The organism is Pseudomonas sp. VEM90 (assembly GCF_054611535.1).
Genome location: NZ_JBTRAR010000020.1, coordinates 57444 through 115114, shown reverse-complemented (window position 1 = coordinate 115114; position 57671 = coordinate 57444). Strand labels below are relative to the sequence as shown.

Sequence of the window (57671 nt, the reverse complement as noted above, 5' to 3'; positions counted from 1 at the left end):
GCACAGCTCCCACACCGGCCAGATAGCGACCAAGCATTACAACCGCCAGCTGATGCAGGCGATGATGTGGGATCGGATCAACATTGCTGAAGTGGTGGGGGTGCAGGTGATCAACCTGGATCAGGCGCCGGAAGGGTATGGCGAGTTTGATGCGGGTGTGCCGAAGAAATTCGTTATCGACCCGCACAAAATGTGGGGTGCGGCGTAATCAGCGTCGAGTAAAAAGAGCCCCTCGCATCGAGGGGCTTTTTTTTTTTGTCCATTCTGATAAGGCATCTCGGCTGGAGGTGCTTGTCATAAGCCTTTCATCGCTTTTGAAATCGAGCGCCGCCCGCACATACCTCATCAGTTCCGAAGCCTGGTGAGTGGCCCTGGAGCGAAGGGCCACTGCACAGTCATTTTCATACAGACAGTTAATTACTTCGATTGTGGCCGGCGCGTCTCATTGTTTGCGTCGGTTACCCCGAATTGGTAGTTTCTGTCGTCATTAGGATCGTCATGTTTTTTTTGCGCGTAGAACATGTTTCCACTATCGGTGTGCCCGCTCGTTGGGAGGTAAGAATCAGGTTCTGAATTTGTTATAGCTTTTTCGGCGTAGTAATGTTCGGAGTAAATGTATGCATGATCTTCACTTTCTACGTATTTATTTATGCCGTGTGCCTTTCTTTTGCTGCTTTTAAGCATTTTTTTTACGGTTTTTGCAGTGGCCTTAATTTGTTTCTCGACTGTTTTTCCTTCGTATTTTCTTTTCTTGACTAAACTAGTGAGCTCGGCGGTTTGCTTTTCAAGTTCTGCATTAATAACCTCTATGCTTTTCAGGCGCTGCTCAACTTTTTTTTGGTTACTACGAAACCACGTTCTAGGCTTGAGAAGGCTCCACATCCCCGTTTCGTCTTTCCGATTGACTGGGTCATTCACACAGTACGCGAAAGCATTGACCCCGCCTCGGGCGAATGGGCTTTCAGCGTTGTCCGGTCCGATGAACCGTCTCATCTCGGTGCTAAAGCCACGGTGTCCCTGGCCTAGAAGATAAAGGTGCATGTTTTCCAATATGAACTCGCCGTTGAATCCCAACGCTGTGGATCCTGATGGCAGTTTGTCGTTGTATCCAAAGGGGGTATAGTTGTGATTGTTTTGCTTTCCGTCAGGCGTGCTCACGACAAGCACTGAGTCCATCTCATCCGTTGCGAGAAGCTGGGAGCTTCTTGCTTCTTTGCCAGCGGATTCAGCAAGAGGGAGCGTTCCAATCCGCAGGATTGAACGCTTCTGATCGTTTCCAATGACAGTGGTCAGTTTGTTGGTCTGGTAGAAATATTTGGGGGTATCAGGACTGTTTTTCACCGACGTGCTCCCGTTGTCTGCAGTTGGCCCCGGAAATGGATGGCGTGGGCACTACGATTATCTGGAGTGTCTTGAGCAATTGACTACTGGCAGAAATATCAGGTGTGCGCCTGCTGGGGCCCGGAACAATCCCTCAGATTTCCAGTCAAACCCTTCGTTTTCCAGGCCATCCCGGCCGACGAGGTCCCTTCCGATGAAAGCACTCACCTTGGCAACCCTGATGACCCTGGCCGCCAGCCCGGTGTTCGCCTTCAACCTCAGCGACGCCGCCAATGCCGTGTCCGCCATGCAGAACCCGCAACAGCAAGGCCAGGTGCAGGCCCCCGAGGCGCAGGCCAATCTGCTCAACACCTTGGGCAGCGAATTGAATATCACCCCCGAACAGGCCGTGGGCGGCGCAGGGGCGATGTTGGGGTTGGCGCGCAACAACCTTAGCAGTGAGGACTATGGCCAATTGACCAAGGCCGTGCCGGGTCTGGACCTGTTGTCCGGTGCCAATATGCTGGGTGGGTTGAGCGGGCTGGGCGATTTGCTGGGCAAGAACAGCGAAAGCCAGTCGGCATTGAGCAACGCGTTGGGCAACGACGTGGAGAACCGTAATGACCTGGACAATGCGTTCAAGGCACTGGGCATGGACACTGGAATGATCGGCCAGTTCGCCCCACTGATCCTGCAGTACCTCGGCCAGCAGGGCATCGCCGGGTCGTTGCTGCAGAACTTGGGTAGCCTGTGGACCACGCCGGCGCCAGTGAGCACGCCATCGGTTTGAGATTATCACAAGGCCAGACGTCATACATCGAAGCTCTTGAGCGTCACTTCCAGGGCTCTGATTCGATATTGTGCTTCAGTCAGCCAGACTTCGCGTGATTCCATTTCTGTACGATATCGTTGGTCACTGATCCCTTGGCTTTTGGCGAAGGCTTTCGAAGAAGGTTCCGAAAGTTCGGTGTACTCTCGCTGTTTTTGCGCTGCGCGTTTAGTGAGATTTTTTATATAGATGGCTAACGATCGCCTTTCTTCGAGAAGGCGGCTTTTGTAAGTGACCTGTTCTTTCGGGTACGTCTTGATCGTTATGTCTTTGTTAAAGGCAACAGTCTTCTTTTTCGCCAAATGGTGTGAAGCGGAGTGCCTGGCGTTCAACAGAGGAGGCTCTATTGCCTGCGCCGCAGGCATTTTTGTCAGCGGTGCTGTTCGTTGAGGTTTCGGGTTAGACTTTTGCTCCCAAAATTTTTGTAAATTGGCGAATTCCCGCTGTTGCCCTGTATCATCACGGTAATTGATGGGGTCACAGGCACAGTATGCGTAGGCGTTATAGCCACCGTCACTGAACGGGCTGAGATCATCGGGCTTGAGGAAGCGCATCAAGGCTGGACTATAGCTTCGGTATCCTCGCCCCAATGCATAGGTGCCAAGGAGCGGATCAAATAGTTCATCCTTGAAGCCTATTATCGTGGCTCTACCTGCTTGGCTGCCGATGTGCCCGTAAGGGCTGTAGACCAGGGCGGTGATTTTCACTTGAGAGCGGCTCGCAAGAGACATGCTGCTCAAGTCTTCGTCTTTGCGAGGCCGCGCACAACTAGCAGAATTATCAGGGGGCGCAATGTAACCGTGCTGATGTCAACCGGCTGCCTGCTTCGGCCTCTTCGCGGGTAAACCCGCTCCTACACAGGTAGAGCCTATCCTTGGGGATGTGGTAATCCGCGTAGGAGCGGGTTTACCCGCGAAGAGGCCAGCTCAGGCGGCAGAGGTCTCAGCCCATCTCCGCCCGCAGCTGCTCGATCCGCTGGTCCTTCGCCACCCACAGCTGGTTCACCCAAGCCTGCACCGCCTGACGAAACTCGGGATCATTCTCGTAATCCCCCGCCCACAACGCAGGGTCCAGTTCCCGCACCTGAATGTCGATAATCACCCGGCTGATGCTGCCATTGAGCAAGTCCCAGAACCCCGGCGCCTTATTACCGGGGTACACGATGGTCACATCCAGCAGGGCATCCAGCTGCTCGCCCAATGCCGCGAGCACAAACGCCACACCACCCGCCTTGGGCTTGAGCAGGTAGCGATACGGCGACTGCTGCTCCTGGCGCTTGGCTTCGGTAAACCGGGTGCCCTCCAGGTAATTGACCACGGTCACCGGCTGGCGCTTGAACAGCTCGCAGGCCGCCTTGGTGATTTCCAGGTCCTTGCCCTTGAGCTCCGGGTGCTTTTCCAGAAACGCCTTGCTGTAGCGCTTCATGAACGGGTAATCCAGCCCCCACCAGGCCAGGCCCAGCAACGGTACCCAGATCAGTTCCTTTTTCAGGAAGAACTTGAAGAACGGTGTACGGCGGTTGAGGCTTTCGATCAACGCCGGGATGTCGACCCAGGTCTGGTGGTTACTCACGGCCAGGTACGAGGTGTCCTTGCGCAGGTTTTCCACGCCACGGATGTCCCACTGGGTAGGGATGCACAGGGCGAAGATGGCTTTGTCGATTTCCGACCAGGTTTCGGCCACCCACATCACCGCCCACGACGCGTAGTCGCGGCCACGGCCTGGCAACACCAGCTTGAGCAGGGCGAAGACCAGCAGCGGGCAGATCAATACCACAGTATTGAGCAGCAGCAGGGTGGTAGTGAGAATGCCGGTCAGCAGGCGACGCATAAAGAGACTCTTGTTGTGGGAGATAAACGGTTGGCAATGATAAGCAGGGCGGTCGTCTACGCCAAATGTCCAATGCCCGGCGGCGCGAACAAATGTTTCACGTTATGTTGTTTAGTCTTGTGAAAGCGAACCTATCTTGCCAGTGCAGTCTAAGCACTGACCCTTTTCAAGGAAGCCTGCCTGTGAAACCACTGCTAGCCCTGTTGTCGATGTTGGCGCTGCCGGTAATGGCCGCCGAGCCCACCCTCTACGGCCGTTACGAGAACATCGCCCTGCCCGAGCTGGGTGAAACCCTGAAAGCCAAGATGGACACGGGCGCCTTCACCGCGTCGCTGTCGGCCAAGGATATCGAGCTGTTCACCCGCGATGGGGACGAGTGGGTGCGCTTCCGCCTGGCGACCAAGGACTCGGACGGCAAGGTGTATGAGCACAAGGTCTCGCGCATCAGCAAGATCAAGGGCCGTGCCGATGAAGAGGACGAAGGGGATGCGCCAGAGGTCTCCAAGCGCCCGGTGGTCGACCTGGCGTTGTGCCTGGGGGATGTGAAGCGCACCGTCGAGGTGAATCTGGTGGACCGCAGCAACTTCAACTACCCGCTGCTGGTGGGTTCCAAGGCGCTGCGCGAGTTCAAGGCGGCGGTAAACCCGGCGAAGAAGTTCACTGCTGGCAAGCCAGGCTGTTGATTTGAAGCGTGCGCCATACAATGTAGGAGCGGGCTTGCCCGCGAACACACATAATGTGGTGTCAGGCACCGGCTTCGCCGGTGTTCGCGGGCAAGCCCGCTCCTACACTGAGATGTGCCAACCTTCAAAATCGCAAGGCCGGACGCCATGCCCCATATCCTCATCGTCGAAGACGAAGCCGCCATCGCCGACACCCTGGTCTACGCCCTGCAGGCCGACGGTCACAGCACCGAGTGGGTAACCCTGGGCAGTGCCGCCCTCGACCAGCAGCGCCAGCGCCCGGCCGACCTGGTCATCCTCGACATCGGCCTGCCCGACATCAGTGGCTTCGAAACCTGTCGCCAGCTGCGCCGGTTCACCGAGGTGCCGGTGATGTTTCTCAGCGCCCGGGACGGTGAAATCGACCGCGTAGTAGGCCTGGAAATCGGCGCCGATGACTACGTGGTAAAACCTTTCAGCCCTCGTGAAGTGGCAGCGCGCGTTCGGGCGATCCTCAAACGCATGGCCCCGAGGGCCGAGGCTGCCGGCGGAACCTCCTTGTTCCAGCTCGACACCCTGCGCATGCAGATCACCTACCGCAGCCAGCCGCTCACGCTGACCCGGCATGAGTTCCGCCTGCTGCAATGCCTGCTCGAACAACCGCAGCGGGTGTTCAGCCGCGAACAGCTGCTCGACGCTTTGGGCGTGGCCTCCGACGTGGGCTATGAGCGCACCATCGACAGCCATATCAAGAGCCTGCGCGCCAAGCTGCGCCAGGTAGCGGGTGATGCCGAGCCGATCCAGACCCATCGCGGCCTCGGTTACAGCTATAGCCCGGACCACGCCTGATGCGCTTGGGCATTCGCATCTTCCTGGTGTACTTCCTGTTCGTCGGCTTGGCCGGTTACTTCTTGCTCAATACCGTACGCGAACAGATTCGCCCGGTGGTACGCCAATCCTCTGAAGAAACATTGGTAGACACTGCCAACCTGCTGGCAGAAATCCTGCGGGATGAGGTCAAGGCCGGCACCCTGAACCAGGGCCGCCTGCCCGAGGTGCTCAAGGCCTACGGCTCGCGCAGCCCGGGCGCACAGATCTGGGGGCTGGCCAAGAACCAGGTCAGCCACCGCATCTACGTCACTGACGCCAAGGGCATCGTGTTGCTGGACTCCAGTGGCGAGGCCCTGGGCAAGGATTACTCGCAGTGGAATGACGTGCTGCTGACCCTGCGTGGCCAATATGGCGCCCGCTCCACCCGCAGCGATCCCAACGATGAAAGCACCTCGGTGATGCACGTTGGCGCACCGATCATCGACGACGGCAAGATCATCGGCGTTGTCACTGTCGCCAAGCCCAATAGCTCATTGCAACCCTACATTGACCGCTCCGAGCGGCGCCTGCTCACCCTGGGGCTGGGCCTGATCGGCCTGGGCTTGCTGATCGGCGCGGCTCTGTCGTGGTGGCTTGCGCGCTCACTGCGCAAGTTGGCAGGTTATGCGCAGGCGGTCAGCGAAGGTGAGCGTGCGGAGCTTCCGCATTACAAGGGCGGCGAGCTGGCGAACCTGGCACAGGCAGTGGAGCGCATGCGCACCCAGCTGGAAGGCAAGGCCTATGTCGAGCGCTACGTGCACACCCTGACTCACGAGCTGAAAAGCCCGCTGGCGGCCATCCGTGGTGCTTCCGAGCTGTTGCAGGGCGAGGATATGCCCGCTGATCAGCGGGCACGCTTTGCCGGCAATATCGAGCGCGAGAGCGAGCGTTTGCAGCAGATGATCGAGCGGCTGCTCAACCTGGCCAGGGTCGAGCAGATGCAGGCGCTGGAGGACGAGCAGCAGGTGGCGCTGGCGGCGTTGGTCGATGAGTTGTTGCTGGCCCATGCGGCGCGTATCGAAGGCGCCAGTTTGCAGGTACGTCAGCGGGTGCCTGCCACTTTGCGTTTGCGCTGCGATCCGTTCCTGATGCGCCAGGCGTTGGCCAACCTGCTCGACAACGCACTGGACTTCACCCCGGAAGGTGGCACGCTGCTGTTCGACCTGGAGCGCGATGGCGAACGGGTAGCGTTGAGTTTGTTCAACCAGGGGCAAGCGATACCGGCGTATGCCATCGGGCGGGTCAGCGAGCGGTTCTACTCGCTGCCGCGGCCCGGGAGCGGGCGCAAGAGCACCGGGCTGGGGCTGAATTTCGTGGCCGAGGTGATGCAGCTGCATGGCGGGGCCTTGGCGGTGGACAACGTCGATGGCGGGGTGCGGGTGCGGTTGTGGCTGCCGGTGCGGCGCATTAGCTGAGATAGCCGGGGCTGCACAGCAGCCCCAAATACACGTAAATCACACACGCTCTCCACAAAGCCTCCATGCAAGGCGCAGACACTGCGCCCACTGCCACAGGAGGCCACATGAACAAGACCCTAGGTTTCAAACTCGGCATGATCGCCATGCTGATGTTGCTGTTGCTCATCCCACTACTGCTGATCAACGGCCTGATCGACGAACGCCAGGCCATGCGCGACGGCGTGCTGCGCGATATCGCCCAGAGCACCAGCTTCGATCAGCAACTCAGCGGCCCGCTGCTGGTGGTGCCTTACCGCAAGTACCAGCGCCGCTGGATCGAAAAGGACGGTGAGCGTACCCAGGAGACCAGCACCATCGCCGGCCACCTGTACTTTCTGCCGGAAACCTTCGACGCCGACCTGGGTGTGGACACCGAACTGCGCGCCCGAGGCATCTACCAGGCGCGGTTGTTCCACGCCAAAGGCCGTATCAGCGGCCGCTTCAAGCTCCCGGAGCATTGGGGGATCGACAAGGACTTAGACGACTACCGCTTCGACACGCCGTTCCTGGTGGTGGGCATCAGTGATATCCGCGGTATCGAAAGTGCTCTGGAGCTGAGTGTTGACGAGCAGAAAGTACCTTTCGAGGCCGGCACCCAGCTCGACTGGATGCGTGGCGGCGTGCACGCCAGCCTGCCTGGGCTGGACGGGCTACAGGCGCGAGCGTTCAGCTATGGCTTTGACCTGGCGCTGCAAGGTACCGGCCAGTTGCACGTGGTGCCCGTGGGCCGTACCAGCAGCGTGGACATGCGCGCCAACTGGCCGCACCCGAGCTTCGTCGGCAACTACTTGCCCAACCGCCGCGATATCGATGCTCAAGGCTTCAGTGCCCACTGGCAAACCTCGTTCTTCGCTACCAACCTTGAGGACGCGATACGCCAGTGCGCTAACGCCGGGCAGTGTGCAGATTTCAGTGAGCGCAGCTTTGGCGTGAGTTTTATAGACCCGGTGGATCAGTACCTGAAAAGCGAGCGGGCGATCAAATATGCGTTGTTGTTCATTGCCCTGACCTTTGCCGGTTTCTTCCTGTTCGAGGTAATGAAGAACCTGAGTGTGCACCCGGTGCAGTACATCCTGGTGGGCGTGGCGCTGGCGTTCTTCTATCTGCTGCTGCTGTCGTTGTCCGAGCACATCGGTTTTGGTTTGGCGTATGGGCTGTCGGCTTCAGCCTGTGTGCTGCTGATCGGCTTCTACCTGAGCCATGTGTTGCGCAGCCTGGGGCGAGGGGTGGGTTTTGCCGCGGGTTTGGCGGCGTTGTACGCGCTGCTCTTCGGGCTGCTGAGTGCCGAAGACTATGCGCTGCTGATGGGGTCGCTGCTGTGTTTCGGCCTGCTTGGGGTGTTCATGGTGCTGACCCGGCGGCTGGACTGGGCACGGGTGGGGAGGGCGGCATGAGGGAGGACAAAGAGATCGGGCGCTGGTTGGCCCTCAGGATCGGGCTGTTGTTTCCTGTGATACCGAGGTGAGGCCTTCGCGGGCACGCCCGCTCCCACAAGCCCACCACAGATAGCGAACACTGTGGAAACCTGTAGGAGCGGGTTCACCCGCGAAGGGGCCCTGTCAGGCCACTGGTGCTGTAGCGACCATCGACGGCCGCTTGACCACCTCGGCATACCACGCCGCCAACCCCGGCTGGTGCTCGCGCCAACCGAACCCGGGCTGGCGCAGATCCAGATAGCCCAGCGCACAGGCCACGCCAATCGCCGCCAGGTCGAAGCCGGACATCAGCTCAGGCAAGTGCTCCTGCTCAAGGTTGGCCAGGCTCCGGCGGATCTTGTCACCCTGCGCCTGCAGCCAGCCCTCCCAGCGCTTGTCTTCTGGCCGCAGGAAGCTCTCATAACGGCTCGACACCGCCGCATCCATGATCGCATCGGCCTGTGATACCAAGGTCATGCGCCGCCAGCGCGCCGAGCCTTCTCGCGGCAGCAGCGGCAGGCCTACGTGCTGCATGTCGAGGTACTCGCAAATCACCCGGCTGTCATGCAGCACGGTGCCGTCTTCCAGGCGCAGGGCCGGGATCTTGCCGATCGGGTTGTCCAGGTTGAGCTGCGGGTCGCCGCTCACCGGGCTGATGTTCACCGGCTGCAACTGCACACGCTCAAGCTGGCCGGTTTCGTGCAACACCACCATGACCTTGCGCACGAAAGGCGACAACGGCGAGTGGAACAGGGTCATCGTGCTCATGCTTCAGTTACCTTGCAGGCTGGGTGGCAGACACACGCCGGTGCCACCGATGCCGCAGTAGCCGTCCGGGTTCTTGGCCAGGTACTGCTGGTGGTAGGCCTCGGCGAAATATACGGTCGGTGCCTGGTCGATTTCGGTGGTGATTTCACCGAAGCCGGCCTTGCTCAGCTCGGCCTGGAAGGCGTCGCGGCTGGCCTTGGCCTGTTCCAGCTGTTCCGGGCTGGTGCAGTAGATGGCCGAGCGGTATTGGGTGCCGATGTCGTTGCCCTGGCGCATGCCTTGGGTCGGGTTGTGCAGCTCCCAGAACATCGCCAGCAGTTCGCGGTAGCTGACCTTGTCCTTGTCGAACACCACCAGCACCACTTCGGTGTGGCCGGTCAGGCCCGAGCAGACTTCTTCGTAGGTAGGGTGCGGGGTGAAGCCGCCGGCGTAGCCGACCACGGTGCTGACCACACCTTCACGCTGCCAGAAGCGGCGCTCCGCGCCCCAGAAGCAGCCCAGGCCGAAGATGGCGAAGTCGATGGCGCCTTCGAAGAACGGGCCGAGCAGCGGGGTGTCTTTGAAGACGTAGTGGAACTCGGGCAGGCTCATTGGCGTGTCGCGGCCAGGCAGGGCCTGTTCCGCAGTTGGCATGACGTTTTTGTTCACCAGGATTTCCGAACGCAGGACCATGGCCGTTCCTCTGTGTTTATTCAGTGGGGGAGTGGTTTGGGCCTTCGCGGGCATGCCCGCTCCCACAGGTACAGCACAGGTTTCAAAGGTTGTGGTGTTCCTGTGGGAGCGGGCGTGCCCGCGAAAGGGCCCGAATGGCTTCTATAGTGCCCGAGGATTACGCAGCTGTCAGGCCACCGGGCCACGCGGATAGCGCTTCAGCCGCTCGGCCAGCTCGCGCCCGGGAATCGGCCGGTCGAACAGGTAACCCTGGCCCACGTCGCAGCGGTGACGGCGCAGGAACGCCAGCTGCTCCGGCGTTTCGATCCCTTCGGCCACCACCTTCAGCTTCAGGTTGTGGGCCATGGCCACCACCGCCGAGGTGATTTCCATGTCGTCCTGGTTGTCGGGGATCTCGTTGATGAAGCTGCGGTCGATCTTGAGGATGTCGATCGGAAACTTCTTCAGGTAGCTCAGCGACGAATAACCGGTGCCGAAGTCGTCCATGGCCAAGGTCAGGCCCAGGGCCTTCAGTTCGTCCAGCTGGCGGTGGGTGTCTTCGCTGGCTTCCAGCAGCAGGCCTTCGGTCAGCTCCAGCTCCAGCAGGTGCGGGGGCAGGGCTTCTTCCTTGAGGATGGTGCTGATCGACGCCACCAGGTCCGGGTCGGAGAACTGTTTGGGCGACAGGTTGATGGCTACATGTAGGTTGCCCAGGCCGGCCTTGCGCAGTTGCTGGCTCATGCAGCACGCCTGGCGCACTACCCATTTGCCGATAGGGATGATCAGGCCGGTTTCCTCGGCCACGCTGATGAACTGGTCCGGGCGGATCATGCCGCGTTCGGGGTGGTTCCAGCGCAGCAGCGCTTCCAGGCCCAGCAGGCGACCGCTGCGCAGGCACAGCTTGGGCTGGTAGAACACGTCCAGCTCATTCTGGGTCAGGGCACGACGCAGGTTGTTCTCGACGAACAGCTTGTAGCTGGCTTCGGCGTTGAGCACTTCGGTAAACACCTGTACCTGGTGTTTACCGTTGGCCTTGGCCTTGTGCAATGCAAGGCCGGCATTCTTCATCAGGCTGGCCGGGTCGACGCCGTGCAACGGTGCACAGGCCAGGCCTACCGAGGCGGTGACGTTGATCAGCTGGTTGTCGACGAACATCGGCTTGTCGAGGGTGCACAGCAACTGCTGGGCAACGCCTTGGCCATCTTCAAGGCTGGTGTCGTCGAGCAGCACGGCGAACTCGTTACTGGCAAAGCGCGCGAGGATGCCACCGCTGTGCAGGCTGTTGCGCAGACGCCTGGCCAGGCTGATCAGCAGCTTGTCGCCGGTCTGGTGGCCAAGGCTGTCGTTGATGCGCTTGAAGTTGTCGATGTCCACCAGCAGCAGGCACATCGAGCTTTCGCCGTCCCGGGCGAAGCGCTCGTCCAGGCTGCGGATGAACGCCGGGCGGTTGCCCAGGTTGGTGAGGTTGTCGGTGTAAGCCAGGCGCTCGATGCGTTGCTGGGCCAGCTTGGTCTGGGTGACGTCTTCGTAGATGCCGATGTAGTGGGTCAGCTCACGGTTGTCACCGTACACCTTGGAAATCGACAACTGGCCCCAGTACGGCTCCAGGTTCTTGCGCCGGCTCTTGAACTCGCCCTGCCAACTGTTGCCCATGGCCAGGCTCGACGGCGAGTCGAACAGCAGTTCGCTGAGGTTCTCCAGTGCCGGCAGCTCACCCAGCTGGCGGCCCTGCACTTCGTCGGTACTGTACTGGGTGATGGCGGTGAAGCTGGGGTTGACGTACTCCACCCGGCCGTCGCGGTTCACCAGCAGAAAGGCGCTGGCGCTCTGCTCGACCGCGCGCTGGAACAGATGCAGGGCACTGGCCGCGGCCCGCCGTTTGTGGTTTGTGATCACTTGGGCGAACTGGTCGGCCAGCTCGCCGGCAAAGGCAATCTCGTCCGACTGCCAGGCCCTTGGCTGGCCGCTTTGCTCCAAGCACAACACGCCGATCACCTGGCCATCGACGCGGATGCTGGCGTCGAGCATGGCCTTGTTTTCCGGGCGCATGCTTTGCGCCAGAGCACGGGTACGCGGGTCGTGGCCGGCGTTGTGAGCGTCGATGGCGCGGCTAGCGTGCAGCGCATCCAGGTAGTCGGGGAAGCGGCTGGCATCGATGGCTTCGGGCTGGCGGTGCTCCTGTGCGTCGCGGTACCAGGCGATGATCGGTTCCAGGCGTTGGTCTTCCAGGTGCCAGATGCTGGCGCTGTCGACCTTGTAGATTTCGCAGGCGCTCTGGGTAATCAGCTGGGCCGCTTCAAGCAGCGAGTTGCCCGCGCTATAGCGCTGGCGGGCAAGGCGCAGGATAAGGTCCTGCTGGCCGCGCACGCGCTCCAGGTGCTCCAGCTGTTCTTGCTGCGTGCGCTGGTTCAGTTGCAGGGCCAGCTGCAGGCGATTGTTGCGTGACTCCAGGTCACTGGCGCCTAGTTCGCCGCTATCTTCCAGCTGGTCATCGAGCACGCTCAGGTAGCCGCGCAACAGCTGGCGGTTGTGTTGCTTGTAGGCCTCACCCGCTTCCAGCAGGCGCAGCGAGGTGCTCGGCGTGTGCAGGGTGTAGCGCACGCGGTAGTAACCGCGCTGGGCCAGTTGCAGCTGGATTTCGTCGTGCAGCCGGTAGCGTGCTTCGGGTTCCATCAGGCTAGCGTAGGGCGCGTCAATCAGGGCACACAGCTCGCCGGTTTGCATGCCGAACTGGCGCTCACAGGCCGGGTCAAGGTAGAGCATGGCCCAGGTGGCTTCGTTGAGCCTTTCGAAACGCAGCATGCCGAGCCGCGAGGGCACGGGTAACTGCGTCACGACCTCGGCCGCCACACGGCTGGCGGCATCGGGTTGGCTTTTCATCGAAGACTCGCTTGAAGAGGGAACGCTGCCTTTTGGCTGCGGCGGATTTGGCAAGGTTGCATCATGTCCAGAGGGCTGGCAAGCGGCCATGCTTGATGCTGTGGACAGGTTATCGGCTGACGTGGCCGATTCTGTAGTTTGGCTGGAGATTTTGGGGCCGCTTTGCGGCCCATCGCGACACAAGGCCGCTCCCACACGGATCGCGCCAGCTTTCAGAAATTGAGCAAGACAGTTGCCCCCACAATGGACTGCGATTGCCTGTGGGAGCGGCCTTGTGTCGCGAAAGGAGGGCGAAGCCCTCCCAGCTTTTTCCAGGCAAAAAAAAAGCCCCGCCAATCGACGGGGTTGAGGTACGAGCGTGGCAGCTCGAAAAGGGAACTGCCCCTCGCAAGGAGGGGCAGAGTGCTGCCTTACAGCAGCATGGTGCGGATATCGCCCAGCACGTCGCCCAGGCGCTTGGTGAAGCGCGCGGCGGCAGCGCCGTTGATCACACGGTGATCGTAGGACAGCGACAGCGGCAGCATCAGCTTTGGCTGGAAGGCCTTGCCATCCCAGACTGGCTGCATGGTCGCCTTGGAGACGCCCAGGATAGCCACTTCCGGCGCATTGACGATCGGCGTGAAGCCGGTGCCGCCAATATGGCCGAGGCTGGAGATGGTGAAGCAAGCGCCTTGCATCTCGTCAGCCGACAGCTTCTTGGTGCGCGCCTTCTCGGCCAGTGCAGCGGCTTCGGCAGCCAGTTGCAGCAGGCTTTTCTGGTCGACGTTCTTGATCACAGGGACCAGCAGGCCGTCCGGGGTGTCCACGGCGAAGCCGATGTGCACGTACTTCTTGCGGATGATGGCCTTGCCGCTTGGCGCCAGCGAGCTGTTGAAGTCCGGCAGTTCCTTGAGCAGGAAGGCGCAGGCCTTGAGCAGCAGTGGCAGCACGGTCAGCTTCACCCCAGCCTTCTCGGCCACGGCCTTCTGCGCCACGCGGAAGGCTTCCAGCTCGGTGATGTCGGCAGAGTCGAACTGGGTGACGTGCGGTACGTTCAACCAGCTGCGGTGCAGGTTGGCAGCACCGACCTGCATCAGGCGGGTCAGGGCCACTTCTTCCACTTCACCGAACTTGCTGAAGTCCACGGCAGGGATTGGCGGGATGCCGGCGCCACCGGTCGCACCGGCGGCTGCCGGCGCTTCCTTGGCCTTCTGCATCATGGCCTTGACGTAAACCTGCACGTCTTCTTTCAGGATGCGACCGTGCGGGCCGGTGGCAGCAACTGCACCCAGCTCGACACCGAATTCACGGGCCAGCTGACGAACAGCAGGGCCTGCGTGAACCTTGGCATTGCTGCCAGCGGCCGGTGCGGTAGCAGCCGGTGCAGGGGCAGCAGCCGGGGCGGCAGCGGCAGGTGCGGCAGCCGGAGCAGCCTCAGCCTTGGCTGGTGCAGGAGCAGCAGCAGCCGGTGCCAGCGCGGCAGCCGGGGCGGCACCCGCCACTTTCAACTTGAAGATCAGGTCGCCAGTGCCGACTTCGTCTTCCAGCTTGCACAGTACTTCTTCGACCACGCCGGCGGCCGGCGACGGGATTTCCATGGAGGCCTTGTCGGACTCCAGGGTGATCAGCGACTGGTCGGTTTCGACGGTGTCGCCGACTTTGACCAGTACTTCGATGATCTTGGCCTTGCCCGACGAACCGATGTCCGGCACATGGATGTCCTGCACGCTGGCGGCAGCCGGGGCTGCGGCCGGAGCAGGGGTGGCTTCGGCGGCTGGAGCCGGCGCAGCTGCCTGAGCCGGAGCGGCAGCAGCCGGTGCCTCAGGGGCCGCAGCAGCGGCGCCCTCGGCTTCCAGGACCAGCAGCTCGTCGCCTTCTTTCAGGCGGTCGCCCAGCTTGACCTTCAGCTCCTTGATGACGCCGGCCTTGGGCGCCGGGATTTCCATGGAGGCCTTGTCGGACTCCAGGGTCAGCAGGCTCTGGTCAGCCTCGATACGGTCACCGACCTTGACGAACAGCTCGATGATTTCACCTTCACCGCTGCCGATGTCAGGTACGCGAATGAGTTCGCTCACTTAAAAATACTCCTCAGCAGTCCAGTGGGTTGCGCTTGTCCGGGTCGATACCGAACTTGACGATAGCGTCTGCAACAACCTTGGGTTCGATCTCGCCACGGTCAGCCAGGGCTTCCAGGGCAGCCAGCACCACGAAGTGGCGGTCGACTTCGAAGAAGTGACGCAGCTTCTTGCGGCTGTCGCTGCGACCGTAACCGTCGGTACCCAGGACTTTGAACTCTTTGCTCGGTACCCACTGGCGAATCTGCTCGGCGAACAGCTTCATGTAGTCGGTAGAGGCGATGACCGGGCCTTTGCGACCGTTCAGGCACTGCTCGACGTAGGTCTGCTGTGGCTTCTGGCCAGGCTTCAGGCGGTTGGCGCGTTCCACGGCCAGGCCGTCGCGGCGCAGTTCGTTGAAGCTGGTGACGCTCCACACGTCGGCACCGACGTTGAACTCTTCACGCAGGATCTTCGCGGCTTCGCGGACTTCGCGCAGGATGGTGCCGGAGCCCATCAGTTGTACGTGGTGTGCGGCTTCGCGGGTGTCCTCTTCCAGCAGGTACATGCCCTTGATGATGCCTTCCTCGACACCGGCCGGCATGGCTGGTTGCTGGTAGGATTCGTTCATCACGGTGATGTAGTAGAAGATGTCCTGCTGCTCTTCGGTCATCTTCTTCATGCCGTCCTGGATGATCACCGCCAGCTCGTAGCCGTAGGTCGGATCGTAGGTGCGGCAGTTCGGGATGGTGCCCGCCATCATGTGGCTGTGACCGTCTTCGTGCTGCAGGCCTTCACCGTTGAGGGTGGTACGGCCGGCGGTACCGCCGATCAGGAAGCCACGGGTGCGGCTGTCGCCAGCGGCCCAGGCCAGGTCGCCAATGCGCTGGAAACCGAACATCGAGTAGAAGATGTAGAACGGCAGCATCGGCTGGTTGTGGCAGCTGTACGAGGTACCGGCAGCGATGAACGACGACATGGCGCCGGCTTCGTTGATGCCTTCCTCGAGGATCTGGCCCTTCTTGTCTTCGCGGTAGAACATCACCTGGTCTTTATCGACTGGCTCGTAGAGCTGGCCGACCGACGAGTAGATGCCCAACTGACGGAACATGCCTTCCATACCGAAGGTACGGGCTTCGTCCGGGATGATCGGGACGATGCGCTGGCCAATGTCCTTGTCCTTGACCAGCTGCGCCAGAATACGCACGAAGGCCATGGTGGTGGAGATTTCGCGGTCGCCCGAGCCGTCCAGGATCGCTTTCAGCGTTTCCAGTGGCGGGGTCGGCACGCTGAAGCTCTTGGCACGGCGCTGTGGCACGAAACCGCCCAGGGCAGCACGGCGCTCGGCCAGGTACTTGGCTTCGGCAGAACCTTCTTCCGGCTTGAAGAACGGCAGGTTCTCCAGGTCGGCATCCTTGACCGGGATGTCGAAGCGGTCACGGAAGTGACGCAGGCTGTCGACGTCGACCTTCTTGGTGTTGTGCGCGGTGTTCTTGGCTTCGCCAGCACCGGTGCCGTAACCCTTGATGGTCTTGGCCAGGATGACGGTCGGCTGCTCTTTGTGGTTCACAGCCTGGTGATACGCCGCGTAGACCTTGTACGGGTCGTGACCGCCACGGTTGAGCTTCCAGATCTCTTCGTCGGACAGGTCTTCGACCATGGCCTTGAGTTCCGGGGTGTTGAAGAAGTGCTCGCGAACGTACGCGCCGTCTTTGGCTTTGTAGTTCTGGTACTCGCCGTCGATGACTTCGTCCATGCGGCGCTGCAGGGCACCGTTGGTGTCCTTGGCCAGCAGTGGGTCCCAGAAACGGCCCCAGACGACTTTGTTGACGTTCCAGCCACCGCCACGGAACACGCCTTCGAGTTCCTGGATGATCTTGCCGTTGCCGCGAACCGGGCCGTCGAGGCGCTGCAGGTTGCAGTTGATGACGAAGATCAGGTTGTCCAGCTTCTCGCGGCCGGCCAGGGCGATTGCACCCAGGGATTCCGGCTCGTCGCACTCACCGTCGCCCATGAAGCACCAGACCTTCTGCTTGCCGGCCGGGATGAAGCCACGGGCTTCCAGGTACTTCATGAAGCGTGCCTGGTAGATCGCCTGGATCGGGCCCAGACCCATCGAAACGGTCGGGAACTGCCAGAAATCAGGCATCAACCATGGGTGCGGGTACGAAGACAGGCCGTTGCCGTCCACTTCCTGGCGGAAGTTGTTCATCTGGTCTTCGCTGATACGGCCTTCCATGAAGGCACGGGCGTAGACGCCTGGCGATGCGTGGCCCTGGAAGAAGACCAGGTCGCCGCCGTGTTCTTCGGTAGGGGCCTGGAAGAAGTAGTTGAAGCCGATGTCGTACAGGGTGGCACTGGAGGCGAAGCTAGAGATGTGTCCGCCCAGGTCCGAGTCTTTCAGGTTGGTGCGCATGACCATGGCCAGCGCGTTCCAACGCACCATCGAGCGAATGCGGCGTTCCATGAACAGGTCGCCAGGCATGCGTGCTTCGTGGGTGACAGGGATGGTGTTGCGGTATGGCGTGGTGATCGCATATGGCAGCTGGGAGCCACTGCGGGTGGCCAGCTCGCCCATACGGGTCATCAGGTAATGAGCGCGGTCTTCGCCTTCTTTGTCGAGGACCGACTCCAGGGCATCCAGCCATTCCTGGGTTTCGATTGGATCGAGGTCTTGCATGGCTTGCTCCAGGGCGGAAAGGCAACCAGAATCGATTGCCTGAGATTGCGACTGGCCTTATGGGCAGACGTCGTGAATTCTTGGATTACCGGGGTGTCTTCCGGCGCGTTGTAGTTTTACTACATTTGCTTTCGCATTTCATGCTTTTACACGACACGAGTAGTAGTAAAACTACATTTGTGCGACGTTTGGTCGCACCTTGGCTTGTGAGGAAAAACGTTCATGTTGGTTGGCATTGTGTCGCGAACGGGTGGTTCTTGATGTTTATTGCCAAGATTTCGTTTTTTTCAGCTATTTCCAACTTTTGTACGACAGTCCAACCGTGGTCCGGCTTCCCCTTGGCCGCTTTTTCCCCTCTATTTCACGCCGATCAAGGATAGACCATGCGCCTACCTTTGCCCTCCGATCTGCCCGCCACCTTGCAGCCGCTGGTCACTCGCAACCAGCAGTTCATCAGCGATGCCGTGGCCGGCCACCCCGAACTCGACCTGCAGGCCTGGAGCCCGCTGCACCGGCAGCAGTTCGACCAGGTGGCTGCTGCCAGTGAATTCGTGCTCAGCCTGGCCCAGCGCGAGCCGGCCATGCTGTTCGCCCTGCTGGCCAGTGGCGAGCTGGAGCGGCGTTACGCCCCCGGTGAGCTGCGCGGGCAAATCGCCGCAACGGCCCAGGCAGCACAGAGCGAGGACGAACTGGCGCGCAACCTGCGCCGCGCGCGCAACCGCCAGCAACTGCGCATTATCTGGCGCGACATTACCCGTCAGGCGGAACTTGGCGAAACCTGCCGGGACCTGTCGGACCTTGCCGATGCGGCCATCGACGAAGCCTACCAATGGCTGTACCCGCGCCATTGCCAGCAGTTCGGGACACCCATCGGCAACCGCAGCGGCCAGCCGCAGCACATGGTGGTGCTGGGCATGGGCAAGTTGGGAGCGGTAGAGCTTAACCTGTCGTCGGACATCGACCTGATCTTTGGTTTCCCCGAGGGCGGTGAAACCGAAGGGGTGAAGCGCTCGCTGGACAACCAGGAGTTCTTCACGCGCCTGGGCCAAAGGCTGATCAAGGCGCTTGACCCGGTTACTGTCGACGGCTTTGTATTCCGCGTTGACATGCGCCTGCGTCCCTATGGTTCGGCGGGTGCCCTGGTGCTCAGCTTCAATGCACTGGAGCAGTACTACCAGGACCAGGGCCGTGACTGGGAACGTTACGCGATGATCAAGGCGCGGGTGGTGGCCGGCGACCAGGCGGCTGGCGCGCAGTTGCAGGAGATGCTGCGCCCGTTCGTGTACCGCCGCTACCTGGACTTTTCCGCAATCGAAGCGCTGCGCACCATGAAGCAGCTGATCCAGCAGGAAGTGCGGCGCAAGGGCATGGCCGAGAACATCAAGCTGGGTGCCGGTGGTATTCGCGAAGTGGAGTTCATCGCCCAGGCCTTCCAACTGATCCACGGCGGGCGTGACCTCAGCCTGCAGCAGCGGCCGTTGCTCAAGGTGCTGGCCACCCTCGAAGGCCAAGGCTACCTGCCGCCAGCAGTGGTGGCCGAGTTGCGCGAGGGCTATGAGTTCCTGCGGTACACCGAGCACGCCATCCAGGCCATCGCCGACCGCCAGACGCAAATGTTGCCGGAAGGTGAGACCGATCAGGCACGAGTGGCCTACATGCTCGGCTTTGCCGACTGGCATAGCTTCCATGACCAGTTGATGTACTGGCGTGGCCGCATCGACTGGCATTTCCGCCAGGTCATTGCCGACCCGGATGATGAAGACGGCGAAGGCGAACTGGTGGTGGGTGGCGAGTGGTCGCCGTTGTGGGAGCAGGCGCAGGATGAAGAAGCCGCTGGCCGGCAATTGCAAGAGGCTGGCTTCAAGCAACCCGCCGAAGCCTTGCGGCGCCTGGCCGGGCTGCGTTCCAGCCCGCAGTTGCGCTCGATGCAGCGCATCGGCCGTGAGCGACTAGACGCATTCATCCCGCGGCTGTTGGCCCAGGCGGTGGAGCATGACAACCCCGACCTGGTGCTTGAGCGGGTGCTGCCATTGGTCGAGGCTGTGGCGCGGCGTTCTGCCTACCTGGTACTGCTGACCGAAAACCCGGGTGCCTTGCGCCGTTTGCTGACGCTGTGCGCTGCCAGCCCGTGGATTGCCGAGCAGATTGCCTTGTACCCGCTGCTGCTCGACGAACTGCTCAATGAGGGCCGTTTGTTCAGCCCGCCCTTGGCGCCAGAACTGGCCAGCGAACTGCGCGAGCGCCTGACGCGCATCCCCGAGGACGACCTGGAGCAGCAGATGGAAGCGCTGCGCCATTTCAAGCTGGCCCACAGCCTGCGCGTGGCCGCCTCGGAAATCAGCGGCAACCTGCCGTTGATGAAAGTCAGCGACTACCTGACCTGGCTGGCTGAAGCCATCCTCGACCAGGTGCTGGCCCTGGCCTGGCGCCAGACCGTGGCCCGTCATGGCCAACCCAAGCGCAGCGACGGCAGCCTGTGCGACCCGGGTTTCATCATCATCGGTTACGGCAAGATGGGCGGCCTGGAACTGGGCCACGGTTCGGACCTGGACCTGGTCTTCATCCATGACGGCGATCCGCAGGCGGAAACCGACGGTGCGAAGCCTATCGACAGTGCGCAGTTCTTCACGCGTCTGGGGCAGCGCATCATCCACTTGCTGACCACCCAGACCAACTCGGGCCAACTGTACGATGTGGATATGCGCCTGCGCCCGTCCGGCGCCTCGGGGCTGCTGGTCAGCTCGCTGGGTGCGTTCGAACGCTACCAGCAGAACGAAGCCTGGACCTGGGAACACCAGGCGCTGGTACGGGCCCGTGTGCTGGTGGGTTGCAAGCAGGTGGGGGCGGCATTCGAAGGTGTGCGCGCCAAGGTACTGGGCCAGGCGCGCGACCTGGAAAAACTGCGCAGCGAGGTGAGTGAAATGCGCGCCAAGATGCGTGACAACCTCGGTACCAAGGCTACGGTTGCCGGTACGGGGGCGAACGCCTTCGACGCCGGCGTGCCGTTCGATATCAAGCAGGATGCCGGCGGTATCGTCGATATCGAATTTATGGTGCAATACGCCGCTTTGGCCTGGTCCCACGACCATCCGGCCATACTTCGATGGACCGATAACATCCGCATTCTGGAAGAGCTGGAGCAGGCGAACTTGATGCCGGCCAGTGACGCGGTGCTGTTGCGTGAAGTGTACAAGGCGTTCCGCTCGGCCTCGCACCGCCAGGCCCTGCAGAAGCAGGCCGGGGTGATCGATGCGGCGCAGTTTGCCGATGAACGCCGTGAAGTGCGGCGGATCTGGGGTGAGTTGGGTTTAAGCTGATACCGTGTTGGCTTGTTCGCGGGCAAGCCCGCTCCCACAGGTACTGCACAGGCCCTGAGCAGTGTGCAATCCCTGTGGGAGCGGGCTTGCCCGCGAATAGGCCATGTGAGTGGTACACTGTCCGCCACATAGCCTGAATATAAAGAGGGGAGGCCAGGCTGGACCGCAGCCTGTAGCCTCCCCGAGCGTTTCTGGACTAAGCATGAGAATACTGATCATTGGCCCCAGCTGGGTTGGCGACATGGTGATGGCGCAGACCCTGTTCCAGTGCCTGAAACAGCAGCACCCCGACTGCGTGATCGACGTGCTGGCCCCCGAGTGGAGCCGGCCGATCCTCGAACGCATGCCTGAAGTGCGTCAGGCCTTGAGCTTCCCGCTCGGCCACGGTGCGCTGGAACTGGCCACGCGGCGGCGCATCGGCAAGTCCCTGGCCGGCCAGTACGACCAGGCCATCCTGCTGCCCAACTCGCTCAAGTCGGCGCTGGTGCCTTTTTTTGCCGGCATTCCAAAACGCACCGGCTGGCGCGGTGAAATGCGCTTCGGTCTGCTGAACGACGTGCGCAAGCTGGACAAGACCCGCTACCCGCTGATGATCGAGCGCTTCATGGCCCTGGCTTACGCGCCCGGCGCCGAGCTGCCGCAGCCATACCCGCGTCCCAACCTGCAGATCGAAGCGCAAAGCCGCGACGCCGCCCTGGCCAAGTTCGGCCTGGAACTGGACCGTCCGGTACTGGCGCTGTGCCCTGGCGCCGAGTTTGGCGAAGCCAAGCGCTGGCCGGCAGAGCACTATGCCGCTGTGGCCGATGCGATGATTCGACAAGGCTGGCAAGTGTGGCTGTTCGGCTCCAAGAACGATCACCCGGTCGGTGAGCAGATCCGCGACCGGCTTATTCCGGGGTTCCGTGAAGAGTCGTCCAACCTGGCCGGTGAGACCTCGCTGGCCGAGGCCATCGACCTGATGTCCTGCGCCCATGCCGTGGTGTCCAACGACTCCGGCCTGATGCACGTGGCCGCTGCGCTGAACCGTCCATTGGTGGCGGTGTACGGCTCGACTTCACCCGGTTTCACCCCGCCGCTGGCCGAACAGGTGGAAGTGGTGCGCACCGGTATCGAGTGCAGCCCGTGCTTTGACCGCACCTGTCGCTTCGGCCATTACAATTGCCTGCGTCTGCTGGATCCGGGCAAAGTGATCGCCGCCCTGCACAGCCTAAGCGGACCGGACCTGATCGATACCGTGGCCGAGGTCGACTAAGTGCGGGTACTGATCATCAAGACCTCGTCGCTGGGGGATGTCATCCACACCCTGCCGGCGCTTACCGATGCCGCCCATGCCATTCCAGGCATCCGTTTCGATTGGGTGGTGGAAGAAGGCTTCGCCGAAATCCCCAGTTGGCACCCTGCGGTCGACCAGGTCATCCCGGTGGCGATCCGTCGCTGGCGCAAGAACCTCTGGCAAACCATCAAGAGTGGCGAGTGGAAGGCGTTCAAGCAGCGCGTTCGCGAGCGCAAGTATGACCTTGTGATCGACGCTCAGGGCCTGGTCAAGTCGGCCTGGTTGACCCGTTACGTGAAGGCACCCGTAGCCGGCCTGGACCGCTACTCGGCCCGCGAAGGCTGGGCCAGCCGCTTCTACGACCGGCCTCTGTCGGTCGCCACCGGCCAGCATGCGGTGGAGCGGGTACGCCAGCTGTTTGCCATGGCCCTGGCCTACGACCTGCCAGAAGGCATCGGCAACTACGGCCTGGACCTCGACCGCCTGCAACTGCCGCCGGCTGCGCCCTATGTGGTGTTCCTGCATGGCACCACCTGGGCGACCAAGCACTGGCCCGAAGCCTACTGGCGCGAACTCGCCGAGCGCATGGGCCGGCGCAAGCTGGAAGTGCGCCTGCCCTGGGGTAATCCGGCCGAGAAGGCGCGGGCCGAGCGAATTGCCCTAGGCTTGAACAACTGCCAGGTGCTTCCCAAATTGAACCTTGCCGGCGTCGCTCGTGTACTGGCGGCGGCAAAGGCCTGCGTGGCGGTCGACACCGGCCTTGGCCACCTGGCGGCGGCGCTCGATGTGCCCACCCTTTCGCTGTTTGGCCCGACCAACCCGGGCCTGACCGGCGCCTACGGACGGACCCAGATTCACCAGGCCAGTGACTGGCCTTGCGCTCCCTGCCTGCAGAAGAAGTGCACCTACAAACCGAGCGCCGATGACCTGGCCCGGTTCGATCTGAAACGCGAGTGGCCGCTGTGCTTCACTCGCCTGAATCCCGAGCATGTGGCGAGCCGCTTGAGCGCGTTGCTGCTGGCTGAGGATGTCCGTTGATGCAACTGGCTTTCGTGCTTTACAAATATTTCCCCTTCGGCGGGCTGCAGCGCGATTTCATGCGCATTGCCCTGGAATGCCAGAAGCGGGGCCACCAGATCCGCGTGTACACGCTGATCTGGGAGGGTGACATTCCACCGGGTTTCGAAGTGCTGGTGGCGCCGGTGAAGGCGATTTTCAACCACCGCCGCAACGAGAAGCTCAGTGCCTGGATGGCCGCTGACCTGGCCAAGCGCCCGGTCGACCGCCTGATCGGCTTCAACAAGATGCCGGGGCTGGACGTGTACTACGCCGCCGACGGCTGCTTCGAAGACAAGGCGCAGACCCTGCGCGGTGGCTTGTACCGTCGCTGGGGCCGCTACCGGCACTTTGCCGAGTACGAGCATGCGGTGTTCGCCAAGGACGCCCATACCGAAGTGCTGATGATTTCCGAAGTGCAGCAGCCGCTGTTCATCAAGCATTACGGCACCCCGGTAGAACGCTTCCACCTGCTGCCGCCAGGCATTTCCCAGGATCGCCGTGCGCCGGCCAATGCCGCCGAGATCCGCGCCGAGTTCCGCAAGGAATTCAACCTGGGGGATGACGACCTGCTGCTGGTGCAGATTGGCTCAGGCTTCAAGACCAAAGGCGTGGACCGCAGCCTCAAGGCACTGGCCGCGCTGCCGTCAGCCCTGCGCAAACGCACCAGGCTGATGGTGATCGGCCAGGACGACCCCAAGGTATTCCAGCTGCAAAGCGCTACCCTGGGCCTGGGCGACCAGGTGCAGTTCCTCAAGGGTCGCAGCGACATCCCGCGCTTCCTGTTGGGCGCCGACCTGCTGATTCACCCGGCTTACAACGAGAATACCGGTACGGTGCTGCTCGAAGCGTTGGTCGCCGGCTTGCCGGTGCTGGTGTCCAAGGTGTGCGGTTATGCCCACTACATTGCCGAGGCCGACAGCGGCCTGGTGCTGGATGAGCCGTTCGAACAAGAGCAGCTCAACGGCTACCTGCAGCGCATGCTCGAAGACCCGCAGGCGCGTGCCAGCTGGTCGCGCAATGGCCTGGCATTTGCTGATAGCGCCGATCTGTACAGCATGCCACAGCATGCTGCCGACGTGATCCTGGGGCAAAAAACCGCATGAAGCTGATATTGGCCGAGCCCTTCAAACGCCTGTGGGCCGGGCGTGATGCCTTCGACGCCGTGGAGGCGCTGCAAGGCGAGGTCTATCGCGAGCTGGAAGGGCGCCGCACGCTGCGCACCGAGGTGGCTGGCGAGGGCTTTTTCGTCAAGATCCACCGTGGCATCGGCTGGGGCGAGATCTTCAAGAACCTGTTCACCGCCAAGCTGCCGGTACTCGGTGCCGGCCAGGAATGGCGGGCGATCCAACGCCTGCACGAAGTGGGTGTGCCGACCATGACCGCAGTCGCCTACGGCGAGCGTGGCAGCAACCCGGCCACGCAGCACTCGTTCATCATCACCGAAGAGCTGGCGCCCACCATCAGCCTGGAAGACTTCAGCATCGACTGGGTCAAGCAGCCTCCCGAGCCGCGTCTGAAGCGTGCACTTATCGCCGAGGTGGCGAAGATGACCGGCGGCATGCACCGCGCCGGGGTCAACCACCGCGATTGCTACATCTGCCATTTCCTGCTGCACACCGACCGACCGGTGACGGCGGATGACTTCAAGCTGTCGGTGATCGACCTGCACCGTGCGCAAACCCGTGCCACGATCAGCCGCCGCTGGCGTGACAAGGACCTGGCTGCGCTGTACTTTTCGGCCCTGGACATCGGCCTGACCCAACGCGACAAGCTGCGCTTCCTGCGTGGTTACTTCCAGCGTCCGCTGCGGCAGGTGCTGAAGGAGGAAGCCGCGCTGCTCGCCTGGCTGGAGCGCAAGGCCCAGAAACTCTACGATCGCAAGCAACGCTATGGGGATGCACTCTGATGGCGAGTTGGACACTGGCGCCGGGGTACGAACACCTGGCGGCGGACTTCGGCAGCCTCGATGCGGTATTCGCCCTCCAGGGCGAACGGCTGACCCGCGATCCGCTCAGTGAGGTGGTACGCATCGAGCGTGACGGGATCAACTACTATGTCAAGCGCTACACCGGGGCCGGCAAGCACATGCGCCGGTATCTGGGGCGGCCACGCATCAAGGCCGAATGGCAAAACCTCAAGCAGTTCGCCAAATGGGGTATCCCCACCGCCGAAGTCGTGGCCTGGGGCCTGGAGCGCAACGGCCTGGCCTTTGGCCGTGGCGCGATGATCACCCGTGAACTGCCGCGCACCGAAGACCTGTCGGCCCTGGCCGAACACAACGATCCGCGCTTGGCCGACCGCACCTGGGTCGACCATATCAGCCGTCAACTGGCGCGCCATACCCGGGTCATGCACGAGCACCGCTTCGCCCATAACGATTTGAAGTGGCGCAACCTGCTGGTCGATGACCAGGGCACGCTATTCTTCATCGACTGCCCCACCGGCGACTTCTGGCGCGGATTCATGTGGCGCCACCGGATGATCAAGGACCTGGCATGCCTGGACAAAGTGGCCAAATACCACCTGTCAGCTACCCAGCGCCTGCGCTTCTACCTGCAATACCGTGGCCGTGACCGGCTGAATGTGCGTGACAAGAAGCGCATTCGTCGGGTACTGGGCTTTTTCGAGGGAAGGGAATGACCGATTACCTGGCCAGCGCGGACCTCGCGCTGCTCAAGCGCCATGGCCTGGACGACTTCGAGGCGCTGTGGGCGCTGCAACTTGATGCTGTGGACGAACCCAACACCGGCCGTGGTGGCTGGAGCAGCGTCTTCCGTCTGGAACTCGAAGGCAAGGGCTACTACCTCAAGCGCCAGAGCGACTACCTGACCCGTACCCTGCACCGGCCGTTCGGCGAGCCCACCTTCGCCCGGGAATTCCGCAACATCAGTCGCTACCAGAAGCTGCGCATTCCGGCATTGCAGGCGGTGTTCTACGGCGAGCGCAAGCAGGGTGGCAAGCACCGGGCCATCCTGATGACCCGCGCTCTGGACGAATGGGCCGACCTCGAAAGCCTGCTGGCGCAATGGCCGCGGTTGGGTAAGGCCGAGCGCACTGACATCCTGCAGGCCTGCGGCCAGCTGGCGCGTACCCTGCACAGCGCCGGCCAGGTGCATGGCTGCTTCTACCCCAAGCACATTTTCTTGCGCCAACGGCGCGACGGCTGGGATGCGCAACTGATCGACCTGGAAAAGACCCGTCCCCTGCTGCTCGGCATGCGTGACCGCCTCAAGGACCTGGAGCCGCTGCTGCGCCGCGCCCAGGCGTGGAGCGTGCAGGATGTACGTACTTTGCTGGCTACCTACCTGGGGCAGCCCGCCGACGGCGCGCTGGTCGATAGCTGGCTGCAACGGTTGACGCAACGCCGTCGTGAAAAAGAGGCCCGCTGATGCGTTTGTCTGAATTGAAGGATGCCGGGCGCAGCCCATCGCTGCCCCTGAGCATCACGTTGGTTGATGCCGCTGGCAGCGCCGACTTGCAATTGCTCAGCCTGCTGCGCGTGCTGCCGGGCCAGCGTTATGTGGGCGCTGGTGTCTGGCGCGGTACACCGGTGCTGGCAAAGTTGCTGGTCGGTGGTAACGCTGCACGGCATTTCCAGCGCGAACTGCAGGGTGTGAAATTGCTGGCCAAACAAGGGCTGACCACGCCGACGCTACTGGCCGACGGCCTCAAGGAAGGCGAGGGTGGCTGGCTGCTGTTCGAATTCCTTGACGGTGCCCAAAGCCTGGCCGATGCCTGGGCCGCAGTGGAAAACCTGCCAGTGCTGGCGGACGAGCAGCACCTGGTGCTGGGCGAAGCGCTCACTGCCGTGGCGCACATGCACGCCCAAGGCCTTTGGCAGGAAGACCTGCACCTGGACAACCTGCTGCGCCATGCCGGCAAGCTGTACCTGATCGACGGTGCGGGCATAAGGGCGGAAACGCCCGGTCAGCAGTTGTCGCGTCCACGCGTGCTGGAAAACCTCGGGGTGTTTTTCGCCCAGTTGCCCAAGCGCCTGGAGCCGTTCATCGAAGAGCTGCTGGTGCATTACCTGCTGGCCAACGCCGAGCATGCGTTGCCGCTGGAAGCGCTGCAGAAACAGGTGGACAAGGTGCGCACCTGGCGCCAGAAGGACTATCTGGACAAGGCTGGCCGCGAGTGCAGCTTGTTCAGCGTCCAGCGCACCCTTTCGGGCTTGCAGGCGATCCGCCGCAGTGAGGTCGAGGCCCTGCAGCCTGTACTGGAGCAGGCCGATGCGCTGATCGACACCGGCCATTTGTACAAGACCGGTGGCGCTGCCAGCGTGGCGCGCATTGAGGTCAACGGTCGCCAGTTGGTGATCAAGCGCTACAACATCAAGAACACCGCGCATTGGTTCAAGCGCTTCTGGCGCCCGAGCAGGGCTTGGCATTCCTGGATTGAAGGCCACCGCCTGGAGTTCCTCGACATCGCCACGCCACGCCCCCTCGCGGTGCTGGAACAGCGGGTGCTGGGCCTGCGCAGCCGTGCCTACCTGGTCACCGAGTATGTCGACGGCCAGGATCTGACGGCATGCTTCGCGCCCTACGTCGAAAGCGGCGATGCGCCCGAGGAGCAGGTGGAGGCCTTGGTGCACGTGATGCAGCAGCTGATTCGCGAGCGCATCAGCCACGGCGACTTCAAAGGCCATAACCTGTTCTGGCACAACGGCCAGTGGTCGCTGATCGACCTCGATGCCATGTGCCAGCATGCCACCCAGCTCAGCTTCGCACCGGCCTATGCCCGTGACCGGGCACGGCTGCTGCGCAACTGGCCCAATGGCAGTGCCTTGCATCAGCGGCTGGACCGGCTGTTGCCAAAACTGGTCGACTGAGGCCGCCGGTTCCGGCTGTCAGTGGGCCGGCGGTGGTTGATCTGGCAGTGTCAGCCAGTCACTGCTGCGCCCTGCCTGGCGAACGCGTATCAGCCACTGGCCGTTTTCGTGGCGCAGCACCGCCCACGGCACCACGCTGACGTTGCTGGCAACGGCAATCTGCAAGTGGTAATGATCCGGCAGCAGGTGACGGCGCACAGGCAACTGCCCGTCCTTGAGCGCCAGGTACAGCTGATCGTCAGCCTGAAAAAGCCCTTGTTCGATGTTTACCGGCAGGCCAGCCATTGGCACTTGCAGATAGCAGTCCTGCAGCAACTGCTTCAGGTCGGGCAACCCGTCGTACCAGAGCACCGGTGAGTCGATCACCCATTGCCCGTCGGCTTTGCGCTTGAGCGGTTGCTGCAGATAGGCATCTGGCTGGCCAGGGTCGATGGCCCGCCAGCGGTAGCCGTCGAAGCTGACCTGATAGTAGCGGTTGTCGTTGTCCTTGATGAAGTACAGCGACAGCCCACCAAACGCCGAGCGTTGTTCGTATACACCTTCATCGTAGATACCGTCTATGCGATAGCGCAGGCTGCTGCTGCCCGGTTTTACCTGGAGGCGTGCGGGTAGCGGCAGTGGCGGTGGTTTGGGGATCCCGCGCAGGGATCGGCGTAGCACTCTGGAACCCAGAAAACTGGTACCCGCATCGTTGAGGTGGCTAAGCGCCTGATAGGCATGCCGCATCACCCCTTCCACATCCTCTTGCTTGAAGGCCTCGGCGCCATCCCAGATGTCGATTGCCATGCGGCCGATCGACAGTACCAGCAACGCGCGGTTCGGCAGCAGCAGGCTGATGAAGTCCAGTAAGCGCCAGCTCAGCGCCATGACCGACTCCACATTCACTTCCCTGGTCGTCATGCTGTCGGCATCGGCCTGAGCAATCAGCGCCCGGGCTTCGGCCATGTAGTAGACGAAGAACAGGTCGTCCTGGATCTCGGGTGTCCTCAAATGCGTGCTCATGCGCCCCTTGTCCAGCAGCTGCTGCACCGTAGCAGCAGGCAGCAATGGCAGGCGCTCGGCCACATATGCTCTCAACGTGGGCTGCTGGCGCAATGTGCGAAGCAGTTCGCGGGTCGTGCGAAAACGGCGCCAGGCCCTGCGGTCCGGGGCATCCGGGGTGTACAGCACGCATGCCGGAGACTTGTAGGGGGTGCTGTTGAGCAGCAGCACGCCCTGCACGGTATGGCCCATGATGTTCAACTGGCGAACAGTGACCGGGTAGCCTGCTACTGGCGCACGCAAGGCATTGTGTGGTTGGTCCAGCACTGCGCGCACCCAGTTGTAACCATGTTCGAAAGGGTCTTCGCCAAAGTGTCCGGCGTAGTGCGCCTTGACTGCTTCAGCGCGCATGCGTGCACGGTTGACCTTGCTGTGCGCAGTCAGGCGCCATTTGCCTGCTCTGGAACTGATGAGTTGGGTGTGCAGGTACTTTGCGTAGCTGTCACCCACGTTCAGTTCCCGGACCATGTGCTTGACATACTGCGGTGTGAGCCCGGCGGGCATGGCTTTGCCGTGGGCATGGATCACCCGGGCAGTCAGCCAGTAGTCGGTATCGAACCACGGCAAGTTCTTGAGGGCGATCTCTTCGAGGGTGTTGATTTCCTCGACCATCTCCACCATCTCGTGGCCCACGCGTCGCATGCCTACATAGGTGACATAGGATGAGAGGGCGAAGGGATGCATGATTGCGCCCGTGCGGCGGGCGCGTACGACCACGATCTTGATCTCGCGAGGATCTGTTTCGTACCCCAGGTCATGGCTCAGGCGCTCGCGAAGGCGTGCGTTGGCCCAGGCCAGCAGGCTATTGCGTTGCTTGAAGTCGTCAAGGCTCAGCACTCCCGGGGCAGCAGCCTGCTCGGCGATTGCCACCAGCGTTTGCATGGCCTGCATCATATGGCTCAGGCCTTGCGCAGATGTATTGCGCAGCCAGTTGGGCAGGTGCTTCTCAAGCAATTGGGAGTAGCGTGTTTGCAGGATGGGCTTGGCGCCGACTTCGTGCCATAGCGCGAGGGCTTCATGTATTCGGGTGTGCTGGTCGGGTGAGCCGTTGCTCCACAAGCCGGTGTCACTCAGGCGTTGGCGTTGGGCTTCTATCACGCTGTCGATCTGGGCCTCCAGCAGGCTGTCGGCGTACCATTCATAGCGCAGGCGCTGTGACCGGCGAGCGCGGTCCGCCTGCGTGTCAGTGTACAGATGCAGCAGCGGTCTGCTCTGGAGTGGGTCTTCCAGGCGTTCGCAAAGCTCCAGGTGCAGTGCGGCAAGGGAGTCGAAGGCCTCGATGCCTTGTGACAGGCTGCACAGCAAGGCAGCGCCTGCGGCATCCTGAGGCGTGAGCATGTGGCCCTCGGCTGTACCGGCAACGATGATCAGTGTGCCTGGCAGGTAGCTTCGCCAGTTGGGCCGTAGGCCTTCCAGCAGAACGCGGTAGACCTGTGGCCTTTTGGCCAGGGGCATATGCCTGCGTTGGGAGGGTAGTGGCTGTTGCAGGCAGGCCCATAGTTGATCGGCTGAGCGGTAGCCCAAGGTCTCGTCGCCCAGGCGCAGTTCAACCTCGGCCAGCATCAGCGCCTTGCGCAGTGCCAGCAGCTTTTGTCTGGGGGTTTCGCCTTGCTCATCGGCCGTGGTCCAGAAGCTGGCCAGTTCGCCGTGCAGCCAGGTGCGTGTGTCGGGGTTGATGGGGTGTTGAAGGTCGAGGGTCGGGAGGCCGTCGAGCAGGTCACCGATTTGTCGGTCGATCTGTTCCAGTTGTTCGAGGGGGCGCATGGGGCGGGTCCTTGGTTGAGGAAACCCCATGCTTGGCAATAGCTGCGGTTGCGGGGTGGTAGCGGGCTAGTGCCCCCGACGCCAGAGCAGCCCGCGCAGGCTCAGCAGAGCCGGCAGGCCCAGGCCGGCCCAGGCCAGAACGTCCCAGCCACCGTCGCCGAGCAGTGCGGCGAACAGGCCCAGGAAGCCAAGCAGGGCAATCAACGCTGGCCAGGCGAAGAGGCGTGCAGTGGCTTGTGACCTGTGGCTCATGCGCGCGCCTCCCTGGGTTTACGCTGCTTGCCCCACCACAGGTAGAGGCCGCTGCCGAGCACGATGATTGTCAGCACGTCCAGTAACGCCCAGAGGATCTGCATCGGTCGCCCGCCGTAGTCGCCGAAATGCAGTGGCTGCGACAGGCCCATGGCATCCATGTACCAGGGACGGTCGCCTACGGCAGTCACTTCAAGGGTGCGAGCATCGATCAGTACCGGCGTGAACAGGTGCGAACTCAGGTGAGTGGCACCGTTCATGAACACCGCATAGTGGTGCTCGCTGGAGAAACGCGTGCCTGGAAACGCGATGAAATCCGGGCGCATGCCCGGCGCGGCCTGTTCGGCAATGTCCAGCAGGCGAGTGGCTGGGGCGCGCTCGACGAGCGGCGGGGCGTCGCGGTAGGGGGCAACCATCGCAGCCAGGCTGTCATTGCGCCAGGCCGCGATGACCAGGTCGGACAGGGCACTGATCACCCCGGTCACGCTCACCGTCAATGCCCAGGCCAGGGTGACCACGCCGATCAGGTTATGCAGGTCGAGCCAGCGCAGGCGGCGGGATTTCTTGTGGCGTACGGTGCCGAATTCCAGGCGGCGCATGAATGGCGCATAGAGCACGGTGCCGGAGACAATCGCGACGATGAACAATACGCCCATGAAGGCCAGCAGCAGCTTGCCCGGCAGGCCTGCGAACATGTCCACATGCAGGCGCAGCATCACCATCATGAAACCGCCGTTGGCGGCCGGCATGGCCACCGCCTCGCCGGTGCGTGCATCGAGCATGAAGGTATGCGACAGGTTGGGGTCGGTGCCGGCGGTGGCGGCGGTAATGGCGACCACGCCGTTGGGCTCGTCTTCATCGTAGCCGAAGTACTGCATGACCTCGCCGGGGCGATGTTGTTCGGCCTTGAGCACCAGTTGCTGCAGGTCGAGGTGCGGGGTGCCTGCCGGCATTTCACGCAGTTCAGGGGCGTCGCCTAGCAGGTGTTCGAGTTCGTGGTGGAAGATCAGCGGCAGGCCGGTGACTGCCAGCAACAGCAGGAACAGGGTACAGACCAGGCTGCTCCAGGTGTGGATCAAGGACCAGCGGCGGATGGTGGGGCTTTTCATCACGGTACCGATTGTTGTCGGTTGGAACCCGGGGCCGCAAGGCGGCCCCAGTTCACTCAGAACTTGTAAGTGGCGCTGGCGACAACGCTGCGCTCATCGCCGTAATAGCAGTAGTACGAGTCACAAGTAGAGAGGTAATCCTTGTTCAGCAAGTTGGTGGCGGTGACCGCGACCGACGCGCCCTTCAGGCTGCCGTTCAGGCGACCCAGGTCGTAATGCACCGACCCATCGAAGACGGTGTAGGCCTTGGCCTTGCCCAGGTAGGTATTGCCTTGGTCACCATAGGTATTACCGGTATAACGCGTGCCCAGGCCGATGCCGAAGCCGTCGAGTACGCCTGAGTGCCAGGTGTAGTCGCCCCAGATGGACGCTTGCTGGTTCGGCATCAGTTGCAGACGGTTGCCTTTGAAATCGCCGTCCTGAACCTCGGACTTGGCCAGGGTGTAGGCGGCAATGACCTTCAGGTTGTCGGTCACATCGGAAACCGCTTCCAGCTCAAGGCCGCGGACTTTCACTTCACCGGTCTGGCTGGTGATGGTCACACCACCGACCGTGTTGGTGACCGAGACGTTTTTCTGAGTCAGGTCGTACACGGCTGCCGACAACAGGGTGTTGGACCCCGGCGGCTGATACTTCACGCCCAGCTCCCACTGCTTGCCTTCGGTGGGCTTGAACGAATCCGAGGCCGACACACTGGCATTGCTGGACGGCTGGAACGACTCGGCATAGGACAGGTACGGCACGAAGCCCGAGTCGAACACGTAGCTGATGGCTGCGTTGCCGCTGAATTTCTTGTCCCGCTGGGTATTGGTGGCATCACCCTGGTTGAAGAACTTGGTGCCGGTATGCACCCAGTCTTCACGACCGCCCAGGGTCAGGCGCCAGTTACCAAGCGCCATCTGGTCCTGCACATACAGGCCGGTTTGACGGGTTTTCTGGTTGTAGTCGTAAAACGCGGTCGAGCGATCCGGGCGAGTGATTGGCACCCCGTATACCGGGTTGTTGACGTTGCTGTCCGGCACGTTGAAGTCGAAGATCGACAGGTAGTTGGTGTTGATGCGCTGGTGGTCCAGGCCGATCAACAGCGTGTGGTCGATGTCCCCGGTAGCGAAGTCCGCCTGGAAGTTGTTGTCCACCGCGAACTGGCTGATGTCTTCATCGGTGTTGGTGGACATGCGGCTGACAGTGCCATCGTCCTGCACCGGTGGCGAGCTCTTGTTGTAACTGCCAGGGGTGATGGTCTGGAACGACAGGTCCGACTTGGTGTAGCGCAGGTTCTGGCGGAACTGCCAGACGTCATTGATGCGGTGTTCGAAGGCGTAACCCAGCGCGTAGTAAGTACGGTCGTAGAACTCGTAGTCCGGGTCACCCAGGTTCTTGTGGTGCGAGATCTTGCCGAATGGCATGTCGATCTTGGTGCCCTGGATGGGCCGGAACTGGCTGGTGGCGCCGGTATCGTCACGGGTGAACTGGGTGAGGAAGGTCAGCGTCGTGTCTTCGTCAATGTTCCAGGTCAGGCTTGGGGCAATGTTGTAGCGCTTGTTGTCGATGTGGTCAATCTGGGTGCCACTGTCACGGATAACGCCACTGAGGCCATAGAGAAAGCGACCTTCATCGTCGATCTTGCCGGTGCTGGCGAAGTTGATCTGACGATGGTTGTCGCTGCCGTATTGAAGCTCGATTTCGTGAGCGCTTTCGGCTTGCGGACGGCGGCTGACCATGTCCAGCAGGCCACCAGGTGGGGTCTGCCCGTAGATCGAGGAGGCCGGGCCGCGCAGCAGGGCGAGGCGGTCGAGGTTCCAGGTTTCGGCTTTCGGGTTGGCGTACACGCCGCGTGGCAGCGGCAGCCCATCGAGGAACTGCGTTGGCTCGAAGCCGCGCACGCGCATCCAGTCATAGCGCGTATCGCTGCCGAAGCTGGCGGAGACGATACCTGGCATATAGCGCACTGCATCATCCAGGCTGTGTACACCGCGGTCTTTCATTTGCTCGCGGGTGGCGACAGAGATGGAGCGGGGGACTTCCACAAGTGCCGTGTCAGTCTTGGTGCCAGCAGCGGTGCGCTTGGCCACGTAGCCTTCAACCGGGCCCCAGGCGCTTTCGCTGGCGCTGGTGGCATTCACGGTGGTTTCCGGCAAGGCCAGTGTGCCATCCGGCACGGCCACCAGGCTGTAGCTGCCCGCACTGCTCTGCTGCAACTGCAGGCCGGTACCGCTCAGGGCGGCTTGCAGGGCGCCCAGGCCGTTGTATTGGCCGTTGACCGGGGCCGAGGTGCGGCCGCTGACCAGTGCCGGGTCGATGGCCAAGGCAATGCCGGCCTGGCTGGCGATCTGGTTGAGGGTGGTGGCCAGTGGTGCGCTGGGCAGGTTGTAGGCGCGCGACGTGGATTGCTCGGCGGCGAACAAGGCAGGGCTGGTCAGCGGGGCAGCCAGGCCGATGGCCAGGGCCATCAGGCTGGGGCGCAGGATATGATCAACGGCACGGGACATGCGGCGGTTCCTCGACGGGTAAGTGCTTGCTGCTTCCTTGCCGAGCGAGATCTGAAAAGTGACAGGGTGAATCTGAAAAATATTGAGAATTATTTAAAATGGGTTTTGCCAGCACCGGCCTCTTCGCGGGTGAACCCGCTCCTACGACGATCCCGATGTGTGCCCACCACCGTGGTAGGAGCGGGTTTACCCGCGAATACGATGGCGGCGGCAACGGTGAACGGCTAGTGGAAATTGGCCAGCAGGCCCGGCCTCTTCGCGGGTGAACCCGCTCCTACGACGACCCCGATGTGTGTCCACCACCGTGGTAGGAGCGGGTTTACCCGCGAATACGGTGGCGGCTGCAACGGTGAACGGCTAGTGGAAATTGGCCAGCAGGCCCGGCCTCTTCGCGGGTGAACCCGCTCCTACGACGACCCCGATGTGTGCCCACCACCGTGGTAGGAGCGGGTTTACCCGCGAATACGATGGCGGCGGTAACGGTGAACGGCAGGTGGAGATTGGCCAGCAGACCCGGCCTATTTGGAAGTGACCTTCACCCACCACTGCGTATGCCGCTCGATCTTCACCGGCAACGCCGGCACCAGCGAGGCCAGCGCCAGGTCGGTGTTGGTCAGCGGGAAGCTGCCGGTCACGCGCAGGTCGGCGACCTTGGCATCCACTCCGAGGTAGCCGCTGCGATACTGGCCCAATGTGGCGAGCAGGTCGCCCAGGCGTACGTTGTCGACCACCAGCATGCCGCGGGTCCAGGCATCGGCACCGGCGGGCACCGTGCCAACCTGGCCGAGGCCGTTGGCGTTCATCAACACTTGCTGGCCTTCGCGCAGCACCTGTTCGTCGCCGCTGTCATGCGGCATGGCGGCGACCGAGGCTTGCAGCACTTCCAGGCGCGTACCGCCGGCTTCGCGGCGCACCAGGAAGCGCGTGCCCAGTGGCCGCAAGCGACCGTCTTCAGTGCGGACCAGCAGCGGGCGTGGGTCCTGGTGGCCGGTTTCGACCGAGATCTCGCCCTGATGCAGCACGATCACCCGTTGTGCGCCGGCATAGTCGATGTCCACGGCGGTGTGGGTGTTCAGGCTCAGCAGTGTGCCGTCTTCCAGGCGCAAGGTACGCAATTCACCCGTGGCGGTGCGCTGGTCGGCCAGCCAGTAGCTGGGTGCCAGCGACGGCGCACCGACCCATGCCAGCAGCGCGCCGAGCAGAAACGTGCCGGCCAGCCCGCCGCCAACCTTGCCAATGCGTCGTCGCAGGCTGACGCGCGATTGCAGCAACGCCTGGCGTGCCGGGCCAGCCGCCGCGCTAACGCGCTGGTCCATGGCGCCGAGCTGGCGCCAGGCACGTGCGTGTTCTTCGCTGGCAGCATGCCAGCGCATGAATTCATTGCGTTCATCAGGCGTGCCGCTGCTGTCGCCGAGGCTGAGTTTCCAGGCAATCGCGGCTTCCAGAACCCGGGACGAAACCGGGACGTTGCTCACGTCGGCTCCCCGTACAGGGCTACGTAGCACTGGCGCATGCCTTGGGCGATGTACTGGCGCACCCGTGATACCGAAACGCCAAGGCGCTCGGCAATCTCGGCATGGCCCATGCCGTCCAGACGGCTGTGCAGAAACGCAGTGCGAGCCTTGCTCGACAGCTTGCCGAGCAGGCGGTCGATGGCTTTGAGGTCTTCAAGGATCAGGTGCTGCATTTCTGGCGAGGGCTGTTCGGCTTCAGGGATCAGTGCCAGCTCGGCCAGGTAGACCTGTTCCAGTGCGGCGCGGCGGAAGTGGTCGAACATCAGCCCCTTGGCCACGGCGGCCAGAAACGCGCGGGGTTCGCGGGGTGTGTCCAGTTGCTCACGACCGAGCAGGCGCACGAAGGTGTCCTGGCTCAGGTCTTCAGCACGTTGGCGGCAGGCCATGCTGCGTTGCAGCCAGGCGAGCAGCCAGCCGCGGTGGTCGCGGTACAGCGCACCGACCAGATCGGCGTGTGGGCTTTGTGCAGAAGACAAGCAGCGTCCCCCCGGAACGAATGCATTAACTAACGATAATTATTCGCGATTGTTGCAGAGGGGAGGGGGTGGGTGCAATGGACGCTTATCGGATTGCCATCATGGAAAAGGCTGAAGGGTATGCCTTGGAATTTTCAGTGCCTATCCCTACAAACCATGACTCTGCATCTTGCGCCGTCGCCACCCGCGCAACCGCTGCTCCAACTGCAGCGGGCTGTCCAGCTGCTGGCGCCGGGCCTGGCTGAACAGGATCAACGCCAGCTCTGCGGTCACCAGGGCATCAGCACTGGCATGATGGCGCTCTTCTACCTGCAAGCCAAACCGCGCCACCCAGTCATCCAGCCCGGCCTCGCGCAGCACTGTGTCGGGGTTGAGCATCGGCGCCAGCTCGGCGATATCGAGGAATGGCGACTGCAAGCGGTACCCCAGGCTCTCTTTCAGCGCACGCGCCAGCATGCGCTGGTCGAATGGCGCGTGAAACGCCAGCACCGGGCTGTCACCAATGAAATCGAGCAAATCCAGCAGGGCCTCGGCCGGGTCGCAACCGGCAGCCAGGGCGCTGGGGCCCAGGCCGTGGATCAGTACGCTGGCGTTGGTCTTCTGCAAAGGCCGGTGCAGCGTGCGTTCGAACTGCTGGGCAAAGTCGATGGCACCGTCTTCGATCGCCACTGCCCCGATCGACAGTACCTGGTCCCGGTTGGGGTTGAGCCCGCTGGTTTCCAGGTCCAGCACCACCCAGCGCTGCTCGCGCAGGGTGCATACCCCTAGCGGCACGGGCTTGGGCAACCGGGCCAGGCGTTGGCGTGTGGTGTGGTCCAGCTCGGGCGCGCTGGGGCGCAGCCAGGCGAACAGGCTCACAACTGGTACCGCAAGGCCAGGCTGCTTTGCAGGCGCTGGGCCTGGCGCAGGGACTCGCGCAGGATGCGCCGGTCCAGGTGGTTGAGGCTGTCCGGGTCGAGCCGGTTGGAGTAAGGCAGGTTGTCGCGTATCTGGCGCTGGTGCTGCTGCATGCGGGTTTGCTGGATGAAGTGGTAGGCCTCTTCATAGGCGGCGCCGTCCAACGGCTCGATCACGCCCTTGGCCACTAGTTGGCGCAGGCGCTCCAGGGTATTGCAGGCAGCTATGCCATTGGCCAGGGCCAGCAAACGGGCACCGTCGACGAAGGGCGTCAGGCCTTGGACCTTGAGGTCGAGGGTCGCCGCCTTGTCGTTGCCCTGGCGGGTCAGCACGAACTCGCGCAACCGGCCCACCGGCGGGCGTTGGCGCAGGGCGTTGTCAGCCATCATGCGCTGGAAGATGCGGTTGTCGGCTACCTGTGCCAGCAGGCCCTGGCGCAGTTGCTCGCAGCCTTGCTCGTCGCCCCACACCACACGCAGGTCGAAGTAGATGCTCGAACCCAGCAGGTTCTCCGGGCTGGCTTCGCGAACAAACCCGGCAAAGCGTCGCGCCCACTCGCTGCGCGACAGGCACAGTTCGGGGTTGCCGGCCATGACGTTACCCATGCACAGGGTGAAACCGCACTGGGCCAGGCACTGGTTGATGTATTGCGCCAGCGGCAGCAGGCGAGCGCGGATGGCGTCGGCCTCGGCGCTGTCGACCGCTTCGAAGAGGATGCCGTTGTCCTGGTCGGTGTGCAGGGTCTGCTCGCGTCGCCCCTCGCTGCCAAAGCACAGCCAGCTGAACGGCACGCCCGGGTCGCCACGTTCGGCCAAGGCCAGTTCGATGACCCGGCACACGGTATGGTCGTTGAGCAAGGTAATGATCTGGGTGATCTGCGTCGACGATGCGCCATGGGCCAGCATGCGTTCCACAAGCTGGCTGATTTCTCCGCGCAGTGAAACCAGCGTATCCAGGCGTGGCGCATGGCGTATGGTGCGCGCCAGGTGAACCAGATCGACCCGTTGCAAGGAAAACAGGTCGCGCTCGGAAACCACCCCACACAGGCGCCGGTTTTCCACCAGGCATACATGGGCAATATGCCGCTCGGTCATGGCCATGGCGGCATCGAAGGCGCTGGCCTGGGGTGGGAGGTAGAACGGTTTGGCTGTCATGTGCTGGTCGATGGCGGCGCCCAGGTCAGTATCTATTGTCGCCACCACCTGGCGCAGATCGCGCAAGGTGAAGATACCGATGGGGTAGCGCTGCGGGTCGACCACCACGATGCTGCCCACCTGTTGCTCGTGCATCAGCCGCACGGCTTCGCGCAGGGGCGTATCGGCGCTGCACACCACCGGATGGCGCATGGCCAGTTCCCCCAGGGGGGTGTTCAGCGAGTATTGGGTGCCGAGGGTTTCCACAGCGCGCTGGCGTACTTGCTGATTGACCTGATCAAGCAGGCTGCTGACACCGCGCAGGGCAAAATCCCGAAACACTTCAGACATCGAGAACACGCGGATGAATGCGGCCTTGTTCAGTTGCAGGCAGAAGGTGTCTTCACCGGCCAGGTGCTCGGTGCGGGTTGCCCGCTCACCCAGCAGGGCTGCCAGCGGGAAGCACTCGCCGCTGGTGATCTCGAACGTGGTCTCGACACCCGGTTTGGCCAGATGCTGGCGCTCGCCAACCACGCGGCCCTGTTTGACGATGTAGAAGTGCTCGACCGGCCCGTCGGCAGGTTTGACGATGCTTTCACCACAGGCGTAGAAACGCAGCTGGCACTGCTCGACCAAGAAGGCCAGGTGGCTGTGCTCCATCTGGTTGAACGGCGGAAAGCGCTGCAGGAACTGCAATGTGCCCTGGATGTTTTGCAGTACTGCCGTCTTGCCCGCCTGGCTGTAGGCGTCCTTTTTGCTCATGAAACTGACCGTATCGCTATGCCGAACTATATATATCTATATATAGGTACCGGCCATGTTGTTCTCTGCCTCCATGGTCGGCTTGCGGCGAGGTGGTGCCCATTGGACGTAAGTCTATGAGCGCCCTTGTCAAAGACCCGACGAAAGGAGAAACGGGTTACGCAAGCAATGCGGTCCTAATGCTGAAGCGGAATTATTTTGACGAGACAAGCATGCCCGAGCACACCGACATCCTGAGCGACGCCGAGCGCGAGGCCTTGGCCGTGATAAACCAGAGTGCGCCTGTGGCAGCCAGGCCGTTGGTGCTTGTGGTGGATGACAACGCCGTTAACCGGGAGGCGCTGATCCTGTACCTGAAAAGCCGGGGCATCGATGTGGTGGGGGCGGATGGGGCCGAGGAGGCCAGGTTGTACCTGCACTACCAGAAGCGTATCGGGTTGATGATTACCGATTTGCGCATGCAGCCTGAAAGTGGACTGGACTTGATCAGGACAATTCGCGCGTCGGAGCGGGCGGCGTTGTCGATCATTGTGGTGTCGGGCGACACCGATGTGGAAGAAGCAGTGGATGTGATGCACCTGGGCGTGGTGGATTTCCTGCTCAAGCCGGTGGATTTGGGCAAACTGTTGGAGCTGGTGAAGAGAGAATTGAAAATGGCTTGATGCGCAGTGGGGGCCGCAAAACGGCCCCCCTGGCGAAGATGTTACTTACAACCCGTTACGCGCCTTGAACTCGCGGCGACGGCGGTGCAGTACCGGCTCGGTATAACCGTTCGGTTGCTTGCCGCCTTCCACCACCAGCTCCACAGCCGCCTGGAATGCCACGTTGTCGTCGAAGTTCGGCGACATCGGACGGTACAGGGCGTCGCCAGCGTTCTGCTGATCGACCACCACGGCCATGCGCTTGAGGCTTTCCAGCACCTGCTCCTGGCTGACCACGCCGTGGCGCAGCCAGTTGGCCAGCAGCTGGGCGGAGATGCGCAGGGTGGCACGGTCTTCCATCAGGCCGACGTTGTTGATGTCCGGTACCTTCGAGCAACCCACGCCCTGGTCGATCCAGCGCACCACGTAGCCGAGGATGCCCTGGGCGTTGTTGTCCAGCTCGTTGCGGATCTCTTCGGCCGACCAGTTGGTGTCCGCAGCCAGCGGAATGGCCAGAATGTCGTCCACCGACGCCGGGGTACGTGAAGCCAGTTCACGCTGGCGCGCCTGTACGTCCACCTTGTGGTAGTGCAGGGCGTGCAGGGTGGCGGCAGTCGGCGACGGTACCCAGGCGGTGTTGGCACCGGCCAGCGGGTGGGCGATCTTCTGTTCGAGCATGGCTGCCATCAGGTCTGGCATGGCCCACATGCCTTTGCCGATCTGCGCCCGGCCTTGCAGGCCGGTGGCCAGGCCAACGTCGACGTTGTTGTTTTCGTAGGCGCCGATCCACTTCTCGTTCTTCATGGCACCTTTGCGCACCACGGCGCCGGCTTCCATCGAGGTGTGGATTTCATCGCCAGTGCGGTCAAGGAAACCGGTGTTGATGAACGCCACGCGTTCGGCGGCTGCCTTGATGCAGGACTTGAGGTTGACCGTGGTACGGCGTTCCTCGTCCATGATGCCGACCTTGACGGTGTTGCGCGGCATGCCCAGCAGGTCTTCGACCTGGCTGAAGATCTCGGCGGCGAAGGCCACTTCCTCAGGACCGTGCATCTTCGGCTTGACGATGTACACGCTGCCGCTGCGGGTATTCTTGCGGCTGGTGTTGCCGTTGAGGTTGTGCAGGGCGATCAGGTTGGTGAACAGCCCGTCCTGGATACCTTCGGGGATTTCGTTGCCTTGGGCATCGAGGATCGCCGGGTTGGTCATCAGGTGGCCAACGTTGCGCACGAACAGCAACGAACGACCGTGCAGGGTCACGCTGCCGCCGTTAGGCGCCGCGTACTCACGGTCCGGGTTCATGGTGCGGGTGAAGGTTTTGCCGCCCTTGCTCACGCTTTCGGCCAGGTCGCCTTTCATCAGGCCCAGCCAGTTGCGGTAGACGATGACCTTGTCGTCAGCGTCTACGGCTGCAACCGAGTCTTCGCAGTCCATGATGGTGGTCAGTGCCGACTCCATCAGGATGTCTTTGACGCCAGCGGCGTCGGTACTGCCGACCGGGGTGCTGGCATCGACCTGGATTTCGAAGTGCAGGCCGTTGTGCTTGAGCAGTACGGCAGTGGGTGCTGCGGCGTCGCCGTGGAAGCCGATCAGTTGCGCATCGTCGCGCAGGCCAGTGTTGCTGCCGCCTTTCAGGGTAACAACCAGCTTGCCGCCTTCGATACGGTAGCCCGTGGAGTCAACGTGCGAGCCGGCTGCCAGTGGCGCGGCTTCGTCGAGGAAGGCGCGGGCGAAGGCGATGACCTTGTCGCCGCGCACCTTGTTGTAACCCTGGCCTTTTTCAGCGCCGCCTTCATCGCTGATGGCATCGGTGCCGTACAGGGCGTCGTACAGCGAACCCCAGCGAGCGTTGGCGGCGTTCAGGGCGAAGCGGGCGTTCATCACCGGCACGACCAGTTGCGGGCCGGCCATGTGGGCGATTTCTTCGTCCACGTTCTGGGTGGTGGCCTGGAAATCGTCGGCTTGTGGCAGCAGGTAGCCGATTTCCTGGAGGAATGCTTTGTAGGCTGCGGCGTCGTGGGCCTGGCCTTTGCGTGCCTGGTGCCAGGCGTCGATCTTGGCTTGCAGCTCGTCGCGCTTGGCGAGCAGGGCTTTGTTCTTTGGAGCGAGGTCATTGATGATCTTCTCTGCACCCGCCCAGAACTGCTCGGCGACGATGCCGGTCCCGGGGATGGCTTCGTTGTTCACGAAGTCGTACAGGACCTTGGCGACCTGAAGGCCACCGACTTGAACGTATCCAGTCATTGCTTGCCTCACTCTGCTCAGCTATTTCGCTCTTCTGTATTAAGCCTGTAGCGCTTCTCTAAACACGGCACCAGTGCATGCCCACGGGTTTGCTCGGGGGCGGCTGGGTGCGGCCTGCCAGACAGGCTGGCAGGCAGTGTGCGTATTTTCACAGGCGCCTTGGCAGACATCCAAACGACGTTTTGTAGTCCGCGCCACGGGATACTACATGAAGCAGTAGGCGGGGCAAAATCAGACTAAAAGCGCCGTTATGCGACCCGTTGGTCGCGTATGGTCACGCTGGGAGTGGGTATGTTCGCAAAAAACAGGTGGATTGTTCCAGATAAATCTTGAAACAGTACACGATTATCTGTGCGGATTGCCCTGCGGCAGGTTGCCGCGCCTTGCCTATACTGACTCGATCCCCTGATTTTCTGCCGCCCGGCGCGGTCCGACACGAGGAAGGGCTTGTGGATCATCTTGTACTGACTGTAATTGCCCCTGACAAGGCCGGCCAGGTCGAACGAATTGCCCAGTGCATCGCCGACCACAGTGGTAACTGGCTGGAAAGCCGCATGTCGCGGATGGCCGGGCAGTTTGCTGGCATTCTGCGGGTGGCGGTGCCGGCAGAGAATTACGCCGAGCTTGTGGCCTCGCTGCAGGGGCTGGCCAGGTATGACATTCGCGTGCTGATTGCCGAGAGCGGGATCGAGCCGTCGTGCACCTGGAAGCCGATTGCCATGGAACTGGTGGGTAACGACCGGCCGGGGATCGTGCGGGACATTACCCGCTTGCTGGCCGAGTTGCAGGTAAACGTCGAGCGGTTTTCCACAGAAGTGCGGCCGGCGCCGATGAGCAGTGAGCCGTTGTTCCACGCCGACGCATTGCTGGCGCTGCCGTTGACCTTGCCGCTGGAAGAGCTGCAGCAGCGGCTGGAGAGCCTGGCGGATGACTTGATGGTGGAGTTGAAGCTGCGGGCAGAGGATTGATCAGCGATTGCCGGGGCCGCTTTGCGACCCAGTCGCGTTATCCCGATATCACGGGGAAGGCCCTGTGGATAACCTGGGGGTGTACCTCTCCAGCCCAGGTATCACGTGCCTTGCAGAGCTTTGCTCAAAAAACACCCAATTATCAGCAGCTTGTGCACAAAGCACGGGGACGAGGGTGTGGATAACCTATGGAGATGTCTCTGCAGGCCAATAGCTACATGGCCTGCAGAGTTTTGATCGTTTTTCGATCAGTTGCGTTTGCGCAAGCTCAGCCATGCATCCACGCTGTAAATCGCCAAACCTGCCCAGATGAACATGAAGGCCACCAAGGTGCTCGACGACAAATGCTCATCGAACAGCAGTACGGCCTGCAACAGCACCAAGGTCGGTGCCAGGTACTGCAGGAAGCCCAGCGTGGTGTACGGCAGGTGCCGTGCGGCGGCGTTGAAGCATACCAGCGGCACCAGCGTTACCGGCCCCGCGGCCATCAGCCACAGCGCCTCGCTGCTGGTATAGAACGCGCCCTGGGCACTCATCGCTGACGGGTGCAGCAGCAGCCAGCCAAGGGCCAGCGGTACCAGCATCCAGGTCTCCACCACCAGGCCCGGCAGTGCAGCTACCGGCGCCTGCTTACGGATCAGCCCATAGAAGCCGAAGCTCAACGCCAGCACCAGTGATACCCACGGCAGGCTGCCCACTTGCCACACCTGCTGCGCGACACCCACGGCGGCCATACCCACCGCCAGCCATTGCAGGCGGCGCAGGCGTTCACCAAGAATCAGCATGCCCAGCAGGACGTTGATCAGCGGGTTTATGTAATAGCCCAGGCTGGCCTCGAGCATACGGCCGTTGTTCACCGACCACACGTAGGTCAGCCAGTTACCGGCGATCAGTGCCCCGCTCAGTGCCAGGATGCCCAGCCGGCGCGGGTTGTTGCGCAGTTCACGCCACCAGCCGGGGTGTTTCCACACCAGGAGCAGCAGCGAGCCGAACAGTGCTGACCAGAGCACCCGGTGGACAATGATCTCCACCGCCGGGACGCTCTGGATTGCCTTGAAGTAGAGGGGGAAAAGGCCCCAGATGATGTAGGCGCTCAAGCCCAGTATGTACCCGCGACGCGGGTTTGCGGCGTGCATGCAGAATCCTTGCTTAGGTTGCTAAATAAAGCGACGCCTATTGTAGACAGAGGTGGGCGTGCTTCTAGAACAATTTCAGCGGTGTTTCATCCAGCGCAGCCATCTGTTCGCGCAAGGCGAGAATCTGGTCGCCCCAGTAGCGTGGCTGGCCGAACCAAGGGAAGCTGGGCGGGAACGCCGGGTCGTCCCAGCGCCTTGCCAGCCAGGCGCTATAGTGCAGCTGGCGCAGGGCGCGCAGGGGCTCGATCAGGGCCAGCTCGCGCGGGTCGAAGTCGTGGAACTCGTTATAGCCGTCGATCAGCTCGGCCAGTTGCCCCAGGCGCTCCTCGCGGTTGCCGGCCAGCATCATCCACAGGTCTTGCACCGCTGGGCCCATGCGGCAATCGTCGAGGTCGACCACGTGGTACACCTCGTCACGGTGCATAAGGTTGCCCGGGTGCAGGTCGCCGTGCAGGCGGATGAGCTGGTGTGGTGTGCGAGCGTAGATGTCCTCCACCCGCTTGAGCAGATCGCGGGCCACGGACTCGAACGCCGGCAGCAGTTCACGCGGGACAAAATTACCCTCCAGCAAGGTGTTCAGCGAGGCGTGGCCAAAGTTGTCCACAGCCAGTGCCTCACGGTGCTTGAACGGCTTGCTGGCGCCCACGGCATGCAGGCGGCCAAGTAACTGGCCCAGGCGATACAACTGGTCGAGGTTGCCAGGTTCGGGGGCGTGGCCGCCGCGACGTGGGAACAGCGTGAAGCGGAAGCCCTTGTGTTCGAACAAGGTGCGGTCATCGTGCTGCATGGGCGCAACCACCGGGACCTCGCAGTCGGCGAGTTCGGCTGTGAAGGCGTGTTCTTCGAGGATGGCCGCATCGCTCCAGCGGCCTGGGCGGTAGAACTTGGCAATCAACGGCTGCGCGTCTTCGATGCCCACCTGGTACACGCGGTTCTCGTAGCTGTTCAGCGCCAGCACCCGCGCATCGCTGAGAAAGCCCAGGCTTTCCACTGCGTCCAGGACCAGGTCGGGGGTGAGGGTGTCGAAGGGGTGGGACATGGTGGCTCCGGAGGGTAAGCGGCGTGGGGCCATGGTAGCGCGTTATGCCTGTGCCGGCTTCTTCACAGGCAGGCCCGCAATCCGCTCGCCGCGTGGCCAGGCTATGCCGGTATCCCGATCAGCACATAGGACGGATGGAACTGCACCCGCACCGAGCTGCCGGCCGCCACCTGCTGCCCAGCCAACCACTGCGCCTCTGCAATGGCACACAACGTCTGGCCATTCCCCAGCGCCAGCCTGACCTCGCTGGGGCCGTCATCCTCGGCCAGCACTTCTTCCACCGTCGCGCTCAAACAGTTGCTGCCCTCCTCGGCTTCTTCCTCTTCCGCCAGCAACTGCACCCACCCGGCCTTTAGCAGCGCCACCACCATCGTTCCCGCTTTCAGCTCCAGGCGCGCCGTGCTGTCGTGGGTGATCAGCGCATCGATCTCCAGCCCGCCGCTCAATGCCAGGCTGACGCGGTCATACCGGCCTTCTGGGCGCAGGGCGCTGACCTGGCCCTGCAACTGGTTGCGCGCACTGGTGCGCAGCATCAGGCGCCCGAGCAGATCGAGGTCGCTGGATTCTTCGGCGGCTTCAAGGATTTGTGCCTGCAGGGCCTGCAGCCGTTGGTACAGGCGCAGCACCCGCTCGCCTTCCGGCGACAAGTGCGCACCGCCGCCGCCACGGCCACCGGTGCTGCGCTTGACCAAAGGCTGGCTGGCCAGATTGTTGAGCTCGTCGATGGCATCCCAGGCCGCCTTGTAGCTGATACCCGCTGCCTTGGCTGCGCGGGTGATCGAGCCTTGTTCGGCAATGTGCTGCAGCAGCGCGATGCGCTGTGGGCGGCGGGCGATGTGCTGGGTGAGAAGGGGGGGTAGGGACATGGGTATTCCGTATACAAGGGTGCTTTACAAATGGGCAGGTCGCGCCTGGTCATACATACCCCGGTTTGGGCGTACGTGCCAGGCAATACACATCCACCCGCCGTGCACCGGCCTTGCGCAGTGCCATGGCAATAGCCTGCGCAGTGGCACCGGTGGTCAACACATCATCGACGATGGCGACATGCTTGCCTTCCAGCTCCCCCGTTACCGCGAACGCCTGGCGCAAATTGCGCCGTCGTGCCTTGGCGCCCAGATGCTGCTGTGCCGGTGTCTCGCGGGTGCGGGCCAGCAATCGCTCGTTGCATGTTACCCCGACGTGCGACGACAACCACTGCCCAAGCATCCCCGCCTGGTTGAACCCCCGCTCGCGCAGTCGACGCCTGGCCAAAGGCACAGGCAACAGCAGGTCAGGGCGAGGCAACCCTTCGGCATAGCGATACAGCAGCCCCTGCCCGAGTAGCTCAGCCATCAGGCGCCCCAAAGGCCATTGGCGATTGTGCTTGAAGCGGCTGATCAACGTGTCCACCGGAAAGCCGAACTGCCACAGGGCAATGACCTGATCGAAGGCCGGCAAGCGGCGGCTGCACAGGGCGCAGGTCAGGCCGGCCATGGGCAAGGGCAGGGCGCAATGCCGGCACTGATCACCCAGCCAGGGCAGTGCCTGTTCGCAGGTGATGCACAACGGGTAATGCTGCTCGGCAGGCTCATCGCATAACAAACACTGCTGATTAATAAGTGAGCACTTGTAAACCAGTCGCTTCCAGTACAGTTGACAGTTCATAGGCCTTCCATGACTATGCGAGCTATCCGTGATGCGCTGGCGGGCTTTCCTGTCCCGGCGCCAGCTACAGCCTAAACAAGGAAACGCCGATGAGCGCCAGCACAACTGCAACAACACGTCACGACTGGTCCCTGGCCGAGGTCAAGGCGCTGTTCCAGCAACCGTTCAATGACTTGCTGTTCCAGGCGCAGACCGTGCACCGCGCGCATTTCGACCCCAACCGCGTGCAGGTTTCGACCTTGCTGTCGATCAAGACCGGTGCCTGCCCGGAAGATTGCAAATATTGTCCGCAGTCCGGCCACTACAACACCGGGCTGGAAAAACAGAAGCTGATGGAAGTGCAGAAGGTGCTGGAAGAAGCTGCCCGCGCCAAAGCCATCGGTTCTACCCGTTTCTGCATGGGGGCGGCGTGGAAGCACCCGTCGGCCAAAGACATGCCCTACGTGCTGGAGATGGTCAAAGGCGTCAAGGCCATGGGCCTGGAAACCTGCATGACCCTCGGCAAGCTCGACCAGGAGCAGACCAAGGCCCTGGCCCAGGCTGGCCTGGACTACTACAACCACAACCTCGACACCTCGCCGGAGTTCTACGGCAGCATCATCACTACGCGTACCTACAGCGAGCGTCTGCAGACCCTGGCCTACGTGCGCGATGCCGGGATGAAAATCTGCTCTGGTGGCATTCTGGGCATGGGTGAGTCGCTGGACGACCGCGCCGGCCTGCTGATCCAGTTGGCCAACCTGCCGGAGCACCCGGAGTCGGTGCCGATCAACATGCTGGTCAAGGTGGCCGGCACGCCGCTGGCTGAGGAAGAGGACGTCGACCCGTTCGACTTTATCCGTATGCTGGCCGTGGCCCGTATTCTCATGCCCAAGTCTCACGTGCGTCTGTCCGCCGGCCGTGAGCAGATGAACGAGCAGATGCAGGCCCTGGCCTTCATGGCGGGCGCCAACTCGATCTTCTACGGCGAAAAACTGCTGACCACCGCCAACCCCCAGGCCGACAAGGACATGCAGCTGTTCGCACGCCTGGGTATCAAGCCCGAAGCGCGTGAAGAGCACGCCGACGAAGTGCACCAGGCAGCCATCGAGCAAGCGCTGGTCGAGCAGCGCAGCAGCGAGATGTTCTACGACGCCGCGACAGCCTGACATGGCTTTCGATCTGGCTGCGCGCCTGGCCGAACGGCGCGCCGCAGACCTGTATCGGCAGCGGCCATTGCTGGAAAGCCCGCAGGGGCCGGAAGTGGTGGTCGACGGCCAGCGGTTGCTGGCCTTCTGCAGCAATGACTACCTGGGCCTGGCCAACCACCCCGAGGTGATCGCCGCCTGGCAGGCCGGCGCCGAGCGCTGGGGTGTGGGTGGTGGTGCCTCGCACCTGGTGGTTGGCCACAGCACCCCGCACCATCAGGTTGAAGAGGCACTGGCTGAACTCACCGGCCGCCCGCGCGCGCTGTTGTTCTCCACCGGCTATATGGCCAATCTGGGCGCCATCACCGCGTTGGTGGGGCAGGGCGACACGGTGCTGCAAGACCGCCTGAACCATGCGTCGCTGCTGGATGGCGGGCTGCTCAGTGGTGCCCGCTTCAACCGCTACCTGCACAACGACCCGGCCAGCCTGGCCAGCCGCCTGGACAAGGCAGTCGGCAATACCCTGGTGGTGACCGATGGCGTATTCAGCATGGACGGTGACCTGGCCGACCTGCCGGCGCTGGCCGATGTCGCGCGTGCCCGCGGCGCATGGTTGATGGTTGACGACGCCCATGGCCTGGGTACCTTGGGCGCACAGGGCGGCGGTATCGTCGAGCACTTTGGCCTGGGTGTGGATGACGTACCGGTGCTGATCGGCACGCTGGGCAAGGCTTGCGGCACTGCCGGCGCCTTTGTGGCTGGCAGCGAAGCGCTGATCGAGGCGCTGGTGCAGTTCGCCCGCCCCTACATCTACACCACCAGCCAGCCACCGGCGCTGGCCTGCGCCACACTCAAGAGCCTGGAGCTGCTGCGCCGTGAAACCTGGCGTCGTGAGCATCTGGCAGCCTTGATTCGTCAGTTCCGGGAAGGCGCGCAGCAGATGGGGCTTCAGTTGATGGACAGCCCGACGCCAATCCAGCCCATCGTGATCGGCGACAGTGCGCAGGCGTTGCGCCTGTCACGCCTGCTGCGTGAGCGCGGCTTGCTGGTGACGGCCATCCGCCCACCCACCGTGCCGGCTGGCAGCGCACGCCTGCGGGTGACCCTGAGTGCCGCGCACAGCGAGGCGCAGGTGCAGCTATTGTTGAATGCATTGGCCGAGTGTTATCCACAGTTGGAGAACGCCGATGCGTAATCGACTTGTTCTGTTGCCTGGCTGGGGCTTGGGAACTGCTGCGCTGGAGCCGCTGGCCGCTAGCCTGCGGGCCCAGGACGCCCGCCTGCAGGTAGAGCTGATGCCCCTGCCAGAACTGGCTCACAGCGATGTGCAGGCCTGGATCGACCATCTGGACCGCAAGCTGCCCAACAATGTCTGGCTGGGTGGCTGGTCACTGGGTGGCATGTTGGCCAGCGCGCTGGCGCACAAGCGTGGCGACCACTGCTGCGGGCTGCTGACCTTGGCCAGCAACCCCAGCTTCCTGGCCCGGCCAGACTGGCCCCACGGCATGGCCGAAGACACCTTCGGCACCTTCCTCGACGGCTGCCGCAGCCATACCCAGGTCACCCTCAAGCGCTTCCGTACCTTGTGCAGCGACGGCGCCCTGCAGCCGCGCACCCTGTTGCGCCAACTGGGTGTCGGCGTGCCGGATACCGACCCGTTGTACCTGGCCACTGGCCTTGAAGTGCTGGCCAAACTGGACACCCGCGTAGCCTTGCAAGCCTATGGAGGCCCGCAGCTGCACCTGTTTGCTGGCAGCGATGCGCTAGTGCCGGCAGAGGCGGCAAAGGCGTTAAGCGAGCTGTTGCCCGATGTGGAAGTGGGCTTGGTCGAAGACAGTTCCCACGCGTTCCTGCTGGAGTACCCGCAGGAACTGGCGACGGGCATCAAGAGTTTCCTGCATGAGAGTGGCGATGACTGACCTTTCCCGTCCGACCCTGCCCGGCGCATTGCCCGACAAGCGCCAGGTGGCGGCCTCGTTCTCCCGCGCCGCAGCCAGCTATGACAGCGTGGCGGCCCTTCAGCGCGCTGTTGGTCTGAGCCTGATGGAGCAGTTGCCGGTAGGCCTGCAGCCGTCACACTGGCTGGACCTGGGCAGTGGCACCGGCCATTTCAGCCGCATGCTGGCTGAGCGTTTCACCCAGGCCTGTGGCCTGGCGGTGGATATTGCCGAAGGCATGTTGCTTCACGCCCGTCATGTAAAGGGTGGGGCGCAGTATCACGTGGTTGGCGACGCCGAGCGTTTGCCGCTGCGCGATGGCAGCGTCGATCTGGTGTTTTCCAGTCTGGCGGTGCAGTGGTGCGATCAGTTCGCCAGTGTGCTGGCCGAGGCGCAGCGGGTGCTGCGCCCAGGCGGTGTACTGGCCTTCAGCAGCCTGTGCGTGGGCACCCTCGACGAACTGCGCGCCAGCTGGCAGGCGGTGGATGGCCTGGTGCATGTAAACCGCTTCCGCCGTTTCGAAGACTACCAGCGCCTGTGTGCAGCCAGCGGTTTTGAACAGCTTGAGCTGGAGCGGTGCCCGCATGTGCTTCACTACCCGGATGTGCGCAGCCTGACCCACGAACTGAAGGCGTTGGGGGCGCACAATCTGAACCCTGGGCGACCTTCCGGTCTCACCGGCAGGGCGCGAATGCAGGGCCTGTTGCAGGCCTATGAGGCATTTCGCCAGCCCGCGGGGCTGCCAGCCACCTATCAAGTGGTCTATGGTGTGTTGCGCAAGCCACAGGCGTAAGGGGAGCACGATGAGCCAGGCCTTTTTCATTGCGGGTACCGACACCGATGTTGGCAAGACCACCATCGCCGCCGGCCTGTTGCATGCGGCGCGTTTGCAGGGCATGAGCACGCTGGGTGCCAAGCCGGTTGCCTCAGGCTGCACGATGACGCCGAAAGGCTTGCGCAATAGCGATGCCCTGGCGCTGATCGACGAAAGCACGGTCAAGCTGCCCTATGAGCAGGTCAATCCGTTTGCCTTCGAGCCTGCTATTGCCCCGCATGTCGCGGCGCGCGAGGCAGGGGTGACGCTGGCAGTGCCAGACCTGCTCGCGGCGATGCGCAATGTGCTGCAACAAAATGCCGACTTCACCCTGATAGAGGGAGCCGGTGGCTGGCGCGTACCGCTGTCGGGTCTGGATAACCTGTCCGACCTTGCCGTTGCCTTGCAGTTGCCGGTGATACTGGTGGTAGGCGTGCGGTTGGGTTGCATCAGCCATGCCTTGCTTAGCGCCGAGGCGATCGAGCGCGATGGGCTGCAGTTGGCGGGTTGGGTGGCAAACATCATCGAGCCGCGCACCTCGCGCCTGGAAGAGAACCTGGCCAGCCTTGCAGAGCGCCTGCCGGCGCCTTGCCTGGGGCGGGTTCCCAAGCTCAAGCAGGCCAGTGCCGACATGGTGGCTGAGCATCTGCAACTGGATCTGCTGGATTAGTGTGTTGCAGGCCCGGCCTCTTCGCGGGTAAACCCGCTCCTACGAGGGAACGCATACCGTTGTAGGCGCGGGGTTACCCGCGACTAGGCCAGTGCAGGAATACCCAAGGCCTATCAACTGGCATTGAGCCATTAGGGATTTAAACGGGCCTTTTTGTCCCCAGCCTGTTTTAATTGGGGCTGTTCGTCATCCAGCGTCAATGGAGTCCTGACATGGAAATCACCGGTAGCTCCGCCTACTACGCGGGCCTGAGCGCAATCCAGACCGGGCAGAACCGCGTCGATCAGGCTGCCAGCCAGATCGCCAACACCACTGCCGAACGCACCGCCACAAGCCAGTCCAGCGATTTTCAAGCCGAACGCTTGCGCGCGGTCGACCGCAGCCAGCAGATGGACATGGCCACCAGTGTCGTGCAACAGGCGGTGGGCAAGACCGAAGTCGAGCTTGGCGCAAAGGTCGTCAAGGCATCCGACGAAATGCTTGGCCGGATCATCGACACCTACGCCTGAACACTTGCGTCATCCCCTATTTCAGCGCCTGCCCATGTAGGAGCGGGCTTGCCCGCGAATGCGTCCGATCAGACAACAATTTTGTCTGGTCGGACCTCTTCGCGGGCAAGCCCGCTCCTACAAGGGTTTGTGCCATGGCATGACTGATTTGCCATTTTCCGTGGCGTAAATGGCACCATAGTCCATCCTTGACAGAAAGCTAAGCTAAACGTAAGTTTCAAACAACTGTTTGATCGGCTTCCGCCAAGCGCGGGTCACCCCACAGAACTCACCTAGAGGTTCATCGCCATGCCTGACTACAAAGCCCCCTTGCGTGATATCCGCTTCGTTCGCGACGAGCTGCTTGGCTATGAAGCGCACTATCAGAGCCTGCCGGGCTGCCAGGACGCCACGCCCGACATGGTCGACGCGATCCTTGAAGAAGGCGCGAAGTTCTGTGAGCAGGTGCTGTCGCCGCTGAACCGTGTGGGTGACCAGGAAGGCTGCACCTGGAGCGAGTCGGGGGTGAAAACCCCAACCGGCTTCAAAGAAGCCTACGAGCAGTTCGTCGAAGGCGGCTGGCCTAGCCTGGCGCATGACGTCGAGCACGGCGGTCAAGGCCTGCCAGAGTCGCTGGGCCTGGCCCTGAGCGAAATGGTCGGTGGTTCGAACTGGTCGTGGGGTATGTACCCAGGCTTGTCGCATGGCGCGATGAACACTATTTCTGCGCATGGCACTGCCGAGCAGCAGCACACCTACCTGACCAAGCTGGTGTCCGGCGAGTGGACCGGCACCATGTGCCTGACCGAACCGCACTGCGGTACCGACCTGGGCATGCTGCGCACCAAGGCCGAGCCACAGGCCGACGGCAGCTACAAGGTTTCGGGCACCAAAATCTTCATTTCGGCCGGCGAGCACGACATGGCCGGCAACATCGTCCATATCGTTCTGGCCCGCCTGCCGGACGCACCGGCCGGTACCAAGGGTATTTCGCTGTTTATCGTGCCGAAGTTCCTGCCTAACGCCGAGGGTGGCGTGGGTGAACGCAACGGCGTGAGCTGTGGCTCGATCGAACACAAGATGGGCATCCACGGTAACGCTACCTGCGTGATGAACTTCGATGCTGCCACCGGCTACCTGATTGGCCCTGCCAACAAAGGCCTGAACTGCATGTTCACCTTCATGAACACTGCTCGTCTGGGGACTGCGCTGCAAGGCCTGGCCCACGCCGAGGTGGCGTTCCAGGGTGGCCTGAAGTACGCCCGCGAGCGTCTGCAGATGCGTTCCCTGACCGGCCCGAAAGCACCGGACAAGGCCGCTGACCCGATCATCGTCCACCCGGACGTGCGTCGCATGCTGCTGACCATGAAGGCCTTCGCCGAAGGCAACCGCGCGATGGTTTACTTCACCGCCAAGCAGGTGGACATCGTCAAGTACAGCCAGGACGAAGAAGAGCGCAAGAAGGCTGACGCCCTGCTGGCGTTCCTGACCCCGATCGCCAAGGCATTCATGACCGAAGTCGGTTTCGAAGCCGCCAACCACGGCGTGCAGATCTACGGCGGCCATGGCTTCATCGCCGAATGGGGCATGGAGCAGAACGTGCGCGACAGCCGTATCTCCATGCTGTACGAGGGCACTACCGGTATTCAGGCCCTCGACCTGCTCGGTCGTAAAGTGCTGATGACTCAGGGCGAAGCACTGAAGGGCTTCACCAAGATCGTGCACAAGTTCTGCCAGGCGCAAGAAGGTAACGAAGCGGTCAAGGAGTTCATCGAACCACTGGCGGCCATCAACAAGGAGTGGGGCGAGCTGACCATGAAAGTGGGCATGGCTGCCATGAAGGACCGTGAAGAAGTGGGTGCGGCTTCGGTCGATTACCTGATGTACTCCGGCTATGCCTGCCTGGCCTACTTCTGGGCCGACATCGCCCGCCTGGCCGCCGAGAAACTGGCAGCCGGCACCAGCGAGGAGGCGTTCTACACCGCCAAGCTGCAGACTGCCCGCTTCTACTTCCAGCGCATCCTGCCACGTACCCGTACCCATGTGGCGACCATGCTGTCGGGCGCCAACAACCTGATGGCGATGGACGAAGAGCACTTCGGTCTGTCGTACTGATACTGGCGCTGTACCCAAAAACCCGCCTGCCCTGACCGGCAGGCGGGTTTTTTACGTCTTCAGGTTCACCCGCGAAAGGGCCGGGTCTGCTGGCCAATCTCCACCCGCCGTTCACCGTTGCCGCCACTACCGTATTCGCGGGTAAACCCGCTCCTACCACACTGATCGGTGGTGGCCACATACCAGGGGTTGGCCACAGGCCGTCGTGTAGGAGCGGGTTCACCCGCGAAGAGGCCGGCCCTGCTGGCCAATCTCCACCCGCCGTTCACCGTTGCCGCCGCCACCGTATTCGCGGGTAAACCCGCTCCTACACAGATCGGTGGTGGACACACATCTGGGGTTGGACACAGTCCGTCGTGTAGGAGCGGGTTCACCCGCGAAGAGGCCGGCCCTGCTGGCCAATATCCACCCGCCGTTCACCGTTGACGCCGCTACCGTATTCGCGGGTAAACCCGCTCCTACCCCACTGATCGGTGGTGGCCACACATCAGGGGTTGAACACAGGCCGTCGTAGGAGCGGGTTTACCCGCGAAGGATGCGACACGGTGCATGGGAAGTTCGTTCATTCAACCGCAAATTCAACTGTTCCAGTGCACTGCCGATGAAGTGAGGGCACAATGCCATTATTGATCTGCCGGGTTGGAGATTACCCTTGTTTCGTCTTAACGCTGTTCGCGCTAGCCACTTCCTGCCGTCGCTGTTCTTGTTGCTGGCAGGGCTCGCCGCAGCCTATGTGAGAGACCTCAGCGTCTTTTTCACATCGCTGTTCAATGTCCTGCCTACCTTGGTTCTACTGCTGGGCGGCGCCTACTGCGCGGTTTACCGCCGCCAGCGTGAGCTGTTTCTGATGCTGACGGTGTACATTGCCTACTTCCTGCTCGATACCCAGACCGACTTCTACCGTGACCATGGCCGCGTGCGTGAGGACGCAGCGGTGATCTTCCACCTGGTCTGCCTGCTGCTGCCGGCGCTGTTCGGGCTGTATGGCGCCTGGCAGGAGCGTACGCACCTGCTGCAGGACCTGGTCGCCCGCGGTGCCGTGCTGTTTGCCGTGGGCAGTGTGGCGGTGGCCCTCCAGCAAAGCTACCCCGAGGCGTTGCTGACCTGGTTGGCGGAGATCCGCTGGCCGGCTTTGCATGGCCACTGGATGAGCCTGATCCAGATGGTCTACCCACTGTTCCTTGGTGTGTTCATTCTGCTGGTGGTGCAGTACCTGCGTGCACCCCGGCCGCTGCACGCCGCGCAGTTGATCGGCCTGCTGGGCATTTTCTGGATGCTGCCGCAAACCTTCATCCTGCCGTTTACCCTGAACATCATGTGCAGCCAGGTAATGCTGATGATCGCCGCAGCAGTGGCGCACGAGGCTTATCAGATGGCTTTCCGTGACGAGCTGACTGGCCTGCCGGGGCGCCGTGCGCTGAACGAGCGCATGCAGCGCCTGGGGCGTAACTATGTCATCGCCATGACCGATGTCGACCATTTCAAGAAATTCAACGACACCCACGGCCACGATGTCGGTGACCAGGTGCTGCGGTTGGTCGCCAGCCGCTTGTCCAAGGTCACCGGCGGTGGCCGCGCCTACCGTTATGGTGGGGAAGAGTTCGCCCTGGTGTTCGCCGGCAAGACCGCCGAGGAATGCGTGCCGCATGTGGAGGCTGTGCGTGAAGTAATCGCTAATTACGTGATGCACCTGCGCGACCAGCACAACCGCCCGCAGGACGATACCGCCGGCCGCCAGCGCCGCGCTGGCAGCGGCGGCGGCACGGTTTCGGTCACCATCAGCATTGGTGTGGCCGAGCGCCAGGCGGATCATCGCAACCCCGAGGCGGTACTGAAATCCGCCGACCAGGCGCTTTACAGCGCCAAAGGTGCGGGGCGCAATTGTGTCATGGTGCATGGGCGACAATCACCGCGTGGGGCAGTGCGTACGGCGTGACCGAGTGAGACTATACAGTCGATTGATGACCCTATGTCTCGCAAAAGTTGTTCGGTTACACTGCCAGTAACCCCAGTGTCGCGGTTCCCCGAGACCGCCCCGACCCGACTAGCGAGAGGTTGTCATGGCTGACTATAAAGCGCCCCTGCGCGACATGCGCTTCGTACTGAATGAAGTCTTCAACGTGGCCGAGCAGTGGACGCAGTTGCCCGGTCTGGCCGAGGTTGTCGATGCCGACACGGCCATGGCCGTGCTGGAAGAAGCCGGCAAGGTCACCGCCAAGACCATTGCGCCGCTCAGCCGCGCCGCCGACGAAGAGGGCTGCCACTGGGACAACGGTGTGGTGCGCACCCCAGCCGGTTTCATCGAGGCCTACAACACCTACGCCGAAGGCGGCTGGGTGGGCGTGGGCGGTGACCCGCTGTTCGGCGGTATGGGTATGCCCAAGGCCATCTCGGCCCAGGTCGAGGAAATGGTCAACGCGTCCAGCCTGGCCTTCGGCCTGTACCCGATGCTGACCGCCGGCGCCTGCCTGTCGATCAACGCCCACGCCAGCGAGGCCTTGAAGGCAAAATACCTTCCGAACATGTATGCCGGCGTTTGGGCCGGTTCCATGTGCCTGACCGAGCCACATGCCGGCACCGACTTGGGCATCATCCGCACCAAGGCCGAGCCCCAGGCTGACGGCAGCTACAAGGTCAGCGGCACCAAGATCTTCATCACCGGCGGTGAACACGACCTGACCGAGAACATCATCCATCTGGTTTTGGCCAAGTTGCCGGATGCACCGGCGGGGCCGAAAGGGATTTCGCTGTTCCTGGTGCCGAAGTTCCTGGTCAATGAAGACGGTAGCCTCGGTGCGCGGAACCCGGCCAATTGCGGCTCGATCGAGCACAAAATGGGCATCCAGGCCTCGGCTACCTGTGTGATGAACTTCGACGAAGCTGTCGGCTACATCGTCGGTGAGCCGAACAAAGGCCTGGCGGCCATGTTCACCATGATGAACTACGAGCGCCTGGGCGTCGGCATTCAAGGCCTGGCGTCGGCCGAGCGCTCCTACCAGAACGCCGTGGAGTACGCCCGCGATCGCCTGCAAAGCCGTGCCCCGACTGGCCCGCAAGCCAAGGACAAGGCTGCCGACCCGATCATCGTCCACCCGGACGTGCGTCGCATGCTGTTGACCATGAAGGCGCTGATCGAGGGTGGCCGCGCCTTCTCCACTTACGTGGCCATGCAACTGGACAGTGCCAAGTACAGCGAAGACGCCAGCGTGCGCAAACGCAGCGAAGAGTTGGTGGCACTGCTGACGCCGGTGGCCAAGGCCTTCCTCACCGACCTGGGCCTGGAGTGCGCAGTGCACGGCCAGCAAGTATTTGGCGGGCATGGCTACATTCGTGAATGGGGGCAGGAGCAGTTGGTGCGCGATGTGCGCATTACCCAGATCTACGAGGGTACCAATGGCATCCAGGCCCTCGATCTGATGGGGCGTAAAGTGGTGGCCAGCGGCGGGGCATACTACAAGCTGTTCTCTGATGAGATCCGCCAGTTCATTACCCGTGCAGGCAGCGAACTGGACGAATTCACCACGCCACTGGGT

The 57671-nt window shown here is 62.4% G+C and carries 45 protein-coding genes and 1 pseudogene (2 of these 46 cut by a window edge); 25 read left to right on the top strand and 21 right to left on the bottom strand.

The annotated features are described in order from the left end of the window. Positions 1–208: pseudogene (locus tag ACYCCG_RS19110) on the top strand (formaldehyde dehydrogenase, glutathione-independent); its annotated part reaches 41 nt to the left of the window's first position; the annotation flags it as partial. A gap of 209 nt (positions 209–417) precedes the next feature. On the opposite strand, the gene ACYCCG_RS19105 reads toward ACYCCG_RS19110, so the two are convergent. Next, positions 418–1341, bottom strand: a complete 924-nt coding sequence (locus ACYCCG_RS19105) for an RHS repeat-associated core domain-containing protein (RefSeq protein WP_459671501.1) — start codon at positions 1339–1341, stop codon at positions 418–420. Between the two features lie 193 nt (positions 1342–1534). Here ACYCCG_RS19105 and ACYCCG_RS19100 point away from each other — a divergent pair, with 193 nt between their 5' ends. Beyond that, positions 1535–2110, top strand: a complete 576-nt coding sequence (locus ACYCCG_RS19100) for a DUF2780 domain-containing protein (RefSeq protein WP_209968631.1) — start codon at positions 1535–1537, stop codon at positions 2108–2110. 20 nt (positions 2111–2130) lie between these two features. On the opposite strand, the gene ACYCCG_RS19095 is transcribed toward ACYCCG_RS19100, so the two are convergent. Continuing rightward, positions 2131–2880: an RHS repeat-associated core domain-containing protein gene (locus ACYCCG_RS19095; protein WP_459671509.1), complete on the bottom strand. Its 750-nt coding sequence runs from the start codon at positions 2878–2880 to the stop codon at positions 2131–2133. A 211-nt stretch (positions 2881–3091) separates the two neighbouring features. Further along, positions 3092–3979, bottom strand: coding sequence for an acyltransferase (locus tag ACYCCG_RS19090; protein ID WP_076402456.1), 888 nt, complete (start codon positions 3977–3979; stop codon positions 3092–3094). 182 nt (positions 3980–4161) lie between these two features. On the opposite strand from ACYCCG_RS19090, the gene rloA2 reads away from it, so the two are divergent. The 4 genes from rloA2 (at position 4162) to creD (ending at position 8362) form a co-directional block, all read left to right on the top strand. Then, complete coding sequence (gene rloA2 / locus ACYCCG_RS19085; protein WP_176683559.1) at positions 4162–4662, top strand: retropepsin-like aspartic peptidase RloA2; 501 nt, start codon at positions 4162–4164, stop codon at positions 4660–4662. 147 nt (positions 4663–4809) lie between these two features. After that, entirely contained in the window at positions 4810–5490 is a 681-nt protein-coding gene (gene creB, locus ACYCCG_RS19080; RefSeq protein ID WP_209968628.1) for a two-component system response regulator CreB, read from the top strand. Next, complete coding sequence (gene creC, locus ACYCCG_RS19075) at positions 5490–6926, top strand: two-component system sensor histidine kinase CreC (RefSeq protein ID WP_209968625.1); 1437 nt, start codon at positions 5490–5492, stop codon at positions 6924–6926. The genes creB and creC overlap by 1 nt, the downstream gene beginning before the upstream one ends. 107 nt (positions 6927–7033) lie before the next feature. After that, a complete protein-coding gene (creD, locus tag ACYCCG_RS19070; RefSeq protein WP_459671498.1) occupies positions 7034–8362 on the top strand; it encodes a cell envelope integrity protein CreD in 1329 nt (442 codons plus the stop codon). Positions 8363–8527: 165 nt separating this feature from the next. Here creD and ACYCCG_RS19065 read toward each other — a convergent pair whose 3' ends face one another. From ACYCCG_RS19065 to aceE, 5 genes are all read right to left on the bottom strand, one after another. Beyond that, a complete protein-coding gene (locus ACYCCG_RS19065; RefSeq protein ID WP_176683555.1) occupies positions 8528–9151 on the bottom strand; it encodes a glutathione S-transferase in 624 nt (207 codons plus the stop codon). 3 nt (positions 9152–9154) lie between these two features. Then, positions 9155–9823 (bottom strand): peptide-methionine (S)-S-oxide reductase MsrA, encoded by a 669-nt coding sequence (gene msrA / locus ACYCCG_RS19060; protein WP_010951691.1) that lies wholly within the window; start codon positions 9821–9823, stop codon positions 9155–9157. Between the two features lie 168 nt (positions 9824–9991). Next, on the bottom strand, positions 9992–12682 hold the full coding sequence (locus ACYCCG_RS19055) for a putative bifunctional diguanylate cyclase/phosphodiesterase (protein ID WP_209968619.1): 2691 nt from the start codon (positions 12680–12682) through the stop codon (positions 9992–9994). A gap of 410 nt (positions 12683–13092) precedes the next feature. Next, on the bottom strand, positions 13093–14736 hold the full coding sequence (gene aceF / locus ACYCCG_RS19050; RefSeq protein WP_209968615.1) for a dihydrolipoyllysine-residue acetyltransferase: 1644 nt from the start codon (positions 14734–14736) through the stop codon (positions 13093–13095). Positions 14737–14749: 13 nt separating this feature from the next. Beyond that, positions 14750–17395, bottom strand: coding sequence for a pyruvate dehydrogenase (acetyl-transferring), homodimeric type (gene aceE / locus ACYCCG_RS19045; protein ID WP_003255651.1), 2646 nt, complete (start codon positions 17393–17395; stop codon positions 14750–14752). Positions 17396–17778: 383 nt separating this feature from the next. Here aceE and glnE point away from each other — a divergent pair, with 383 nt between their 5' ends. From glnE to ACYCCG_RS19005, 8 genes are all read left to right on the top strand, one after another. Further along, the gene (glnE, locus tag ACYCCG_RS19040) at positions 17779–20712 is read left to right on the top strand and encodes a bifunctional [glutamate--ammonia ligase]-adenylyl-L-tyrosine phosphorylase/[glutamate--ammonia-ligase] adenylyltransferase (RefSeq protein ID WP_209968612.1); all 2934 of its coding nucleotides are present in this window, start codon (positions 17779–17781) and stop codon (positions 20710–20712) included. A gap of 202 nt (positions 20713–20914) precedes the next feature. Then, positions 20915–21964 carry a lipopolysaccharide heptosyltransferase II gene (waaF, locus tag ACYCCG_RS19035; RefSeq protein ID WP_176683551.1) on the top strand — a complete coding sequence of 350 codons (1050 nt, stop codon included), beginning with the start codon at positions 20915–20917 and terminating at the stop codon, positions 21962–21964. After that, entirely contained in the window at positions 21965–23023 is a 1059-nt protein-coding gene (gene waaC, locus ACYCCG_RS19030; protein WP_176683550.1) for a lipopolysaccharide heptosyltransferase I, read from the top strand. After that, a complete protein-coding gene (locus ACYCCG_RS19025; protein ID WP_209968608.1) occupies positions 23023–24147 on the top strand; it encodes a glycosyltransferase family 4 protein in 1125 nt (374 codons plus the stop codon). The genes waaC and ACYCCG_RS19025 overlap by 1 nt, the downstream gene beginning before the upstream one ends. Next, positions 24144–24950 carry a lipopolysaccharide core heptose(I) kinase RfaP gene (gene rfaP, locus ACYCCG_RS19020; RefSeq protein WP_176683548.1) on the top strand — a complete coding sequence of 269 codons (807 nt, stop codon included), beginning with the start codon at positions 24144–24146 and terminating at the stop codon, positions 24948–24950. Before ACYCCG_RS19025 ends, rfaP begins: the two co-directional genes overlap by 4 nt. Next, entirely contained in the window at positions 24950–25684 is a 735-nt protein-coding gene (locus tag ACYCCG_RS19015; RefSeq protein ID WP_176683547.1) for a lipopolysaccharide kinase InaA family protein, read from the top strand. The genes rfaP and ACYCCG_RS19015 overlap by 1 nt, the downstream gene beginning before the upstream one ends. Further along, positions 25681–26433, top strand: a complete 753-nt coding sequence (locus ACYCCG_RS19010) for a lipopolysaccharide kinase InaA family protein (RefSeq protein WP_176683546.1) — start codon at positions 25681–25683, stop codon at positions 26431–26433. Before ACYCCG_RS19015 ends, ACYCCG_RS19010 begins: the two co-directional genes overlap by 4 nt. Then, positions 26433–27875, top strand: coding sequence for a lipopolysaccharide kinase InaA family protein (locus tag ACYCCG_RS19005; RefSeq protein WP_209968606.1), 1443 nt, complete (start codon positions 26433–26435; stop codon positions 27873–27875). The genes ACYCCG_RS19010 and ACYCCG_RS19005 overlap by 1 nt, the downstream gene beginning before the upstream one ends. 18 nt (positions 27876–27893) lie before the next feature. On the opposite strand, the gene ACYCCG_RS19000 is transcribed toward ACYCCG_RS19005, so the two are convergent. From ACYCCG_RS19000 to ACYCCG_RS18965, 8 genes are all read right to left on the bottom strand, one after another. Further along, the gene (locus tag ACYCCG_RS19000) at positions 27894–30680 is read right to left on the bottom strand and encodes a dermonecrotic toxin domain-containing protein (RefSeq protein ID WP_459671492.1); all 2787 of its coding nucleotides are present in this window, start codon (positions 30678–30680) and stop codon (positions 27894–27896) included. A gap of 66 nt (positions 30681–30746) precedes the next feature. Further along, a complete protein-coding gene (locus tag ACYCCG_RS18995) occupies positions 30747–30932 on the bottom strand; it encodes a hypothetical protein (RefSeq protein WP_339535848.1) in 186 nt (61 codons plus the stop codon). Continuing rightward, positions 30929–32041 (bottom strand): PepSY-associated TM helix domain-containing protein, encoded by a 1113-nt coding sequence (locus ACYCCG_RS18990; RefSeq protein ID WP_209968599.1) that lies wholly within the window; start codon positions 32039–32041, stop codon positions 30929–30931. Before ACYCCG_RS18990 ends, ACYCCG_RS18995 begins: the two co-directional genes overlap by 4 nt. 56 nt (positions 32042–32097) lie before the next feature. Further along, a complete protein-coding gene (locus ACYCCG_RS18985) occupies positions 32098–34530 on the bottom strand; it encodes a TonB-dependent siderophore receptor (protein ID WP_459671491.1) in 2433 nt (810 codons plus the stop codon). A gap of 518 nt (positions 34531–35048) precedes the next feature. After that, positions 35049–36005, bottom strand: a complete 957-nt coding sequence (locus ACYCCG_RS18980; RefSeq protein WP_176683540.1) for a FecR domain-containing protein — start codon at positions 36003–36005, stop codon at positions 35049–35051. Further along, complete coding sequence (locus tag ACYCCG_RS18975; RefSeq protein ID WP_209968592.1) at positions 36002–36520, bottom strand: RNA polymerase sigma factor; 519 nt, start codon at positions 36518–36520, stop codon at positions 36002–36004. Before ACYCCG_RS18975 ends, ACYCCG_RS18980 begins: the two co-directional genes overlap by 4 nt. A 147-nt stretch (positions 36521–36667) precedes the next feature. Beyond that, the gene (locus tag ACYCCG_RS18970; RefSeq protein WP_459671488.1) at positions 36668–37378 is read right to left on the bottom strand and encodes a 3'-5' exonuclease; all 711 of its coding nucleotides are present in this window, start codon (positions 37376–37378) and stop codon (positions 36668–36670) included. Continuing rightward, a complete protein-coding gene (locus ACYCCG_RS18965; RefSeq protein WP_209968586.1) occupies positions 37375–39312 on the bottom strand; it encodes a putative nucleotidyltransferase substrate binding domain-containing protein in 1938 nt (645 codons plus the stop codon). The genes ACYCCG_RS18970 and ACYCCG_RS18965 overlap by 4 nt, the downstream gene beginning before the upstream one ends. A 116-nt stretch (positions 39313–39428) precedes the next feature. On the opposite strand from ACYCCG_RS18965, the gene ACYCCG_RS18960 reads away from it, so the two are divergent. Next, positions 39429–39974 carry a response regulator gene (locus ACYCCG_RS18960; protein WP_459671487.1) on the top strand — a complete coding sequence of 182 codons (546 nt, stop codon included), beginning with the start codon at positions 39429–39431 and terminating at the stop codon, positions 39972–39974. Positions 39975–40019: 45 nt separating this feature from the next. On the opposite strand, the gene ACYCCG_RS18955 is transcribed toward ACYCCG_RS18960, so the two are convergent. Beyond that, positions 40020–42197 carry a malate synthase G gene (locus ACYCCG_RS18955; RefSeq protein ID WP_209968580.1) on the bottom strand — a complete coding sequence of 726 codons (2178 nt, stop codon included), beginning with the start codon at positions 42195–42197 and terminating at the stop codon, positions 40020–40022. A gap of 449 nt (positions 42198–42646) precedes the next feature. Between ACYCCG_RS18955 and ACYCCG_RS18950 the strand changes: the two genes are divergently transcribed. Then, a complete protein-coding gene (locus ACYCCG_RS18950; RefSeq protein ID WP_010951709.1) occupies positions 42647–43165 on the top strand; it encodes a glycine cleavage system transcriptional repressor in 519 nt (172 codons plus the stop codon). 248 nt (positions 43166–43413) lie between these two features. On the opposite strand, the gene rarD is transcribed toward ACYCCG_RS18950, so the two are convergent. The 4 genes from rarD to ACYCCG_RS18930 form a co-directional block, all read right to left on the bottom strand. Beyond that, the gene (gene rarD, locus ACYCCG_RS18945; protein WP_209968575.1) at positions 43414–44301 is read right to left on the bottom strand and encodes an EamA family transporter RarD; all 888 of its coding nucleotides are present in this window, start codon (positions 44299–44301) and stop codon (positions 43414–43416) included. A gap of 64 nt (positions 44302–44365) precedes the next feature. Beyond that, positions 44366–45340: a serine/threonine protein kinase gene (locus ACYCCG_RS18940; RefSeq protein WP_176683533.1), complete on the bottom strand. Its 975-nt coding sequence runs from the start codon at positions 45338–45340 to the stop codon at positions 44366–44368. Positions 45341–45441: 101 nt separating this feature from the next. Further along, positions 45442–46206 carry a TOBE domain-containing protein gene (locus tag ACYCCG_RS18935; RefSeq protein WP_339536039.1) on the bottom strand — a complete coding sequence of 255 codons (765 nt, stop codon included), beginning with the start codon at positions 46204–46206 and terminating at the stop codon, positions 45442–45444. A 49-nt stretch (positions 46207–46255) separates the two neighbouring features. Then, positions 46256–46987 carry a phosphoribosyltransferase family protein gene (locus ACYCCG_RS18930; protein WP_459671484.1) on the bottom strand — a complete coding sequence of 244 codons (732 nt, stop codon included), beginning with the start codon at positions 46985–46987 and terminating at the stop codon, positions 46256–46258. A gap of 89 nt (positions 46988–47076) precedes the next feature. Here ACYCCG_RS18930 and bioB point away from each other — a divergent pair, with 89 nt between their 5' ends. From bioB to ACYCCG_RS18885, 9 genes are all read left to right on the top strand, one after another. After that, positions 47077–48135: a biotin synthase BioB gene (bioB, locus tag ACYCCG_RS18925; RefSeq protein ID WP_014589423.1), complete on the top strand. Its 1059-nt coding sequence runs from the start codon at positions 47077–47079 to the stop codon at positions 48133–48135. A gap of 1 nt (position 48136) precedes the next feature. Further along, positions 48137–49309, top strand: coding sequence for an 8-amino-7-oxononanoate synthase (gene bioF / locus ACYCCG_RS18920; RefSeq protein ID WP_014755112.1), 1173 nt, complete (start codon positions 48137–48139; stop codon positions 49307–49309). Continuing rightward, positions 49302–50033 (top strand): alpha/beta fold hydrolase, encoded by a 732-nt coding sequence (locus tag ACYCCG_RS18915; RefSeq protein ID WP_209968566.1) that lies wholly within the window; start codon positions 49302–49304, stop codon positions 50031–50033. The genes bioF and ACYCCG_RS18915 overlap by 8 nt, the downstream gene beginning before the upstream one ends. Beyond that, entirely contained in the window at positions 50026–50844 is an 819-nt protein-coding gene (bioC, locus tag ACYCCG_RS18910; protein WP_209968562.1) for a malonyl-ACP O-methyltransferase BioC, read from the top strand. The genes ACYCCG_RS18915 and bioC overlap by 8 nt, the downstream gene beginning before the upstream one ends. 10 nt (positions 50845–50854) lie before the next feature. Next, the gene (gene bioD / locus ACYCCG_RS18905; RefSeq protein ID WP_176683527.1) at positions 50855–51535 is read left to right on the top strand and encodes a dethiobiotin synthase; all 681 of its coding nucleotides are present in this window, start codon (positions 50855–50857) and stop codon (positions 51533–51535) included. A gap of 212 nt (positions 51536–51747) precedes the next feature. Continuing rightward, entirely contained in the window at positions 51748–52044 is a 297-nt protein-coding gene (locus ACYCCG_RS18900) for a hypothetical protein (protein ID WP_049587144.1), read from the top strand. Positions 52045–52332: 288 nt separating this feature from the next. After that, positions 52333–54138, top strand: a complete 1806-nt coding sequence (locus tag ACYCCG_RS18895) for an acyl-CoA dehydrogenase C-terminal domain-containing protein (protein WP_209968558.1) — start codon at positions 52333–52335, stop codon at positions 54136–54138. Positions 54139–54790: 652 nt separating this feature from the next. Next, complete coding sequence (locus ACYCCG_RS18890) at positions 54791–56074, top strand: GGDEF domain-containing protein (protein ID WP_021782689.1); 1284 nt, start codon at positions 54791–54793, stop codon at positions 56072–56074. A 124-nt stretch (positions 56075–56198) separates the two neighbouring features. After that, positions 56199–57671, top strand: the 5' portion of a protein-coding gene (locus ACYCCG_RS18885; RefSeq protein ID WP_209968555.1) for an acyl-CoA dehydrogenase C-terminal domain-containing protein. 306 nt of this gene lie beyond the right edge of the window; only the first 1473 of its 1779 coding nucleotides appear in the window; it begins with the start codon at positions 56199–56201; its stop codon lies off the right edge, out of view.

What these genes read in the sequence shown, in the direction of transcription:
- ACYCCG_RS18960 (WP_459671487.1), top strand. Translation starts at nt 39,429, where the DNA reads ATGAGCGCCCTTGTCAAAGACCCGACGAAAGGAGAAACGGGTTACGCA.
- ACYCCG_RS18995 (WP_339535848.1), bottom strand. Translation starts at nt 30,932, where the DNA reads ATGAGCCACAGGTCACAAGCCACTGCACGCCTCTTCGCCTGGCCAGCG.
- creC (WP_209968625.1), top strand. Translation starts at nt 5,490, where the DNA reads ATGCGCTTGGGCATTCGCATCTTCCTGGTGTACTTCCTGTTCGTCGGC.
- ACYCCG_RS19055 (WP_209968619.1), bottom strand. Translation starts at nt 12,682, where the DNA reads ATGAAAAGCCAACCCGATGCCGCCAGCCGTGTGGCGGCCGAGGTCGTG.
- bioD (WP_176683527.1), top strand. Translation starts at nt 50,855, where the DNA reads ATGAGCCAGGCCTTTTTCATTGCGGGTACCGACACCGATGTTGGCAAG.
- ACYCCG_RS18965 (WP_209968586.1), bottom strand. Translation starts at nt 39,312, where the DNA reads ATGAGCAAAAAGGACGCCTACAGCCAGGCGGGCAAGACGGCAGTACTG.
- bioC (WP_209968562.1), top strand. Translation starts at nt 50,026, where the DNA reads ATGACTGACCTTTCCCGTCCGACCCTGCCCGGCGCATTGCCCGACAAG.
- ACYCCG_RS18985 (WP_459671491.1), bottom strand. Translation starts at nt 34,530, where the DNA reads ATGTCCCGTGCCGTTGATCATATCCTGCGCCCCAGCCTGATGGCCCTG.
- bioB (WP_014589423.1), top strand. Translation starts at nt 47,077, where the DNA reads ATGAGCGCCAGCACAACTGCAACAACACGTCACGACTGGTCCCTGGCC.
- ACYCCG_RS19100 (WP_209968631.1), top strand. Translation starts at nt 1,535, where the DNA reads ATGAAAGCACTCACCTTGGCAACCCTGATGACCCTGGCCGCCAGCCCG.
- glnE (WP_209968612.1), top strand. Translation starts at nt 17,779, where the DNA reads ATGCGCCTACCTTTGCCCTCCGATCTGCCCGCCACCTTGCAGCCGCTG.
- ACYCCG_RS19005 (WP_209968606.1), top strand. Translation starts at nt 26,433, where the DNA reads ATGCGTTTGTCTGAATTGAAGGATGCCGGGCGCAGCCCATCGCTGCCC.
- ACYCCG_RS19015 (WP_176683547.1), top strand. Translation starts at nt 24,950, where the DNA reads ATGGCGAGTTGGACACTGGCGCCGGGGTACGAACACCTGGCGGCGGAC.
- bioF (WP_014755112.1), top strand. Translation starts at nt 48,137, where the DNA reads ATGGCTTTCGATCTGGCTGCGCGCCTGGCCGAACGGCGCGCCGCAGAC.
- ACYCCG_RS19090 (WP_076402456.1), bottom strand. Translation starts at nt 3,979, where the DNA reads ATGCGTCGCCTGCTGACCGGCATTCTCACTACCACCCTGCTGCTGCTC.
- ACYCCG_RS18900 (WP_049587144.1), top strand. Translation starts at nt 51,748, where the DNA reads ATGGAAATCACCGGTAGCTCCGCCTACTACGCGGGCCTGAGCGCAATC.
- ACYCCG_RS19000 (WP_459671492.1), bottom strand. Translation starts at nt 30,680, where the DNA reads ATGCGCCCCCTCGAACAACTGGAACAGATCGACCGACAAATCGGTGAC.
- rarD (WP_209968575.1), bottom strand. Translation starts at nt 44,301, where the DNA reads ATGCACGCCGCAAACCCGCGTCGCGGGTACATACTGGGCTTGAGCGCC.
- ACYCCG_RS18990 (WP_209968599.1), bottom strand. Translation starts at nt 32,041, where the DNA reads ATGAAAAGCCCCACCATCCGCCGCTGGTCCTTGATCCACACCTGGAGC.
- rfaP (WP_176683548.1), top strand. Translation starts at nt 24,144, where the DNA reads ATGAAGCTGATATTGGCCGAGCCCTTCAAACGCCTGTGGGCCGGGCGT.
- ACYCCG_RS18930 (WP_459671484.1), bottom strand. Translation starts at nt 46,987, where the DNA reads ATGAACTGTCAACTGTACTGGAAGCGACTGGTTTACAAGTGCTCACTT.
- ACYCCG_RS18915 (WP_209968566.1), top strand. Translation starts at nt 49,302, where the DNA reads ATGCGTAATCGACTTGTTCTGTTGCCTGGCTGGGGCTTGGGAACTGCT.
- ACYCCG_RS18895 (WP_209968558.1), top strand. Translation starts at nt 52,333, where the DNA reads ATGCCTGACTACAAAGCCCCCTTGCGTGATATCCGCTTCGTTCGCGAC.
- ACYCCG_RS19095 (WP_459671509.1), bottom strand. Translation starts at nt 2,880, where the DNA reads ATGTCTCTTGCGAGCCGCTCTCAAGTGAAAATCACCGCCCTGGTCTAC.
- ACYCCG_RS19025 (WP_209968608.1), top strand. Translation starts at nt 23,023, where the DNA reads ATGCAACTGGCTTTCGTGCTTTACAAATATTTCCCCTTCGGCGGGCTG.
- ACYCCG_RS19065 (WP_176683555.1), bottom strand. Translation starts at nt 9,151, where the DNA reads ATGAGCACGATGACCCTGTTCCACTCGCCGTTGTCGCCTTTCGTGCGC.
- ACYCCG_RS18955 (WP_209968580.1), bottom strand. Translation starts at nt 42,197, where the DNA reads ATGACTGGATACGTTCAAGTCGGTGGCCTTCAGGTCGCCAAGGTCCTG.
- ACYCCG_RS18935 (WP_339536039.1), bottom strand. Translation starts at nt 46,206, where the DNA reads ATGTCCCTACCCCCCCTTCTCACCCAGCACATCGCCCGCCGCCCACAG.
- creB (WP_209968628.1), top strand. Translation starts at nt 4,810, where the DNA reads ATGCCCCATATCCTCATCGTCGAAGACGAAGCCGCCATCGCCGACACC.
- ACYCCG_RS19010 (WP_176683546.1), top strand. Translation starts at nt 25,681, where the DNA reads ATGACCGATTACCTGGCCAGCGCGGACCTCGCGCTGCTCAAGCGCCAT.
- waaF (WP_176683551.1), top strand. Translation starts at nt 20,915, where the DNA reads ATGAGAATACTGATCATTGGCCCCAGCTGGGTTGGCGACATGGTGATG.
- ACYCCG_RS18940 (WP_176683533.1), bottom strand. Translation starts at nt 45,340, where the DNA reads ATGTCCCACCCCTTCGACACCCTCACCCCCGACCTGGTCCTGGACGCA.
- creD (WP_459671498.1), top strand. Translation starts at nt 7,034, where the DNA reads ATGAACAAGACCCTAGGTTTCAAACTCGGCATGATCGCCATGCTGATG.
- aceE (WP_003255651.1), bottom strand. Translation starts at nt 17,395, where the DNA reads ATGCAAGACCTCGATCCAATCGAAACCCAGGAATGGCTGGATGCCCTG.
- msrA (WP_010951691.1), bottom strand. Translation starts at nt 9,823, where the DNA reads ATGGTCCTGCGTTCGGAAATCCTGGTGAACAAAAACGTCATGCCAACT.